This window comes from Pedobacter aquatilis (genome assembly GCF_032678405.1).
Classification (GTDB): Bacteria; Bacteroidota; Bacteroidia; order Sphingobacteriales; family Sphingobacteriaceae; genus Pedobacter; species Pedobacter aquatilis_A.
Window position 1 is genome coordinate 230,687 of sequence record NZ_JAVTSJ010000001.1, and the last position, 57,671, is coordinate 288,357.

Below are 57,671 nucleotides of genomic sequence, written 5' to 3' on the forward strand. Positions count from 1 at the left end.
TGAACAACTCGCAGCGACCATAAATCTGGTTGATGAAAAAAAGTTAACGCAACAAATCGCTGTTCAAAGATTATTACCTGCAGTTGAAGAAAAAGAAAATGTTGATGTCGCTGCTCTTGCACAACATTTAAACCTGCTTATCACCGAAAACACCGGTGAGTTAGACGGTTTTATAGATGAAGTATTAAATAAATACCCACAACAGGTTGAAGCGTATAAAAAAGGTAAAAAAGGCGTTTTAGGTTTGTTTGTAGGCGATGTAATGAAATTGGCTAAAGGTAAAGCTGACGCAAAAAAATTAAATGAACTGATACTTGAAAAATTAAAATAATGAAATTAAAAAATTTAGGCCTTATTGTATTAATAGCAATTGCTTTTACAGCCTGTAAACCAAAAGATAGTTTTACCATTGATGGAACATTTCAGAATCCGGGAGGGGAGAAAAAGGTTTTTCTGTATGGTATGCAAAGCAGCCAGATGGTTGCAATTGATTCGACCAATCTATCAGAAAAAGGCGCATTTAAGTTTATCCGTAAAACACCTTCTGTAGATTTTTTCAGGGTTTCAATTGGGAATCATGAGTTTATGTTAATTGCCAAAAATGGTGATGAAATTAAACTTGAGGCTGATTTAGCAGATAAAACAATGGCTTATAAAATTTCGGGAGCAAATGAAGTTGAAAAACTTTCTGAATTGAATACCATTAGAAATAATTATGCTAAACAGGTTGAACAACTTCAGTCGGATTTTGAGGCTAAAGTGGCAACACAACCTCAAAACAGGGCTGCCATTCTGGAAGAATTAAAACCAAGGTATGAATCATATACTAATCAGTTAAACTCATCTATCCTTAAATTCGCAAAAGATAACAAAGGAACTTTAGCCAGTTTCTATGCCATGAATACCTTAAGTCCGCAGGAATTTGAAGCTGAACTGGTAAAATTTGCCGATGAGGTAAAAGATGAAATTAAAGGCAATGCTACGGTTGATACTTTCGTTAAGCAAATGGCCTTGTTAAAAACGGTTCAGGTTGGGCAAATAGCACCAGCTTTTACCGCAAATACAGCCGATGGCAAACCTGTTAGTTTAACTGATTATAAAGGTAAGTATGTCCTGGTTGATTTCTGGGCATCTTGGTGTCAGCCATGTCGCCAGGAAAATCCTAATGTGGTTAAGGTTTATAATAAATACAGAACTAAAAATTTCGATATTTTAGGTGTATCACTGGATACTGATAAAGCTGCATGGTTAGGAGCAATCAAAGCTGATGGTTTAACCTGGACACATCTATCAGAATTAAAAGATTTCAACGGAGAAACCGTAAAAAAATATCAGGTTCAGGCTATACCGACATCCTATCTCATAGACCCAACAGGAAAAATTGCTGCAAAAAACCTCCGCGGTGATGAGCTGGATGCATTTTTAGCAAAAACGTTACGTTAAAAGAAACTCAATGTTAAACTAATTTAAGTCGTTAACAATTTCTTAACTTAGTCTTAACCAAAAATTACATCTGAGGCAGTATTTTCGTAACAAATATTTAACTATGAACAACGCAGGTCAGAAAATATTAATTGTTGATGATGAACCAGATATCCTGGAGTTAATTGAGTATAATCTTAAAAAAGAAGGATACCAGGTATTTACAGCCGCTAACGGTCAGGAGGGAATAACTGTTGCCAAAAAGGTTCATCCTGATTTGATTATTCTGGATATAATGATGCCGAAAATGGACGGGATTGAGGCTTGTCGCTTAATGAGAGCCATTCCTGAATTTAAAAATACATTTATGGTTTTCTTAACCGCAAGGAGTGAGGAATACTCTGAAATTGCAGGTTTTAATGTTGGTGCTGATGATTATATCGCCAAACCGATAAAACCTCGTGCTTTGGTTAGTCGTATTAACGCCATATTAAGAAGAAATGCCGGCACTGAGGAAGTTTCTGAAAATAAATTAGAAATAGGTGATTTAGTTATCGATCGTGAAGCTTACTTAGTATTTCAGGGCGGTACTAAAGTAGTTCTGGCTAAAAAAGAGTTCGAATTACTATACTTGCTGGCCTCAAAACCAGGAAAAGTATATACACGCGAATCAATCCTTAAAAATATATGGGAAGATTCAGTTGTGGTTACCAATAGAACAATTGATGTTCACATTCGTAAATTACGTGAGAAACTTGGTGAAACTTATGTATCCACAGTTAAAGGTGTTGGCTATAAGTTTGAGCTTTCGTAACTAAAAAGAAAAAAAATATTAAACCGTAGTTAGACTGTACAAATAGTTGCGCTACGGTTTTTTTGCGTTTATATATTTTCTTATTATATTGTATTTCAATTTATTAACAAAATATATGGCAATAAATCCACTTAGTCGTTACCATTTCTCTGTACAATGGGGCGGTGCCAGATTAGGCTTTGCAGAAGTCTCAGGTTTAAATATAGAAATTGAAGCGGTTTCTAACCGAGATAGTTCCAGCCCTACTGATAGCGGAAGAAAAACTCCTGGAATCCGTAAGTTTTCAAATATTAGTTTAAAGAGAGGTATCGCCAAAAATGACAATGATTTCTTCAATTGGATAAATACTAAATCTAATGGGAATATTGAACGGAGAGATCTTGTTATTAATCTTTTGGATGAAAGCCATGCGCCTATATTTACATGGCTCGTAAAAAATGCATTTCCTGTTAAATATATAGGTCCTGTTTTAATTTCAGACGATAGTGAAATTGCAATCGAAACTTTAGAATTAACGCATGAAGGATTAACTGTTGTTTCAGTTAAATAATTCTTTACCGGTCGATGGTAAAAAATATTTACCTATTTTTGCACTTCATTAATATCAGCACAGTTTGAAGTACCCCAATTTTAAAGACCTCATTCTTTTCGAAGACAATAATTTCATTGTAATCAACAAACCTCCTTTTTTAGCTTCTCTTGATGAAAGAGGCGGCTCGGGAGAAACTAATGTATTACGTTTAGCTAAACAATATAGCTACGATGCACAGGTTTGCCATCGTTTGGATAAGGAAACATCAGGAGCTTTAATTATTGCCAAAAATCCAGAAGGTTACCGGCATGCATCAATGCAGTTTGAACGTAGAAAGGTTGATAAAACTTACCATGCTGTAGTTGACGGACATGTAATTTTCGACAAACTGCTTGTTGATTTACCCATACTTAACGATGGAAACAAAAATGTAACAATCGATAGGGCTGAGGGTAAAAGAGCTGAAACAGTTTTCGATTCTTTAAAATACTATAAGCATTATACTTTGGTAGAATGCAAGCCAATAACCGGCCGTATGCACCAGATTCGCATCCACCTGGCTACACAACGTGCTGCCATAGTAGGCGATAGCATGTATAAGGGTAAACCCGTATTCCTCTCTTCCATAAAGCGAGGTTATAAAATAGCCAAAGGCGAAGAGGAGCAACCCATTATGAAGCGGTTTGCTCTGCATGCACGCCACCTTGTTTTCAAAGGATTAGATGATAAAGACATCATCATCGATGCACCATACCCAAAAGATTTTGCAACACTCATAAAGCTCTTAGATAAATTCGATGCTTAAACCGTAAAGCCCTTTACGGGCTTGAATAAATAGAATAAAATGTATATCCGCTTTGTAAATTACCTTGATAAGATTAACCAATTTAGAAAATCAAAAATATCAAACCGTAATTTCTTAGTCGTTCTTGCTGTAATTGTTGGTGTTTTAGCCGGCTTAGCTGCTGCCGCTTTAAAAAGTTTAACCCATCATATCGAAGAGTTTCTTCAGTCAGACTGGCATTGGAAATATAAATATTATCTGTATTTCATTTTCCCAATGATTGGTATTTTCCTTACGGTGTTATACATCAAGTATTTTATCAGGAAAAATAAATTCGAAACTGGGTTAACACCACTGCTTTATGCCATTTCAAAAAAATCGAGCAGGGTAGAACCTCATAATATCTATTCACAAGTCATAACTGCAGCTATAACTGTTGGTTTTGGTGGTTCAACTGGTCTGGAAGCGCCAATTGTTACAAGTGGTTCAGCTATTGGTTCAAACCTGGGTCGGTTTTTAGGCTTATCTTATCGCGAAATTACAATGCTTGTGGCTTGTGGCGCTGCAGCAGGTATTGCAGGCGCTTTCAACAGTCCAGTGGCGGGAATCGTTTTTGCCATCGAAATCCTTTTGCCTGAATTCACGATCCCGGCATTTATTCCATTATTACTTTCTGCTGCTACAGCTGCTGTAGTAGCAAGGCTTTTTTATACACAACAATTATTTTTTCTAGTAACAGAAGGCTGGAAAATAAATGCACTATTTTATTATGTACTTTTAGCCGGGCTTATTGGCTTATTTTCTATTTATTTTACAAAGGCAAATTACGCAGTAAAAGGCTTATTCTATAAAATAAAGCATCCGTATACCAAGGTTGTTATTGGTGGTTTGTTGCTTGGTTTATTGGTTTTCCTTTTTCCAACGCTTTACGGTGAAGGTTATATCACCATTAAGAATTTATTACGTGGCGATTACCTCGCTGTAATTAACAATAGTATTTTCGAGGATTATAATACTATTCCGGCCTTGGTGGTCTTATTTACAGTGGTCACCATTTTTATGAAATCGCTAGCTACATTAATTACACTTGGTGCTGGGGGAAACGGAGGAACCTTTGCCCCGAGTTTAATTATGGGAGGCTTAATTGGTTTCATTTTCGCCTTTACGGTTAATCTTTTGGGAATAGCACAGTTGAATGTTTCCAATTTTATAGTAGCGGGCATGGCTGCAGCGCTTGGCTCCATTATGCATGCCCCATTAACCGGAATTTTCCTTATTGCCGAGATTACCGGGGGCTATATCTTAATGGTTCCCTTGATGATTACAACAGCCATTTCATATGCTATTAACCGCAGTTCGCAAAAACATTCTATATATACAAAAGCATTGGCAGAAAAGGGCGAATTGTTATCGCATGAAGATAAAGATACAACTGTATTGAACCAGATGAAGTTGAAGTATCTGGTCGAAACAAATTATCCCACATTAAATATGAATGATTTTCTTTCAGCCAAAATGAACCAAATTGTGCAATCACATAAAAATATTTGTGCTGTAACGGATGAAACAGGCGATTTTAAGGGAATTATTTATGTAGAAACACTTTTTAGTGAAATGATAAATACTGATGAGAGAGAAAGCCTAACTGCATCTCATTTAGTGCAGCCTGCTCCCGATACGATTAAAGCCTCGGATGATTTAAAATCAGTACTTAAAAAAATGGAACAGGAAAATGTTTGGGTTTTACCAGTTATTGATGAAGCTAATCATTATAAAGGTTTTGTTTCAAAAACTGCTGTTTTCAATAAATACAGAGCCTTGTTGATGAGACAAAATGATTATATGGGCTAAACCTTTTGGCTATTGTCATTCTGAGCTTGTCGAATAATTTTTAGAGATTGCGTTTCGACAAGCTCAACGTGACAAGTTTACATAAAAGGAAAAGGTATATCGAGTAGTACACTCGATATACCTTTTTTATTTTAAATAAGGTTATTCTGCTCTTTTTAAGCCAAATTTTTCAATTTTACTGTACAAATGACTTCTCTGAATATCAATCTCGTCGGCCGTTTTTGATACATTCCAGTTATTTTTTTCCAGTTTAAATTTAATAAACTCTTTCTCCGCGTGATCTTTATAATCCTGAAAATTACTAAAGCTATCGAAAGAAGATGAAGAGACAGGATTGCCGGAAGCACCTGCAATCTGTGTACTTGTTGCCGCTCCAATATTTGTTCCACCGCCAGGATTGGCAAAAGCTCTAACATCGTTATCAGTAATTACTTTATCACTTAAAATAATTAAGCGTTCAATCATATTATGGAGTTCACGAACGTTACCTGTCCATGGTAATGCCTGTAATGCTACCATGCCTGCCTCGTTTATTTTCTTCACTGGCATACCGTAGTCGCTACAAATACTTTCCAAAAAGTTTTGTGCAATTACCGGAATATCGTCGGTACGTTCGGTTAAATGTGGAACATGAATATTAATAACATTTAAACGATGGTACAAATCCATACGGAAATTACCGTCTTCAATCTCTTTAAGTAAATCCTTATTGGTAGCTGCTAAAACACGAACGTTAACATCAATTTCTTTCTCTCCACCAACACGTGAAATTTTATGTTCCTGCAAGGCACGCAATACCTTTGCTTGTGCAGAAAGGCTCATATCACCAATCTCATCTAAAAATAAAGTACCGCCGTTAGCCAGTTCAAATTTACCGATACGTTGTTTTACAGCCGACGTAAACGAGCCCTTTTCATGTCCGAATAATTCACTCTCAATTAATTCAGAAGGGATTGCTGCGCAGTTTACTTCAATAAGAGGACTATCTGCACGGTTTGATTTTTCATGCAACCAGCGTGCAACCAGTTCTTTACCACTACCATTTGCACCTGTAATTAAAACACGTGCTTCTGTAGGGGCAACACGCTCTATTGTTTCTTTAATTTTAGAAATACTTTCGGATTCACCTAAAATCTCGCGTGTTTTACTTGCTTTTCGTTTTAAAACTTTGGTTTCAGTAACCAAAGTTCCACGGTCTAAACCATTGCGAACAGTAATCAATAAACGGTTTAAATCTGGTGGTTTTGAAATGAAATCGAATGCACCCTTTTTACTTGCTTCGATAGCAGTTTCTACAGTTCCGTGACCAGAAATCATAATGAAAGGTAAATCAGGTTTGATCAGAAGTGCCTGCTCAAGTACCTCCATACCGTCCATTTTATTCATCTTAATATCGCAAAGTACCAGGTCGAAATTTCCCTTTTTTATCATTTCGAGCCCATCGATACCATTATCAACATCCTCTACATCATAATTTTCATATTCAAGGATTTCGCGTAGGGTACTTCTTATTGCCCGCTCATCATCAATAATTAATAGTTTGGCCATTCAGTTTTGTTTATTCTAATTCAGTTACGAATATATTATTTTTTAATTAATGTATAGTTTTTTATACAATAGTTTAGGCTATAAACCAATAAAATTGAAAAAGGTTTTTTCGTTTTTTTTGAAAATGAATTCCACTATTCTTCGGGATGTATAGTACTGCTGTTCATTAAAGCCCTATAGAGAAAAGCGGGGGCTAGCATTACCAATCAGGTTTATGAACTTAAAATTGTGCTTAAAAAAAATGCAGGTTTATAAGCCGGGTTCTGTTTCTCAATTTCTCGAGATTTCTATCATTAATCCACTGTAAACGTTGCCGTTTACCTCTAACGACCTACCCACTAACATCGGACGGGCAGCCCTACATGCGTTAGCCTATTTGGTCTTTCAACTCCCGGGGTTTACAAACAATACAGTCGCCTGTAATGCTCGTGCGCTCTTACCGCACGTTTTCACCCTTATCCCAACTTACGCTGAGACGGTATATTTTCTGTTGCACTAATCCGTAATTCAGATTTTCATTCCTGAATCCCTTTCCGTTAGAAAGCGGGATGCCCTGCGTTGCCCGGACTTTCCTCTCTCTCGATTTTACCCGAAACAGCGATAGAACAACCTGCATTTTTTTTTGCAAAGATGCAGGTTTTTATTCAATTATTTTCTAATTACCCTATTATAGAATTCATTCTCAATATCGGGCATACCTAAAACAGGTTAAATAACTGATAATAAATATTTTATTAATGGTTACTTACAATTTTGAAGCTGGGTTGAAACTTGTTGATAGGACACAAATCCTTGCTTGTTACCAAAAGAATTGGTAACATACACCATCACCTGTGCAATATCAATATCTGCAAGTTCAGGAAATGCAGGCATTTTCTCCTTGTATTCTTTACCGTGAATGATAAACGTTTCGTTAGCTCCATTTTTAATAATACAAGCTAAACGGGTTTTGTTAGTTTTCAGGAAAACTGAGTCGGTTAATGGTGGCGCAAGCTCCCCTAATCCTTCTCCGTTTTCACCATGACAATTTTGGCACCGGGTTTTATAAATATCTTTTCCATTCGACATGTAGTTTTGCAAATCAATTTCCTGCTGGCTTTGACAGGAAACTATTATTGCTACTAAGGAGAAGAAAAAGATAGAGTAGATGATGTATTTACGCATGAATGTTTTTGTTTGTATAGCCACGGAAACAAGAGAGAAAAACGAATACTTAATTCCGTGTAATTCTGTGTTTCCGTGGCAAAATATTCTATTTCTTATACTCAGCCAATAAAACTGGAATATCTTTTTTCAACTGCTCAACCTGGTCTTCTTTTGTGCCATCGTAAGCGCCCCGAATTCTTCTGTCTTTATCAACCAAAACCAGGTATCCCTGATGTATATAACCATCTTTAGCGGTGCTATCTTCGCCAACAGCTACTAAATAGTTCTTTTCTGCCAAAGTATAAACACTGTCCTTGCTACCATAAAGAAACTGCCATTTTGGACCATCAACGCCTAACTTTTGTGCATATTTCTTTAAAGCTGATGGTTTATCATATTTAAAATCTATGGTATGTGATATGAACATCACATCAGGATTAGTTTTAAAATCGTTATAAACTTTCATCAAATTACGATGCATAGTAGGGCAGATGGTGGTGCAGGAAGTAAAAAAGAAGTCGGCCACATAAACTTTGCCATCGGTTATTTTATTAGTTGTAGCTACACTGTCCTGATTTAAAAAAGACCAATTTGGAATCGTTTGATAAACGGTATCTATCTTTTCAACACCAGCAGCATCACGAACTGTTTCGGCATGACGCTCACCATAAATAGGAAGTTTTTTTTCTTGCTGACAAGAGGAGAATATGACTATTGATAGTGCACACACAGCTATCATTGAAGTAATTTTATTCATGTTTTAATTTTAAAATGTAAATATACGCCTCTCTTATGAGAAGGCAATTAATTATTAAAAGCTTTTACTTTTTTACGTATTTCGATGGTTCTGCTAAAAATTTCTGTTTACAACTTTCTGAACAGAAATAATAAGAAACCTTATTGAAAGTAGTTGTTTTTGAACCTGTCTGCTTAATTTTCATATTGCAAACCGGATCGATAATTTTCTTTTGGGTAGAATCTGAAAGCACAGTTTTTCTTATGCTAATCATTGAATTGCCATTTGAATTTAAGCTTATTGTTGTAAAACCTATTAGTGCGATTAAAAAAATTAGTTTTTTCATATTATTTAATGTTTATTCTTTTCGTTCTTTTTTACTGGATTGATATTATAAATTTTCAAAACTGAATCGGATGCTCTTGTTACTTTAATGTATGCATCTTCAACTGCCCTGATTTTTATCATTTCTGATTTGTAGTAATCCAAATCTTCCTGTTCAGTCTTTCCCTTAAAATCATCTTTAAAAAAAAGCATCCAATCCATCATGTTTTCATCAGCTTTGTTTAAGCTACTAATCAAATCTGTTAATTTCAATGAATCTTCAGGTAATTTTATATATCCAGATTTTAACAATGAATCGAGTTTAATTCTGTTTTTCACCACCTTTTCGCCATCAATCATTAACTTATCATGAATGTTTAATACTTCCCTTTTTACAGCAGCTGAATCGGGTTCTGTTTTGCATGACGTAATAAACCCGGCAGTTATACTTAATCCTAATATTGCCGTTTTCTTAATTCGGCTCATTATTTTTTCCATTTGATTAAAAATTATAAGTAATTCCTACATAAACTTTCCCGGCACTCATGGGGTGATCGGTTTCTGCTTCCCAGATATTTTTTTGTATTCCGGCATTTAAAGCAATGTTCTTGTAAAAGATGTCCGCTCCAATACCGCCCATTAAATTGTTCATTACATGTTCACCCGTTTTAACGCCATTATATTTTTCACCACCAGAGTACTCATAAAAAAACTGTGCTGAAGGCATTACCTGAACATCTTTACCAATACGTTGGGTATAAAAGATATTCAAAAAGCTGGTTGTACTATTTGCAATTCCCTCATTTCGACTATTTGTTCCATTAACCTTGTACGATGTATTTAGACTAGCGCCAAACTTTCCTAAACCAACCATGTAGTTTAAGTAAACAAATCCATCAGTGCTACCTGTTCCACCTTGCATAAGCGAAGCATAACGAATACCATCATTGTTTTTAAAATCATTCTTTCCTGTAGGAAGTTTTATCCCTGCACCAGCAATTAACTGTTGTTTAAAATTAGCTTCCAGCTTTTGCACAAGGTGATAACCTGCATATACATTTACATCTCCAATTCCTGAAATTGATGAAGTATATCCATTATAACGTTCACTGTTGGAAACGTAAGGTAGAATGGCGTTAATTTCAATTCTGTTATTTATGAAATACTTTCCACGAATTTCCAATGAGCGGTAAAGTTCATAATCTTCGGGATTACCGGCATGCCCTGTAATTGGCACATTCTGACTTCGTGCCGGGATGAAAAAATTTCCGCCGTTAGGAAATAAAGAATGAGATTGTCCATCGTAACCATTAAATGAGCGGTAACGATACAGTAAACTGATGCTGTTACGGTTATAGTATGGTGTAATCCCCATAAAACAACCACAAATATCGCACGCAATAGCCTGGCCACTTAATAAAACCAAAAGGAGAACTAGTAATTTACGATTCGCTATATAGTGTATTTTTGATGAATTCATTATCTGTTAGTGTTTTTAAAAATGCTTTGATTTGTTCTTTTTCAGTGCTGCTTAACTTAATACCATTTTTAAGTTTTACATCGAGGTTGGCCGAAGCCTTTACGCCTGAATTGTAATGTTCCAATACTTCATCCAAACTATAAAAACGGCCATCGTGCATATAAGGAAAAGTATATTCGATATTTCTTAAAGTTGGCACACGGAAAGTTCCAAAATCGCTATTTAAGCCTGTAATGTGTGAACGTCCCTCATCCAAACTCACTACGTCCAGGCCATTGCTTCGATAAGAAAAATCGGTAAAAAATGGCTCAGTATGACATGAAGAACATTTCTCTTTAAATACGTTGTACCCAGCAAGCTCATCAGTTGTAAAAACTGCACCTTCCTTGCGCATCACTTTATCGTATTTTGAATTTCCTGAAACTAAAACAGCAGTAAATTGAGTAATCGACTTCAAAATTAGTTGCGAGTTAATTTCTGTTGAACCAAATGCCTTCTTGAATAATTCGGGATATGGAGCCGTATTTTTCAAAAAAGTTATAATAGTTGCAATGTCGGTTCCCATTTCACAGGTATCGGTAATTGCATTCAGGGGAGAAGTTTCGATGTTTTTTACACCACCGTCCCAAAAAAAAGCTTTTTGCCAGGCTAAATTAAATAAAGGGGGAGCGTTACGTTTTCCCTGACAATTATTTACTCCATGGCTTACCTTGTGGTCGAGATTTGCAAAAGCTGCAAATTGCTGGTGACAGCTTCCACAAGAAACACTTTTATCGGCAGAAAGGCGGGCATCGTAAAATAGCTTTTTCCCAAGTGCAAAACCTGCATTTGTTAGTTTGTTGTCTTCAAAATTGTATGTTGGAGCCGGAAAGTTTGAAGGTATAGTGAAGGCAATAAGTTTGTCTTCAGGTACAATATCCTCGTTATTCTTGCTACAGGCATACATCAATGCAATGCTTAAAAAAAGCATTGCAAAGACAATTAACTTCTTCAACATGTTAATTATGAATATGGTCTAACCTGAATAAACCTTTAGCATAATTATCTGCTACGATAACAGAATTTGCACCACCCATTGTAAAATTCAATGTAGCAAAACTAACATCTGTAGTTCCTGTAAATAAGGATGCAGCATTGATTATAAAATGCATATTTGGCTTGCTGTCTGTTCTTACCCTTAATGGATTTGCACTATTAATTTCAGTAGAAAAGGTCCTAATGGTATTATATGGATCTGTAACACCACCGATATGAAATGTTAAAGCATTTCCTGTTGCCGTCGATTGTGGCGAAGTCCCCTCAAGTTTCACGAAAATATAGCCACTGTTCCAGGTCCAGAACATGCCATTTATCGGATCTAAAGCACCAGTTTGTGCACCAGCAAAATTACGGGCATAATCTACACCGATGGTATATTCAATTTTGGTGTAATCGCCTGTAGGTACATCATTTAAGGTTATTATTTTTGATGCCGTTTTTGATTCGTCAATTAAAAAATAGCTTTCAGGGATTAAATAGCTGCTTCCGTCTGCCTTACTCAATTTAATGTTACTCACATAATATTTAAAAGTGCTGATCTTAAAATCTTCGTTTTTGGCATTTTTGTAAGTTGTAGTATTTAACGCTAATGCCGCACCATTAACCTGGTTTTCGAACTCAATGGTAAAGCTTGATTTTGTATCGGCAGTTACGGCATCGTCGCTTTTTTTGCATGATGTTATAAAAATAATAGGGCATATTAAAGCCATCATTAAGTATTGTGATATTTTCATCTGTTATAATTTGTTTAAATTGATGAAACTATCATGGTTGTGTTTTGAACTTTAGAGAACCATGATGATTTCATCTTGAAAATTGAATTTATAGTCGCTGTTGTTCTGATGAAATGAAGAATCCCTAACCTTTTGACAGAAATTAACATTAAACCAGAAAGCAGCTTTTTTGGTTCTTAGCAATGATATTCTTTGTCGTACGCAGAATGATAATTGCCAAAAACTTGCAATAGCATAACCATTGCAACTAAAAAATAAAATTTACTTAAACCGTTTTGGGTGGATGAAAAATTGATGCAGAAAGGTCTTTAACTGGTTTTTCGAGATAACCACTTTCTGATTTGACTGTAAAATAATGGATATCGTGATTGATAGCTACAGTCTGAAATTTTGGTTCAGCTTCTATAACTCTTTTTAGATTTTCCTGAACCTGCTTATTCTTTCCATCTAAATCTTTTAGTTTTTTGGCAAGAAAACATTGTCCATCACAGTGTAATTCAGGATGTTCTTTATTAATACAAAATACACTGGTAATGTATTCTTTGTTCATTTTATACCCAGAATAAACCACGAGTTGCATTGCTCCATTTGAGATGGAACAAATTACCAGTAGATATATAATGATTTTCCTAAACATTTTATTTGGCGCAAATGTATTAAAGAAATTGCTTGAAACAAAGAAAAAAGAGGATACAGATTAACGATTAAACAAATGCCAATTTATCAACTACTATATAGCTACCGTTGACTGAATTCAACACCAATGAATATGAAGCATTTGCCGAAAAATGATAAATGGTGGAATTGAACTATATGGCAATTAATGTTGTAAGCAATAGTTATTCTATTACACTCAATTTCTACTGACAGAACTCTGGAAATGGGTTACAAAAAAATCCTGATGCGGCTTTGCATCAGGATTAGTATTTATGTAATCCGATAATTAGGAATCTACGCCTGCAAATCTGCCATTACAGCTTTAATTTTATCGCCTAATTCTTCATTAACCTTGGCAAACGCTGCTCGGTCAGCTAACTTAGCGTTTACGCTGCAGTAAAATTTAATTTTTGGTTCAGTACCACTCGGACGTGCAGAAACAATGCTTCCATCTTCAGTTATAAACTGTAAAACATCAGATTTAGGGTAATCGAGTTTGCTAACATTTCCTGTAGTTAAATCTGTTTCTTTACCTAATTCGTAATCTTTTAAAACCGAAACTTTAGAGCCTCCTAAGGTAGCAGGAGGGTTGTTTCTAAATTTTTCCATCATAGCTTTAATTTCTTCAGCACCAGCTTTACCTTTTTTAGTCAAAGAAACTAAGTCTTCTTTATATAATCCGTATTCTACATACATACCTAGCATGGCATTATATAAACTATCGCCTTTATCTTTATAATAGGCCGTCATTTCGGCGATAAACGCAGCGGATACCACCGCATCTTTATCACGAACTAAATCGCCAATCAAGTAACCATAGCTTTCTTCACCACCAGCAATGAAAGTCTTTTTTCCTTGCAACTCTGTTATAATTTGTCCAATCCATTTAAAACCTGTTAAAGTATTGAAGTATTCTACATTTTTAGCATCGCAAATTGCTTTAATTAAGCTTGTGGTTACTATGGTAGATACAACAAATTCTTTCCCGGTTAATTTACCTTTTTCTTCCCAGGCAGATAAAACATAATTGATTAATAAACTCCCGGTCTGGTTACCATTTAACAAAACCCACTCACCATTATTGTCTTTTACGGCAATACCAACGCGATCTGCATCGGGGTCGGTTGCCAGAACCAAATCCGCATCAATTTCTTTAGCCTTGTTCATGGCTAAAGTTAAGGCATCTTTTTCTTCCGGATTAGGGTAAACTACGGTTGGGAAATTGCCATCAGGCTTACTTTGTTCTTCAACAACAGTTACATTGGTAAAGCCAAATTGCTCAAGAGCTTTAGGTACCAGCGTAATTCCAGTGCCGTGAATAGGAGAGTAAACAATTTTAAGATCCTGTTGTCTTTTTATTGCATCAGGCGAAATAGAGAGTGCCGTAATTCCATCAAGATAAAGTTTATCCACATCAGCACCAATCAATTCAATGTTTGCATCCACGCGGCCAAATTTAACCTCATCAATACTGCTGATTTTATTCACCTCATCGATTACTAATTTATCATCCGGCGAAGTAAACTGACCACCATCTGCACCATAAGCTTTATATCCGTTATATTCTTTTGGGTTGTGTGATGCAGTTAGCATTACACCGCTTTTGCAGCCAAAATGACGAACTGCGAAAGATAACTCTGGTGTTGGTCTTAACGCTTCGAAAAAGTAAACCTTAATTCCATTTGCAGAGAAAACATCAGCAGTGATTTTAGCAAAATAATCAGAATTGTTACGGCTATCATGTGCAATCGCCACACTAATTTTTTCACCTGGATATTTATTGTTTAAATAATTTGCCAGGCCCTGCGTTGCAGTACCAATGGTATATTTATTAATACGATTAGAACCAGCTCCCATAATTCCACGTAATCCACCGGTTCCAAATTCTAAACTTTTATAGAAGGCGTCTGTTAATTCGGTTGTTGCATTATTATCAACTAATGCCTGAATTTCGGCTTTAGTTTTTTCATCGTAATTTCCACTTAACCACTGATTAATTGTAGCTTGTGTTGATTGGTCAATTGATTGCATTGAGCTTTATTTTTAGTTTAATATCTCGTGTTGAACAAAATTTCTGTCATGAAGTTTGGTCGAAATAAAATAATTTCACTTTATCCAAATTTTATTTTGTTGAGGATGTTGCTTTTAAGCTGCTTTTGTTTATTTTCACGCCCCGATACAATAATAAAGAAAATCCAGTATTAAAATGATGCTATTGTAACTTTTTCAAAATAGTTTGAAAAATTTAAGTTACACCTGCTTCAGCACTATTAAAATAAATAAGCATAAAATGAAAATTTTAAAATTTGGGGGTACTTCAGTAGGTAGTCCTGAGCGCATGACGAAGTTGTTGGATATCATTAATCCAAATGAAGAACAGATTGTAGTATTGTCAGCCGTGTCTGGTACTACAAATAGTTTAGTAGAAATTGCAAATCATTTTTTAGCTGGAGATAAGAAGAAGGGAAGCGAGTGCGTAGAAATTTTATATTCAAAATATAAAACTTTTGTTGTTGAGTTATTACCGGCAGCTGAATTTCAGGAACAAGGGAACGAAGTTATCGACTATCATTTCGGCTTTTTAGCTGGACTGGCGAACGACATTTTCACCCCAATCGAAGAAAAGGTTGTTTTAGCGCAAGGCGAATTACTATCAACTACTTTATATCACATTTACTTAAAATCTATTGGTGTTCAATCGGTATTATTACCAGCATTAGATTTTATGAAAACGGATGAAGACAGTGAACCTGATATTCCTTTTACTACAAAACACTTAACACCTTTACTTGAAAAACATAAAGGAAATAAACTATTTATTACGCAAGGTTACATTTGCCGCAATAGTTTTGGCGAGGTAGATAATTTACGCCGTGGCGGAAGTGACTACACCGCATCATTATTAGGTGCTGCTATTCTTGCCGAGGAAGTTCAAATCTGGACAGATATTGATGGAATGCACAATAACGACCCTAGAATTGTAAAAGGTACCAAGCCAATTGCACAGTTATCTTTTGATGAAGCTGCCGAGCTGGCTTATTTTGGTGCAAAAATTTTGCATCCTCAATCGGTTTTCCCTGCACAGCGGTATAAAATACCTGTTCGGTTATTAAACACGATGGAGCCAACTGCAGCCGGTACTTTGATAACCCACGATAGCGAAAAAGGAAAAATTAAATCAATTGCTGCGAAAGATGGTATTACTGCGATCCGCATACAATCGAGCCGAATGCTATTGGCTTATGGATTTTTACGTCGTGTTTTTGAAGTTTTTGAGCGTTATAAAACACCTATCGATATGATTACCACTTCGGAGGTTGCTGTTTCACTAACCATTGATGAGACCGGAAATCTATCTAAAATCATTGCTGAACTTGAAAGTTTTGGTACAGTTGAGGTTGATACCGATCACAGTATTGTTTGTGTTGTAGGCGATTTTGGCTCGGAAAAACATGGTTTTGCAAGTCGGGTTTTAGATGGTTTAAAACACATTCCAATTCGTATGATTTCTTATGGAGGAAGTAACTATAATGTTTCTCTCTTGATTTTAAGCGAATATAAAACTGAAGCATTAAGAAGCCTGCATAACAGGTTATTCGAATAACAGATAAAAGGCACCAGCAATTACCATCAGGCCAATCAGTAAATGAAATGCAAGAAAGCCCGGTGGTAATTGTTTATTTTTATATTTCCTGAAAGAGTTTAATAGCCCCAGGGAAATAATTAAAATAATAAATGTGGCTGCTGCTATTTTCATTTTCTAAGAAATAGAAGAAACAACACAATCAAAAGTAATACGATAAAGAATCGTATTTTACCATTGTATTGTTTTTGGGTAATTCTTCCATGCTTTAAGTCGAGATAGTTACCTATGTAGACTAAACCAAAGAATAAAATTAAAATTATAATAAGAAATTTGAACATGTTCGCCGATAAAGATATATCAAAGTTTAACAATATAGAAACACCTTTTTACTATTACGATACTGACTTGCTGCAAAAAACATTAAGCGCTTGCGCTACAGCAGCAGCTCCGTACCAATTTCATATTCATTATGCATTAAAAGCAAATTTCAATTCTGTTTTACTTAATCAGATTAAGGAAATTGGTTTCGGTGCCGATTGTGTAAGCGCCGGAGAGGTAAGAAGGGCAGTAGAGGTAGGTTTCGACAACAGGAAAATCGTTTTCGCCGGTGTAGGTAAGTCGGATAAGGAAATAAACGAGGCTTTGGATTTGGATATTTTTTGCTTCAATGTTGAATCAATTCAGGAGCTGGAAGTACTAAATGAACTTGCAACAGCCAAAGGTAAAGTTGCACAGGTAGCCATTCGTATCAACCCAAATGTTGATGCACATACCCATCATAACATCACAACGGGTTTAGATGAAAATAAATTCGGGATTAATTCCTGGGATTTGTCGGCATGTGCTGAAACAATAAAAGCATCAAAAAACCTTAAATTTATCGGAATCCATTTTCATATCGGTTCTCAAATTACTAATCTTGATGTTTACAAGAATCTTTGTGTTCGTGTTAACGAATTTTGCAGCTGGTTTGAAGATAAAGGTTTCACTGTAGAAGTTTTGAATGTAGGCGGTGGTTTAGGTATTGATTATTACAACCCTGATCATCAAATCCCTGATTTTAAATCGTATTTCAAAATATTTAAGGATTTCCTTGATATAAAACCAAATCAGGAAGTTCATTTTGAATTAGGAAGAGCTTTAGTTGGTCAATCAGCTTCACTAATTACAAGAGCTTTATACATTAAAAATGGCAAGAAGAAGAATTTTGTTGTCTTAGATGCTGGTATGACAGAGTTGATGCGTCCGGCATTATACCAGGCTTACCATAAAATTGAGAATTTAAGCCAATCTAAAAACGTAAATTCCAAATCTGAAATTTTAAAATACGACATCGTTGGACCGATTTGTGAGAGTACCGATTGTTTTGGTAAGGAAGTGGAACAACCTGAATCATTCAGGGGAGATATCTTCGCGATTCGTAGTGCTGGTGCTTATGGAGAGGTTATGGCTTCGAAATATAACCTTAGGGATGCTATAAGATCGGTTTATAGCAGTGAAATGTAAATATTATTTTGTCATTCTGAGGAACGAAGAATCTGTACGTAATCAATTACATACAGATTCTTCACTACATTCAGAATGACAATTCTTTATTTCTTTTTTGAGGTAACGAAAACAAAAACGCCTGCAACCAAAACTATTCCGCCTACATATGGCGGCCAGTTAACCGCTTTTTCTCTGTCAGCAAATATTTGAATCGGACCTGCATCAACAATCTTTTCTTTTTTGGTATAAGTAAAGCCTGTCCAAACAAGCATTGCTATACCCACAAGTATTAATATTAATCCAACTGTTCTATTCATGATTTTATTAAAAAAGTAAAATCTAAAAACAGCAGGATTAGCATTTATGTTTTATTCGTCGAAGAAATCGATTAAACCACCAATAAAATATTCTTCAATTCCTTCAGTAAAGTCTTCATAATCTTCATCCGGAATATTTGTCTGTTTAAATTCTAAAGATGTTCCTTTTTTATCTTCATGAAGCTTAATCGTAACAATTGAAGGTTCAGTATCTTCACCAAAATACCATTGCTGAACTATTTTTTTATTGGGTTCGAACTCAATATTTTTCCCTACAATATCCCCGTCCCAATATGAAAACTCTGTATCAGGTTTTTCTTCAAATTCCACTTCAGCACCAGTCCAAAGCTTAATGCTAATGTCTTTGGTTAATGCCAGATAAACTTCTTCTGGTGTTGCTGGTAGGTAAGTGTATTTTTTATAGTCTTTCATCAATTTTTATCTTGTTATTCTTATTCTGGTATCCTATCTCTTTATTTAAAAGCATTTAGTCCTGTCACATCCATTCCGGTAATTAGTAAGTGTATATCGTGGGTTCCCTCGTAAGTAACTACCGATTCTAAATTCATCATATGGCGCATAATCGAATATTCTCCCGTTATTCCCATTCCACCTAACATCTGGCGGGCATTTCTAGCGATATCAAGGGCAATTTCTACACTATTTCGCTTTGCCATTGAAATCTGTTCAGCAGTAGCCCTGTTTTCACTTTTAAGCACACCTAAGCGCCAAACCAGTAATTGTCCTTTTGTAATCTCCGTAACCATTTCTGCAAGTTTCTTTTGCTGTAATTGAAAACCACCAATTGGTTTCCCAAACTGAATTCTTTCCTTCGAGTAGCGCAAAGCGGTATCATAACAATCCATTGCAGCACCCAGGGCGCCCCAGGCAATTCCATAACGAGCCTGGTTTAAGCAACCCAAAGGGCCTTTCAATCCACTAATTTCCGGGAATACATTTTCTTTGGGGATTTGAACATTATCGAATACCAATTCACCTGTTGCTGATGCACGTAAACTCCATTTGTTATGCGTTTCAGGTGTAGAGAAACCTTCCATTCCACGTTCTACAACCATTCCGCGTATTTTACCAGATTCATCCTTCGCCCAAACCACAGCAATATCAGCAAATGGTGCATTGCTAATCCACATTTTAGCACCATTTAAAATATAGTGCGATCCAGCGTCTTTGATATTTGTAACCATTCCACCGGGGTTTGAACCGTGGTCAGGCTCTGTTAATCCGAAACAGCCCATTAATTCGCCAGAAGCTAATTTCGGTAAATATTTCTTGCGTTGTTCTTCACTTCCATAGGCATAAATAGGATACATAACCAATGAACCCTGAACCGAAGCCGTAGACCGAATCCCGGAATCTCCACGTTCAATTTCCTGCATTAAAATGCCGTAAGCAGTGTAATCTAATCCTGCGCCGCCATATTCTACTGGTATCGTTGGTCCGAAAGCACCAATATCTGCTAAACCTTTAATTAAATGTTTAGGAAATTCTGCTTTTTGTGCATAATCTTCAATAACCGGACTTACCTCTTTTTTTACCCACTCACGGGCAATTGAACGAATTAATTTATGTTCGTCTGTTAACAATTCATCTAACAAATAATAGTCTGGTGCCTCGTAAAGGTCTTTTTTTATTGATTTGCTCATGTAATTTGTCTTATCTGGTTAAGAAATCGTGTACGTTTCAAAGGTAACAATTTACGACAATGGGCATTATATTAGTGAATAAAAATTTAATTTAGCGGGATACAAAACATACATGAGTCAATTAAAACAAACCGTTGCGCTAAAAGATGTGAAATGCTTCGCTCTGCATGGTTATTACCCTGAAGAGCAACTTATTGGGAATCATTTTATTATCGATTTGGAAACTATATTTTCGCCTCAGGGTTTTGATGACGAACTAAAGCAAACCGTAAATTACGAGGATTTAAACACCATTATCCTTGAAGAGATGAAGAATACTCAAAAACTTTTAGAAACCGTTTTAAATAACATTATCTCGAAAGTTGTCAGACTTTATCCTTTTATCGAAACTGTTAACGTTAGCATTAAAAAGTTAAATCCGCCAATGCCTGGACAAATCGGGCACTCATTTGTTAAATTATCTTATACTTCAGTCATATAGAAATGAATTTTACCAAAATAAATACAGAAATTTTAGCGGAGATTAAATCGGCCGTAGGCGAAGATAAAGTATTTACAGACGCTGAAAGTTTGGCAAACTACAGTCATGATGAAACGGAAGATTTACGCTATCAACCCGAAGTTGTGGTAAAACCGACTTCGCCAGCTGATATTTCTACTTTATTGAAAATATGTAACAGACACCATATTCCTGTAACACCACGGGGTGGTGGAACAGGTTTAAGCGGTGCTGCATTGCCAATTTATGGAGGCATTTCCTTATCAATGGAAAAGTTTAAATCTATCATCAATATCGATACTGAAAATTTGCAGGCGACCGTTGAGCCAGGTGTTATTACAGAAGAATTCATTAATGCAGTGGCCGAAAAGGGCTTGCTTTATCCTGTCGACCCAAGTAGTAAAGGTTCATGTTTTATAGGCGGTAATGTTGCGCATGGTTCTGGCGGTCCCAGGGTTGTAAAATACGGAACAATACGTGAATATATTTTAAATCTGGAAGTTGTTTTGCCAAATGGCGACATCATCTGGACTGGTGCAAATACGTTGAAATATGCTTCGGGGTATAATTTAACGCAGCTGATGATTGGTTCGGAAGGGACTTTAGGGGTGGTAACTAAAATTGTAACCAAGCTTTTGCCGAAACCGACACAATCGGTTTTAATGATGGGTTCTTTTAACACTAATGAAGATGCTTGTGCTGCAGTTTCTGCTATTTTCAGGGCAGGCGTAACCCCATCGGCATTGGAGTTTATGGAACGAAAAGGCGTGGAGTGGGTAATTAAATTCGATGATATTAAATTCGATTTAAAAGATAATGTAGCCGCTTTGTTAATGATTGAGTTTGACGGAGATGATTTAGATGACATTTTCAAGAACTGCGAAAAAACCAATGTTGTTTTAGAAGAACACAATTGTACAGAAGTGCTTTTTGCTGATACCTCAGCGCAAAAAGAAGAATTATGGAGAATGCGCAGAACGATGGCCGAATCTGTAAAATCGAATTCAGTTTATAAAGAAGAGGATACTGTTGTTCCCCGTGCTGCGCTTCCAAAATTAATTAGTGGTATTAAAGAAGTTGGTGCCAAATACGGCTTTGAGAGTGTTTGTTACGGACATGCGGGAGATGGAAACCTTCATGTAAATATTATTAAAGCCGGAATGAGCGATGAAGACTGGAAAGATAAACTGAAGTTTGGAATTGCTGAAATTTTCGAGTTGACAACAGCGTTAGGGGGGACTTTATCAGGAGAACATGGAATTGGTTTGGTTCAAAAAGAATTTATGCCGATTAAATATTCAGAAATCCATTTAAACTTAATGAGAGGTATTAAAAATATTTTCGATCCGAACGGGATTTTAAACCCAGGCAAGATCATGCCTGATGCAAAGTAATTTCCAGCCACAGATAAAATCTGTGGCTGGATTTAAGAGCTCAACTGTTCAAAGCCTAACATTTTCTGTTTTTCGGCTTCAGGTATAGGCGTAGGTTTACCACTTGTATAATCAACTGCAATACATACCGTTTTTCCTTTACTACAAATTATTTCTTCTGCCCCCTTAATTTTTACCACCTGATAATCTAAATCAAAACTGCTTGTTCCAATCCGCGAGGTTTTTACATGTATTGCAACCTTATCGTTCATTACAATAGGTAAAATGTAATCCAGTTCTGCATGTGCAATCACGATACCCGTTTTCTTCCAATCCCACTTAATAATTTCTTCCCAGTATTTGGTTCTGGCAATTTCCAGGTAAGTAAAATACACTGAATTGTTCACATGGCCCATCATATCGAAATCAATAAACCGCGTATGGATATTGGTTTTATAGTTGAATTTGTCTGAAAACACCGATTCAACTGACTTTTTGTCTTTTGTTTTCGAAATATTTTGCCATAATGTCTTAAAAATCATAAAATAATGGTTTGGTATATAAGTTGAATAAAGGTTAATATCAATTTAAAAAAATAAAAAATTAGAGATATGACACTTGTAAATTTTAACAACAGAACCCGTAACACAGCTCCTTACTTTAACAATGTTTTCGATTCATTGTTCAGTGAGGCAGTAACTAAAAACAAAATGGTTGATAAATCACCTAATGTAAACATCCATGAAAGTGAAAATGCTTATGTTATTGAATTAGCTGCTCCGGGTTTAAAAAAAGAAGATTTTCAAATTAATTTAAAAAAAGACACGCTTTCTGTTTGGGCTGAAGTTAAAAAAGATGAAAACCAGGTAGCTAAAGATTTTACCCGTAAAGAGTTCGATTACAGCTCATTTGCAAGATCTTTCAATTTACCAGAAAGCGCAGATGGAGATAAAATTACCGCTGAGTATAAAGATGGCATTTTAAACATCACAATCAGCAAAAAAGACGATAGCAAATTACAACACAAAGAGATTGTAGTATCGTAATAAAGAGTTTCTCGAAAGAGGATTTCATAATAGTTTAAGTTTAGGTTTTATAAGGTTAACATCGGATGGTGTTAACTTTATTTTTTTTCTTACCATACTTAATTAATTTAATCACCTCATCGTTCACAATTGGTACCTGAAATACATTTATCAAGATGAATTTATCTTCCAGTATTTAGATTGATTTTAAGTTACATTCTTAAAAATGCCTTAACATCAATTTTTCGTACTTTTGCGGCATGGCAAGAGAAATTCTGGACACTAAACGTAAAGCACTAAAAATAAATCTTGACCCTAGAATTTATGGCACTTTTGCCGAAATTGGAGCAGGTCAGGAGGTTTCGAGAAACTTTTTTAATGCTGGTGCCGCATCCGGAACCGTAGCTAAAACCATGTCGGCTTACGATATGACTTTTAGTGATGCCATTTACGGGGCAGAATCTAATGGCCGTTACGTTTCCCAAAACCGACTTTTACAAATGCTCGACCATGAGTTTGGTTTACTCAACGAGCGCCTATCGGGTGAAAAATACGAGAGCAGAACTTTCTTTGCATTTGCAGATACCGTTACCACTTTAAATTACAAACGTACGAATGAGCCGCATGGCTGGGTTGGAATCCGTTTCCAAAGCGAACCTGGGGGCCTGCCGAATGAAATATTTTTTCACGTACGGTTGCTTGATACCGATGTTAATATGCAGCAGCGTGTATTGGGCATAATCGGAGTTAATTTAGTTTATGCTGCCTTTTACCATTATCAAGACCCCAAATTAATGGTCGAATCACTGGCTGATAATTTAACGATCGGCTCAGTAGAAATTGATTTAATTTCAGTTAAGGGGCCAGCGTTTAAAGAGGTCGATAATATCTTGCTTAATCTCTACATGATTATGAAAGATTTTTCAGCAGCTGCAATTTTCGATGCTGACGCGCATCCACGCCAGGCTAAAGACTTGTTATACAAAAAGGATATCATGATTTTGAGGACCAAATACGGTCAAAAATCATTACCGAACTTTAATTTATTTAATAAAGCTACCGACCAGTTTAAGCGTACGAATAAGGTGGAAGAGGGGAATCTGGCAGTAATGATTGAGGTTTTATTAACCAACGTTTTAACTGACGAGCAAGAAACCCCTGATGATATTGATTTAGAAGCTGTAGCTAAGCGTGCTCAGGAAATGTGTGATACCGGCAATATTGTAATCGTATCGAACTTTACACGCCACAACCGCCTTGCAAAATATTTAGCGAGGTGTAAACCAAAAAGTGTTGGGTTGGCAACAAACATCAATAACTTAAAATTTGTGTTCAATTCCTCAAATTTCAAGGGAGAAAACTATTCAGGACAGTTACTGAGTTATGTAAATGATATGTTTAATACGAACGTTCGTTTATTTGCGTATCCTTTCCTGGATAAAAAAACAAATGAAGTTATTACGACTTCGAATATGCCTGTAACACCTGAGGCAAAACCATTATTTGATTTTCTTTTAATTAATGGCTATATCACTGATATCGAAGATTATGCTGACGATGAAGTGAAAACTGTTTAGTGTTATTTATCTTTTCAGACTATCAACATCTATTCTATGTTAGACATTGACGTGAATTCAAGTGAATGTTAAGTAGAATTTATTTAATCAACTTATCTATAACAGCTTTATAGCTTTCACTTACCGGCAGTTCTTTATCATCAACAAAAACGGCATTTTTCCTTATTGATGTTATTTTGGCCGTATTTACGATGAATGATTTGTGTATCCGTTCGAAATTTGATGGCAATTGCTCTTCCATTGCTTTCATACTCATCCGTACTACAGCCGCTTTCGGGCTCGAAGAAATATGAATCTGGATATAGTCTTTAAGACCTTCAACGTAGGTAATATCTGAAAAGTTTATTTTCATCAAACTATAGCCAACATTAACGAACATATATTCCTGTACTGGTGAATTGGCTTGTGTAGCAGATTGTTTTAATTCAAAGAGATCTTTAGCCTTGTTACAGGCTTTCATGAAGCGATCAAGTGAAACCGGCTTCATTAAGTAATCTACAACATCTAGTGCAAAACCATCTAATGCATATTGCTTATAAGCCGTAACAATGATGACCATCGGCTTTTTCACCAGGCTTTGTATAAACTGTAAACCCGTGATCCCTGGCATTTGTATATCAATAAATATTAAATCTATTGATTGTTCCTGCATTATCCTGTTGGCCGCAAAAGCATCATCACAGCTTGCTACCAAGTCCAGAAAAGGAATCCGGCTAATGTTATCAGCCAGTAATTGTAAGGCTAAAGGCTCATCATCAATGGCTAAACATTTTATCATGTTGTTAATTTTAAATTCAAGCTTATATTAAACCAACCATCCTCCTTTTCAATTATCAGCTGATGATTATCACCGTAAAGCAAATTTAACCTTCTGGTTACGTTAGCCAAACCAATTCCCGAAGCTGCATCTTTAACTTCATTTCCATCAGGATTAAACTTGTTTTTAACGATAAAGATTAATCTTTCTTCTTCCGTTTTTAAATCAACGAAGATCTGAGGGTTTTCAATCATCCCAACACCATGCTTAAAGGTATTTTCAATAAAAGGGATTAAAAGCATAGGTTCTATTTCGTCAAATTCACTTTCTATTTCAATATTGGTTTCGATAGCTACTTTTTTTCCGAAACGTTGTTTTTGCAGGTCTATATAAGCCTGGAGGTATTCAGTTTCTGTTTTTATCGATACTTTTTCTTCATCGGTTTCGTAAAGCATATACTGCATTAAACCGGATAGTTTCATCACGGTAGGTTCGAGTTCGTTACTTTTTAAACGCACCAGGGCCACAATATTATTGAGCACATTAAAAATGAAATGCGGACTAATTTGCGAGCGAAGAAACGAAAGTTCAGTTTTCATGTTTTCCTGTTCGCGCTGGAGAATTCTTTTTTCCTCACTAATTCTATCCGATATCATGGTAAAAGCCGTACTGGCCGCAATGGTAAGGAGAAAAGTTGGTGTATTAAACCATAATGTTCTACCTAAATTAAAATCTAAATCGGGCAGCAAGGCGTGGAACAAAAACGAGTGAATGGTAATTGCCGAAAGTAAACTCGCGAAGAAAAACAAACCGTATAGGAGATATTTCTTTTTATAAAAAAAAGATGGAATCAGTATCTGACTATTGAAATAGAAGATAGCTATCCAGTAGAAATAACTAATGAAATTTAACCGAAGAAACTGCGTTTCCTCAAAACTGGTAAGGGAGCGGGGAGGTCGACTTCTGTTGACATTGATAATATATGGCAATGTGATTAAAACTACCCATACCAATATATGGAGCGTAATTTTCACCCACTTTTTTGAAAAGTTAATTGTCATTATTTTCTGTTTGACGCTTTGCATTGCTAAGATATTATTTTTATGGTATATCGTTGTGCTAAATTTACCTTGCAGATTAGTTGAGTAGGGCATCGGGACAAGTAATCTCTCAACTTACGAGCCCCGATACTTTTTACTACTCGTATCTTAATGCATCAATTGGATCTAAATTTGATGCTTTCTTAGCAGGATAGTAGCCAAAGAAAACACCCGTAACAGCACATACAATAAAGGAAATAACGATTGAGGATTGCGAAATTAAAATTGGCCAGCTTAAGAAGTAAGAAATCAGGTAAGCAGAACTTACACCTAAAATTACCCCGATAACGCCGCCGGTGATACTGATTAAAATTGCCTCTATTAAAAATTGCATTAAAACGTCTTGTCCGCGGGCACCGATTGACATACGCAAACCGATTTCCCTTGTACGTTCGGTAACCGAAACATACATAATATTCATAATTCCAATACCGCCGATAAAGAGTGAGATACCTGCTATTGCGGTTAATAAAACAGTTAACATACTGCTGGTAGAACTAATGGTACTGATTAACTCAGCCTGTGTACGAACCTGAAAATCATCACTTTCTGCAGCTGTTAATTTATGGCTTTCCCTTACTGCATTCGAAATTTCTTCAGTAGCCGCATCGCTGCTTGCTTCAGATGTTGCCGAAGCATAAATACTCTGCAGGTAATTCGTTGCCGTAATTCTTTTCTGAACTGTGGTATACGGAGCTAGTACGATATCATCCTGATCTTGTCCAAAGTTACTTTGGCCTTTAGCCTCTAAGACACCGATTACCTGAAAAGGAATGCTTTTAAAGCGGATAATCTGGCCAATGGGGTTGCTTCCATCCGGAAAAAGATTATCAATAACCGTTTGTCCGAGTATACACACCTTGGCAAAGCTCTTCACGTCTTTTTCAGAAAACAGAATACCATCTTTCAGTTTTAACTGGCGGATATTCAAATAATCAGGACTAACACCCGTAATTGTTGTAGGCCAGTTATAGGCGCCTTTGATGGCTTGTCCGCTGGTAGAAACTACAGGAGATAAACCATTTATATTTTTCGACTGGAGTTTTTCGATTGCTGTAATATCTTCCATTTTCAGTGTCTGGATACTGCTTCCCTGCAAGCGAACACCACCAGGCTCATTACTTTGCGGCATAATGGTAATCATGTTCGAACCCATCCCTGATAAGGAAGAGCGAATACTTTGTTTCGAACCTTCTCCAATTGCCATCATTGCAATTACAGCTGCCACACCGATAATAATGCCTAACATGGTTAAAAAAGCACGTAACTTGTTTCGTTGTAAGGCTAAAAAAGCAATTCTTAATAAATTTGAAATGGCCATAATTTCCTTAATTAATAATCATCCGTTTCGGGCAAGCTGGCTAATGCTTCTTTTGCCGAACGTTGATTTGTGTTAATACTATCTTTCTGGATTTTACCATCCCTCAACATAATTGTTCTTGTACTGAAAGCGGCTATATCCGGCTCGTGGGTTACAAATACGATGGTTTTTCCCTGTGCATTCAACTCCTGCATTAAAGCCATAATTTCATATGAAGTTCTGGTATCTAAATTTCCAGTTGCCTCATCGGCTAAAATCATAACAGGCTGATTTACCAATGCCCGGGCAATGGCTACGCGTTGTTGCTGTCCACCCGAAAGCTGACTTGGTGTATGATCAAAGCGTTCTGCCAGCTTTACTGATTCTAAAGATTTTATTGCCCTGTCTTTTCTTTCGGTTGCAGAAATTGTTTTGTTGTAGAATAAGGGTAATTCTACATTTTCCAGCGCCGAAGTTCTAGGCAATAAATTGTATGCCTGAAAAACAAAGCCAATTTTTGTATTCCTCAAACCGGCAAGCTCATCTCTGTTTAAGCTTTTAACATCCACACCATCTAAGTGGTAACTTCCATCACTGGGCTTATCTAAACAGCCCAGAATATTCAGAAGTGTTGTTTTACCAGAACCGCTACTCCCCATTATGGTTACAAACTCACCCGCTTTAATATCGAAAGTAATCCCTTTCAATGCCCTTACGGTTTGGTCGCCCATTACGAACTCCCGTTTCAAGTCTTGTATATCTAATATTTTCTGTTCCATTATTTCTTCCTGTTTCCACCTGGGCGTTTAGGCATGAAAGGACTTGACTGACCTTGTCCTGCAGCCTGAGCTTTACCCATGGTTTGTGAACCTGTAATTACCTGGTCTAATGCTGTTAAGCCTTCTAAAACCTCGATATGTGTATTATCATTAATTCCAGTTTTAATTTTTTTCTGAAGCAGTTCATTTGGGCTTTGCTGTACCCAAACATAAGCTTCGTTGGCACCTGCCGGTTTTTTATCGGGGTTTACCCAGGTTATTTTATATTTCGCATTCAGTGTAGAATCCGGACTGTACTTAATGGCTTTAGCAGGTATCAGGAGTGCATTATTTACCTCTTTCGTAAAGATGGTAATATTGGCCGTCATGCCTGGCTTTAGCTTATTATCATCATTTGATGTATTGATAATTGTTGTATAAGTAACCACATTTGAAGAAATGGTCGGATTCAATCTTATTTCCTGAATAGTACCTTTGAAAGTATCGTTTAAAAAGGCATCCACGGTAAAAGTAGAACGTTCACCTTTAGAGATATTACCCACATCAGCCTCATCTACAGATGCTTCAACCTGCATTTTTGTTAAGTCTTTAGCTATACTAAAAATAGTTGGCGTACTGAAGCTAGCGGCAACCGTTGTTCCCTCACTTACACTTCTTGAAAGCACTGTACCGTCAATAGGAGAATAGATACTGGCGAGTGAAAGGTTTTTCTGAGCAGTGGCAAGTTGTGCTTTAATACTGCTTACCGACGCCTTTGCTGCATTGTAAGTATATAAGGCATTATCGTAATCCGCTTTGCTCACTGCTCCAACTTTATATAAATTACTTTGCCTGCTAAAGTTTCCCTGCTGATAAACCAAGGCGCTTTGTGCACTTACCAGGTTAGCCTGATATTGATTTACAGAAGCTTCAAACAAGGTTTTATCTAATTCAGCAAGTAACTGTCCTTTTTTCACTTTCGAATTGAAATCGGCGTACAATGTTTTAATTGTACCTGAAACCTGTGTACCCACCGCAACGGTATCAACCGGTTGAACTTTGCCTGTTGCCGTTACATTTTCCGAAATGTAACCCGTTGTTGGTTTCTCTGTTTCCAAAACGATTACCTGTTCTGTTTTTCGCAATGCGAAATACCAGATGGCGAATGCGGCAATTGCTACGCCAAGGATAATAAATATGGTTTTCTTCTTCATGATTTAAATATTAAATTGATCTGGCAATTGCCATTGTCTTTTAATTAGTTATAGGAACTCCAGTGTAAAAATTATAGATTTTGGTGTAAAGATTTGCTGTATATTTCGCCTGAACAAAAGCTTGTAGCGCCTGTACGTATAAATTCTTTTGTTGCAGGTTTTCTACAATGTTGTTTGTTCCTTCTTTTAATGCTGCATTCGAAATCCTCAAGGCTTCACCTGTATAAGTAAATTGTTCCTGCGCTGCAGCATATTGGCTGTTTGCATTTTGAACGTTGATGTATGCCCGTTCAACATTTTGCGACAGGGTTGTTTTAGCATCTAAAAGTGATAAACGTGCCTGTTGTATACTGATGTTAGCCTTAGCCACATTTGTTTTGGTTACCTTTCTATCAAAAATGGGAATTGATAAAGTCAATCCAAGATTTTGATAAAAACTGTTATTCAGCTGATAAGTATAACTTCCGGCGCTATTATTATTGTAGCCGGTATAAAGTGAGCCACCTAAACTTAATGTTGGCCTTAATGTAGATTTAGCCTTTGCCAATTCAGTATTCTGAAGCTGTATGTTTAACTCTCCGCTTTTTATTTCAGGGCGTGTCCTTAATGCTTTATCCTGCGCTGATGCCAAATTATCAAGCGCCTGAGGTGTTTGAATTGTATCTGTTGTACTTACTTCAAAAGGCACATCGGTCGGGATTTGAAGTAATTGTTTCAATGTTAAAACGTTCTGCTGCAATGTATTTTGAGCGGCAACTAAAGTATACTTATCATTTGCGTAAGTTGCCTGCAGCTGTAAAAGGTCTTTTTTAGCGATGGTACCGAACTTAAATTGTTGTTCCGATTGCTTAACCTGTGCTTCACTTGTTGTTAATAAATCTTTCAGGTAAGTAATATTTTCCCTGGCCAATAGAATATTTAAATAAGCCTGGGTAATAGAAATGGTGATATCATTTTTCGCAGCTTCGACCGATAGATTAGCAGTTTGTAGCGTAAGTTCTTTCGCTTTAATATCATTCTTTAGATAACTACCATTATACAAAGTCACATCAGAGCTTAATCCGAATCCACTGGTGTTTTGCAAACCAGATTTGTAATTGGTTAAAGCCTGAGAAACATTTCCGGTTAAATTAGGTAGCACGGCTGATTTTGATGCGATTAAGCTTTGCTCTGCCGTTTGGGCGGTTAATTTTAAGGTATTGATGCTAATGTTCTTTTCCTTTGCATACTCAATGGCCGTTTTCAAATCCCACACTTTCGGGATTTCCTGCGCCTTTGTAACATAGCCTGTAAAAAGCAATATTACTATGGAGATATATTTAATGTATTTGCTCATTGCGAATAAATTTTATGTCCTTTTCTGATCTATTGAACACAAAAATATATCCGCATATCCAATCATTTCCGGAATTGAGATGAACTGCTAATATGTTGAGACGAAAGCTTTAAACTTTGAGATAACAGCAATGATATCATTTCAATAATTTACCGGAATTGACCTGTTATTTTTGATATATGGCTATTTTGCGTACATAAATCGCTAGTTCTGTCTTTAGGAAAAAGCGTTTTGAACGATTGTTTAATCGTAATAGCAACAATGGTTAGGTGCTTTTTTCGTGAGGTTAAGCTTACGAAATAAATGTGTTTAAAGTGCCAATATGGGTTATAGATTTATTGCATAGGCCGATAAACCGAGGCATCATCGGCGTATTGTTAATACAAACAGGAAGCTAAATCCAAGCAGAGATAGCCCAAACATGGATTTAACACAGACTTGAGTCGGAGTTGACACGGACTTGAAGGCTGAAAATAAATTGGAAATTAAAAATTGGATTGGCTAATCCTTTTGTAAGTTACAATATAATCAATAATAGCCTGATAACTTAAATTTTTCTTAATAATCTTAGCTGTTATGCAGTCCTACAGACTTCTAAGCGAAGTGCCACTTTCAGTTACCTCAAGAACGTGTTTAACGCCACATTTGAGCGCAAAATTATTTCGCTGGTGGCCAACAGGAAAATCAAAAACAATAGGGTACTTGTAACCTTCCACTTTCTCGAGCACAATTTCATAAATAGTTTTACCAAATTCTTCTCCTGCATCATCAGGTTTAACCTTAAAACCACCAACAATTAAACCTTTTAAGTTTGTTAGTTTACCGCTTCGTTTTAAATTCCACAACATCCTATCAATACTGTAAAGATATTCGCCGGTGTCTTCTATAAAAAGAATTTTATCTCTGGTATCTAAGTCAGAATCACTTCCTGCTAAAGTTTCGATAATACTTAAATTCCCACCAACTAAAACACCATCAATTTTACCCAGCCTGTTATTTGTATTCGGCAGAGCGGTGTAACCCATTTGTTCGCCGATTAAAGCATTTTTAATGGAAAGAATCGTTTCAATTTGAATAGGCTCTGCTTTCGCCCAATCATCAGGAAAACTATTGCACATTTTTGAGTGTATGGAAGCAATACCATAGTTTTTGGCTAAATGACAATGTATTACCGTGATATCACTAAAACCAATAATCCATTTTGGATTTCTTTTGAACGAAGAAAAATCAAGTTTATCAATAATCCGGACAAAACCGTAACCACCACGGGCACACATAATGGCTTTGATATCGGGATTATCTAACATTTTCTGAAAATCAACTAATCTTTCCGCATCCGTACCGCCGTAGGTGAAATCGCGTTTACCAATGGTTGCACCAATGTGAACCTTAAAGCCCCAGCTTTGCATTTGTATAACCGATGGCTGAATTTGTTCGAGAGAAATATAACCAGCAGGACTGGTGATGCCTATGGTGTCGCCAGGATTTAAATAGGGAGGTATTTTGAAAGAGGCTGTTTCATTTTCTACTATATTGGCCAGCGTTTTAAATACTGGGAGTAGGGTTGCAGAAGCTATAAAGGAGGAAATGAAATATTTTCTGTTCATCGAAAATTAAAAGAATAAAATTATAAAAGACTAATATAAGGTTTAAAAAAATTGAACAAAAGAAAAGGGATTTATATCCATAAATCCCCTTTTTAAACCAAACAAATTAATCTGTAAAAGATTAGTATAATGTGAATTATATAGATAACCAATAATGAAATAAAATGTTTTAACATTTTATAAAAAAAAATAATCGAATGGCGATTTATCATTCAGCATATAGCAAAAAGTTAAGGCTATCCCTCGCGGATAGCCTTTGCTAACAACAAAACAAATATAAGATAACCAAATCTTGCCTGATTGAGCAGAATCAGGATAAAGTGCTATGAGAACACTTAGCGGCCTAGTAATGGATTCGAACCATTGTTTTAAAGTTTATGAAACCTCTACCTTCCAATCGGTCAACTGGCCATTTTTGTTAAACAGGTTTAAGCGCTAAAAAATCTTTCAGTTCTTTAATTTCTTCTCTGATCATATTATCTTCATCCTTAATCTTTTTTATATCTGCTTCAAGTATTTCTGCAGCATGATTAACATTTGGATAATCGTTTATTGCCGGATATTGAAAATAAATTGACATATTGTCTGCGTTTAATTGTTTAACATATTTTTTTTGTTAATGATTTATGTTCAGCAAATATATAAATAAGTATATAATATCTATAGATTTAGTAGTTTATTTGTTTTAAAAATATCTAAACTTCTGTATCTCAGTTTATTAATTTTAAGTTAATATCAATATTTGCCTCAATTAATTAGATAAATAGCTTGCTTCAACTGTATCATACGATTAAAAACGTTATTGTTGCAATCCTTGTTAAACCGGAATTATTTTTTACGGATTAATTCAATCGCTCAAAAGCTAAATATTTTAAGGATATTTGCATTTTAAAACATTAATATCAAGAGCGTGTCGTTAGATAAATTAAAACTAAGTAAACCACTTGTAGCTGCCATGACTGATGCCGGGTTTTTAACCCCAAAAGAAATCCAGGCAAAAACCATGTCGCGGATTTTAGGTGGACAGGATGTTATAGCAGTAGGACCAGAAGGAGCGGGAAAAACCACAACTTATGTTTTAGCTACTTTAATGAAATTAAAATATGCATTTGAAGAAGCACCAAGGGCTTTAATTCTGGTACCCGATGCAGAGCATGTTGATCATGTATTGGAACAATTTAAATTGTTAAACAGAAACAGTACCTTCAGGATTTTAGGAATCGATAGTCGTGGTGCTGTAGAAACTCAAATGAATGAGATTACCGATGGTTGTGATATTATAGTCGCTGTACCAGACCGGGCACGTGCATTGTATCTGAAACTCGCCTTAAACACCAATAAAATTCAATTATTCATTGTTGATAATGCTGAGCTTATTGTAAAAAAAGGTTTGCAGTTGCCTGTGGTAGAACTTGCCAATAGTGCTTATAAATCTCAACATGTGGTTTTCACTGAAGTTTTACATGAGAAGCTAAACCATATGATCGCACCATTTATGAAAGATTCTGCTGCTACCATAGAGGTTGATGAGATTGGTGAAAAACAGGCTGAAGTTTATCCTCAGATGTTATATCAGGTTCCGAATTTCAGGACAAAGTTAAATCTTTTAACACTTCTCCTGAATGATGCGGAGTTTTTTGATACGGTTGTTGTTTTTGTAAACACGCGTTTAACTGCACAAACCGTTTACAAAAATTTTAATAACCCGAAAGAGGGGGAAATTAGCATTTACCGTCCATTGTTTTTTGATGATCATGGTTATGATGACATTGAAGATTTTAAAGAAAATCCTGAAGCCAGGGTTTTAATTGTTGCAAATGAAAATCTTGGTGATTTGAATATAGAAGGGATTCCATTTATTCTTCACCTGGAATTACCTGAGCAGAAAGAAACGCTAATACAACGAATTGTTAAGCACAATGATGATGAAGTTGTAGCCATCACTTTTTCTACAGACATAGAACTCATCGAAGTTAAAAAAATAGAGCAAGCTATTGGTCAACGTATGGATTTAATGGAATTACCTGAAGATTTAAAAATTGTTGATGCTTCGGCCAAACCTAAAAAAAAGAAAAAGGATGACGAAGAAGACAATGGTGAACGTGGTGCTGCATTTCATGAAAAGAAAGCAAGCAATGTAAAAAACTATAATTATAGTGCTGGTACCAAGGCAAAAATGACTTACAAGAACAAAAAGGGCTTGTCTTAAAACAGCAAACTTTGAACAAGCCAGCAATATTTAAAAAATGATTTTAAAACAAAAAGCCTCCGATAACTCGGAGGCTTTTTGTTTTAGGTTATATTGCTTTTAGTACAATGTAAATTCTACACGACGGTTTTCCTGGCGACCAGCTGCTGTTTTATTTGTAGCAATTGGTTGGTCAGGTCCGTAACCTGTAGCTTCAATTCTAGATGCATTAGCGCCTTGAGATACTAAATAAGCTTTCACTGATTCAGCTCTGTCTTTCGATAAACGTAAGTTTAATTCTCTTCCGCCAGTATTATCAGTATGTCCTGCTAATTTTAAGCTAAAGTTTTTCTCTACTAATAAGTTAGCAACTTTATTTAAAGTAGCGTAAGATTTAGAACGGATAGTTGATTTACCTAAATCGAACTCAAGGTTAGAAATGGCATCTCTAACTACTTTACGATCAGCTTCTGTTACAACAACTTTAGTTTCTTTAACAACTTCACGCTGAACTTTGATTGGGCAACCAGAACCATCTACAACAGTACCAGAAGCAGTTCCAGGACATTTATCAAATTTATTGGCTACACCATCATTATCGTCGTCGCCTAAATCTTTAGCATACTGTGCTCTGTCTCTCGCTGCATTTTCTTCAGCAGTAGATAAAGCTCTTCTTAATTCAGCACTTTCTTCGGCACTTTCTTTACGAAGGTTAGCTAAAGAACTGTAGTTTTGCAACTGTGGTTTTTCTTTGCTTCCCAAGGCAAACTCTAAACCTGCGTGAGCATAGGCAAACCTGCTTTTTGGAAGTGATTCAGGAGATTTGATGAAGTTAACGTCATAACCTAAATCGATATTAATTCCTTTAGCTACACCTAATTTTACACCAGCACCAACCGGAATAAACCAGCCTTCTCTGCCATTACTCTCCGTTACAGTAGTTCCTGTAGCAGCGCTGTAGTCAGATGACATGTAACCAGCACCACCTTTAATGTACGGGATTAGAACACCGTTTTCATTATTGATGTTAATGTTTGCCACATTAAAAACAGCGGTTAATGCTCCAGACCATTGTACACTTTGTGTAAAATCTGTTGTTCCGGTTGTAGATTTAATGTCGCCTCTTAAGAAATCAGCTTGCAAACCTAAAGATGGTAAGATCTGTTTTCTGATGTTTGCGCCGTAACCAATACTTTTAAACTCTTTAGCTCTTACGCTTCCTGAACCAAAAATAGTGTTTGGTGATAGAATCCCTCCATGAACACCGACAGTCCATGTACGGAAAGATTTTTCGCCAAATCTGGTACCCGAAGTACCGGAAGAAGCTGGAGTTGTATCTTGTGCAAATAATTGGGATGATAAGCCTAATAATGCAACCAACATTGTTGATTTAGTAATTCTCGAATTCATGTTTTTCTTATTTATTATTGTTTCCTAAAACAGCTTTTTTTGCAATACTGTTTGGAAACAAATAAGAAAAAATCCTGCCAAAAGAGGCAGTTCAGATACAAAATGCATTAAATCAGCAGCTTAGAAGCCGATAAAAATATTAAAAAAATGTTACAGATTGCTGCCAGGATTCTTATAATATGTATAGTTTTGACTACAAAAACAGTTTTTCGTTAAAGACTAAACCTTACTTAACAGAAGGATTTTTCTTGTCGTTGAGCAGCATATCCAATGCCTTTTCAATTCTATTTGTTCTCGTCTTTTCTTGTTTGGCGGTTAAAATCCAGAGTACGTATTCCTTTTTATGCGAATAAGCCAGTCCGTTAAAATAATTCAATGCTTTTGGATTGTCTTGCAAAACCAAAGCTAAATCTTCAGGAAGTTTTACCGTTTTAGTTTCAACATCAATATATTCGGCAAAATCATTTGTTTTGATATGGTCGTTTCTTAAACCAGATGGTTTGATTTCAGTTATAAATTTCAGGCGTAAAGCTGTCCAGGTTTCATTAACAGCCGCCGAAGCACATGGATTTAATCCGTAAATATCCAATTCCTGCCAGGTTTTCATCATATCTAAATCTGATTCAATTTTGGCTGTTTTCTTTGGCATAAAAACCCAAAAAATCGTTTTCGGATTTAGTTTCTTCAGGTTATTATTAATCTGGCGATCCAGTTGTTCTTTTAAAGTGGTGAAGGTTATCAGGGCATCGAAATTCTCGACATCATCGAATCTTATCGAAATATCATCAGGCACATTACCGAAAATTGCAGCTGCATTTTCCGGTGCATCCATAACTTTAACAGTAAAGCCTGGCTTAATTTGCAATTTCTTCAATAATGAATTTTCCATATCAAAAATATTTAAAGCCTTAATTTGGCAAAGAAATCCCAGAAAACAATACCCGCGGAGATTGTAATATTAAATGAGTGTTTTGTTCCAAACTGCGGAATTTCAATACATTCGTCAATTTTCGACATTACTTCATCACTCACACCATCTACTTCATTCCCAAAGATTAATGCATATTTCTTAGTCTTATCAGGTGTAAAAGTATTCAGCATGGTGCTGCTTTCTGCCTGTTCTATTGCTACAATCTCGTAGCCAGCATCTCTTAGCGCATCAACAGCAGTAGTAGTATCGGTATAATGAATCCAATCGACAGATTGTGTAGCACCCAAGGCGGTCTTTTCAATCTCTCTATGTGGTGGTTGGGCAGTAATTCCACATAGAATTACCTTTTCTAATGCAAATCCATCGGCTGTTCTGAAAATAGAGCCTACATTATGCATACTTCTTACGTTATCTAAAACAGCAACTACAGGTAGCTTTTCCTGTGCTTTAAATTCTTCAATATCAGGACGATTTAACTCGTCGAGTTTTAATTTTTTCATCTTGTTATTCAGCAAATAAAACCTGATGAACTAAGCCCAGGTTTTATTTGTGGTTAATTAAAGTTTAATTGGTCCGTTGCCAATTTCACTAACATAAATTTCTGCAGGGTAACCGATTCTTTCTACATAATAATCGGTTAAGTGTTTTGCAAAATCTTCTTCATATCCTTTTTCAAGTAAAGCAATCGCACAGCCACCAAAACCAGCACCTGTCATACGGGCGCCGATCACATGCTCGTAATCCGAACAAAAATCAATAACTGTATCCAGCTCTTTCCCACTTACTTCGTAAAGTGTTCTTAACGACTGATGCGAAGCATACATTAAGCGTCCAAATTCCTCCAGTTCCCCCGAATTCAAAGCTTTTGCTGCCAAATGAACCCGATCGTTTTCCTTTACAACATGAGTAGCCCGGTTTAAAATGGTTTCATCTTTAATTAAATGATTATGTAAAGCGAATTTTTCAGCAGTTAATTCACAAAGATTATTCAGCTTAACTTCCTGATTTAGCAAATTTAAGGCAGTTTCACATTCCTGTACCCGTTCATTATATTTAGAATCGGCCAGTTCTCGAGGTTTTTTAGTATTTATTATGGCCAATACATAGTTTCCTAAATCAATATCAACCATTTTATATTTAAGCGATTCGCAATCTAAAACAATTGCCTTATCTTTTTCGCCAAAAGCTACGGCAAACTGATCCATAATTCCAGAATTAAGCCCGATAAAATCGTTTTCTACCCGTTTTGCAATTTTAACGAGCGAAAGGTTATCGTATCCTAAACCGAAATAATCATTTAATGCAAAAGCTGTAGCAATTTCTATAGATGCAGAAGACGAAAGTCCTGAACCGATGGGAATATTTCCGAAGTAAAGAAAATCCAGGCCAGTAATTTCTTTACCATCTTTTATAAATTCATTGATTACACCTATTGGATAATTTGCCCATAAGCTGCCATTCTTCTCATGACTTATATTGCTTTCAACTTCAGTTTGAGCCTCGAAATTTAAGCTTCTGAACCTAAATTTATTATCTGTATTTGGTGCGATAGCTATCCATGTTCCTAACGTAATTGCGCATGGCATTACTAAACCGCCATTATAATCAATATGTTCGCCGATTAAATTAACGCGGCCTGGTGTAAAATAAACTGCATCGGCATTTTTGTGGTATTGCTCGGCAAATTTTTCTTCAAGTTTAAGCTTCATTTGGTTGAAAATATTTAAATATTGGTATGTTTGTTTAGGAAACAAAAGCCCTAAGTTACAATTTATGAGCGTTCAGCAAATACCTACAGGAAAAATTATTGATGGCGAAGAAGTTATCGCAATAGAACTGAGCAACAGCAAAGGCACTTACGTCGAAATTTTTAATTATGGTGCCATTATTAATAAGTTCATCGTAAAGAATGCCAAAGGTGAATTACAGGATATTGTTTTGGGATTTGATGAGGTAGACCAATACCTTGGTGAAGAATACCTGGAAAACAATCCGCATATAGGAGCTGTAATCGGGCGATATGCCAACCGGATTAAAGATGGTAATTTCAGCATTGATGGTGAAAATTATCAACTGGTAAAAAATACAGGAACTGATTGCCTGCATGGAGGTGATATTGGTTTCGATAAAAAAGTATGGGATATTGTTGAAGTAGGCGAGGAAGGAGAATCGTTTGTTACACTGGAATATGAAAGTGTTGATGGGGAAGAGGGCTTTCCAGGTAATCTGATTATCGGGTTAACTTTCGAATTAACTGAAAATGATGAGCTGATTTTAAGCTATGAGGCTGAGACCGATAAGGCAACAGCCATTAATTTAACCCATCACGGTTACTTTAACCTTGCTCCGAATGGTGGAAATATCAGTAAACATAAACAGCAGATTTTTGCCTCAAATTACCTTGAACAAGATGAAAATTTCTGTGTTACCGGGAAAGTGGTTCCGGTTAAAAATACGGCATTGGATTTTACCCAGTTAAAGGAAATAAGCCAGGATTGGAATCCTGATGAAGGTTACGACCAGACTTTTGTATTGGATAAGGTTTATGGCGACTTATCGCTGGCATCTAAAACATTTGAAGAAGAAAGCGGTTTAACTTTAAGTGTATATACCACAGAACCTGTAGCGCATTTATATACCTCAAAGTATTTAAATGTAAAAAATGGTAAGGGCGGAAAAACTTATGGCGCTTATGGTGCTTTTTGTATTGAAACGCAGCATCATCCAAATGCGATTAATATTGATGAATTCCCATCAACTGTTTTAAGGCCTGAAGATTTATACACACAAACAACCATATTCAAAGTGTCACTAAATAAATAATTATGTTTTCCATTGAAGAAATAAAAGCTGCAGAAGCAAAGATTAAAACGGGAGCAGACTTCCCGCTATTTATTCAAAACATAAAAAATCTGGGTGTGGTTAGAAATGATGTTTATGTTGCTAATGGCTTATCTGTTTATTTCGATGGTAAAGATTATTCTGTTCAGGCAAGTCCTGAGGAATACCCGGATTTGGTTATTAATAAAACATCCTCTTCTGAAAAACTACAACATGCTTTAAAAATCCACCAAAAAGGTGAAACGGATTATTTTACCTTTTGCAAGCAAGCTGCCGATGCAGGTGTAGAAAAATGGGTTATAGACTTACAAAAAATGACCTGTACGTATTTAGACACGGAGCAGAACGAGTTGGTTCAAGAAAAAATACCAAGCGTTTAATATAAATTAATCACTGAACATTAACCTTGTTCAGTGATTAATTCTAAATCCTTTCTAAAACAAGTTTTATTGCTTTCTCAACTATTTTATCAGGCTCATTACTAAATTCGAATTTAACTCTGCTTGCCAGGATTGCATTTACCGATAATGCGTTATGGCCTAAAACTTTCGCCAAGGCGTATATACCTGCTGTTTCCATTTCCAGGTTTGTAATCCTGTTGTGGTTGCTTTCAAAACTATTTATAAGACCAACAAAATCAGGGACTGCATTTTTAGCACGAACTTGTCGTCCTTGTGGCGCATAAAATCCGGGTGCAGTTACCGTAATTCCCTTTACCATATCTTTTCCGATGCTGTTTAGTAAATGATCAGCAGCAGCAGTTATATAAGGATTAATGTTCTTTAAATGTCCAAAATGACTTTTAATATCATCAAGTAAACTTCGCTCATCCCCAGCTAAATCATGAACATAATAATTCATCAAAGCATCCATTCCTAAACCAAAAGAAGAGGCTAAAATAGTTCCCATTGGAATATCAGGTTGAACGGCTCCGGAAGTTCCTACGCGGATGATATTCAGCGATGTTAATTCTTTCTTTACCGTCCGGGTTTCAAAATCAATGTTAACCAGCGCATCAAGTTCATTAAAAACAATATCGATATTATCAGTTCCTATACCCGTGGAGAGTACTGTAACACGTTTTTGCCCAACAAAACCGGTGTGCGTAATAAATTCACGCTTTCCCTTTTTAAGTTCAATCCGGTCAAAATGTTTACTTACTTCAGTTACACGTTCAGGATCGCCAACTGTGATTACTGTTGGGGCAATATCTTCGGGTAAAAGATTAAGGTGATAGATACTTCCATCAGGATTTATAATTAAATCGCTTTCTGCTATTTTCATATCTGGTTAGTTATATGGTTTGAAGGTATTTTAATTTTACACCTTCAATTTTATCAAACTTAGTTAAAACCTGATTTAGTTGTGTTTTTCTAACTTCAAATTTTAAAACGCAATCAATATCGAAGTTCTGGGACAGAACAGCCAATTGCTCATCTTTAGCCAGTTTCATTACAGCATTCATCTGCAGGTATTCGAAATGAACTTCGTAAACATCGTTTACCGTTTTGGTAATAATTGAAGATGCATTGATGGCTTCGATACTAGCCATTTTGTATGCATTAATTAATCCTGGTACCCCCAGCAAAGTTCCTCCGAAATAACGCACAACAACAATTATAATGTTAGTTAAATCTTCTGACAACAGGCAATTTAAAATTGGCCTGCCAGCTGTGCCAGAAGGTTCACCATCATCGTTAATCCTGAAAACCGACCTATCGGGTGTTAAGCGGTATGCATAGCAAAAGTGCCTCGCCTTATTGTGTTCATTTCTTAAATCGTTTAAGATTGGTTTTATTTCTTCCTCAGATTTAATCGGATAAGCATATGCTATAAACTTGCTTCCTTTATCCCTAAAAATGCCTTCGGTAGTATTAGCGATCGTTTTATATGAATCATCGAACAGCATTTAACTGAGCTATTGTAATTAAAATAACCGCACAAATGGCAAGGGCAATACCAAAATAATTTAGCTTAGAAAGTTTTTCTTTGAATATCATTACACCTATAAGCGTACTGGCTACAATTACACCTAAATTCATTGCTGCAAAAACTGTTGAGGGATTTGAAGATAATGCCTGATGCGCTTTTAAATAAAACAGAATGTTTCCAAAATTAAAAACGCCTAATATTACACCACAACCCATGTTTACCAACTGGAGTTTCGTTTTCCCGGAAAGCGCCATAACCGTTACAATGATTACTGATACGATAAAGGCTAAAAAGAAAACAATGAATAGTGAGGTTGTGTAAGGAAATTCTTTATGTAATGCGATTTGTTTAAAAAGAACATCAATTACCCCAAAACCAAGAAAGACAGTAATTGGAAAAAACCAGTTATTTGATTGTGTTTCGTTTGACGATTTACGAAGAAAAGTTAATACAATAGCCAGAAAACCAATGCCAAGACCAATAAATTTTAGTTGATTAAAGTCTTCTTTAAAAATAAAATAAGCTGCCAGAATGGGGATAAACAACGAAAGCCGTTGGGCAATATCTGTTTTAACAATTCCCAGTTTTTTAACCGATGCTGCCAAAATTAAAAATATTCCGGGCAGTAATATGGCTAAAGAACCGTAAACAGGCCATGGGGCCAATGAATTCAGGGTGCTAATCTGAGGTCTAAAAAACAAAAAGCAAAGCATAAAGGCCATTAAATAATTAACCGTTACTGCCTGTATTATGCTAATCTGGTATCTTTTGGCAAGTTTTAGCAGCACTGCCACCGTTACACTGCAAAAAATACTTAAAATAATGTATATCATTTAAACTGTTTGGTTTATATAAATCGAGAGCTTATCTGTACCAACCTGAGTTTCCTCAATCAGGTTACCATTTATTACCGGCGAAGAAATACCTTCAGACCAGCTGTTTTCCGAAGTAAAAATACGAGCTTCATCCCAAAGATTTGCATCCAGAAACTGTTTTAAAATATTTGCACCACCTTCTATGATAACCGACTGAATATCCATCAGATAGAGTTGAAAGGCGATTTTTTGCGGCAGATAAAAATGCATATCTTCCATCTGTATGTAGTGGATATGATCAACTACATCTGTTTTAAGCTCGTTAAAAATGATCGTTTTTGCTTCCTGATTAAAAATATGATTATCCTGAGGGATTTGCAATGACTTATCTATTACCAACCTCACCGGATTTTTACCAGGCCAGTCCCGGGAGGTTAACTGCGGATTATCCATCACGGCTGTTTGCTTACCAATGAGAATTGCATCTTCTTCCGTACGCCACTTGTGTACTAAACGTTTCGCCAAACCTCCGCTAATCCATTGCTGGTGGCCATTTATTGTTGCAAAATAACCATTGCTGGTTTGTGCCCATTTCAGGATAATAAAAGGCCTTTGGCTTTGAATTCTGGTAAAAAAACGACGATTAAAATAACGGCATTCCTCATCTAAAATACCGCTTGTAACCTCAATTCCAGCGTTTTTAAGTTTTTCAATTCCTTTTCCATCTACACCAGAAAAAGGATCACGGTTGCCAATTACGACCTTTTTAAGCTGGTATTTAATAAATAAATCTGCGCATGGGGGTGTTTTTCCAAAATGAGCGCAAGGCTCTAAATTTACATAAGCAGTAGCTTTTTTAAGCAACAACGCTGCCTCATCACCATATTTTTTAATAACTGCATTTATTGCATTAGGTTCGGCATGTGCTTCTCCAAATTTCTGATGAAAGCCTTCGCCAATAATTTTTCCGTCAACAACAATTACGCATCCCACCATTGGATTAGGACTAACATTTCCCAAACCTAAAACCGCCAGTTCTAAACAACGCTTAATATAAAATTCATCGCTCATTAAGGCAAAAGTAGTTAAATTATGACAAGTAGGGCAGCTTAATTTATTACTTTTGCAGTCGATGAATATTAAAGAGTTAGAGCAGGAATACATACATACGCTGGGTGAAATTTACGATGCTGATGAGGTAAAGGCCCTATTTAATGCAGCAGTGACGCATACTTTAAAAATTGCGAAAAATGAATTTCTTACTAAAAAGGATAAGGCGTTATCAGTAAAAGATTTAGCTTCCCTTAATAAAATTTTAAATAGCTTAAAGAAAGGGAAACCACTTCAGCAAGTATTGGGCGAAACATTCTTCTATGGCTTAACTTTTAAGGTAAATGAACATGTTTTAATTCCAAGGCCGGAAACCGAAGAACTCGTTGACTGGATAATCAGAGAAATCAGGGATAAAAAAGCATCGTTACTCGATATTGGTACCGGATCGGGTTGTATTCCCGTAACCCTTAAAAAACATTTACCACACTTAAATATTTCCGCCTTAGATATTTCGCCAGCGGCACTTAAAACAGCATCGGAAAATGCCAGGCTTAATGAAGCAGAAATTAATTTTATTGAAGCTGATATCCTAAACTACTCAGAAACAATAAAATATGATATCATTGTAAGTAATCCACCTTACATCCGCGAGCTTGAGAAGGCTGAAATGCATGAAAACGTGCTCGCCAATGAGCCACATTTAGCCTTATTTGTAAGCGATGAAAACCCACTGGTTTTTTATAAAGCCATTGCTGATTTTGCCATGAGTAACTTAAATCCAAATGGCTATTTATTCCTGGAAATTAATGAGTATTTATGGGCAGAAACCCTTCAGGTTTTGATAGATAAACAGTTTAAAAACATTGAGTTAAAAAAAGATATTAACGGGAAAGACAGAATGATAGTTGCCCGTACAAATCCCTAAGCCCTTGGGTGAAATTGCGTAACCACTTCACGCAGGTAATCCCGGTCGATGTGCGTATAGATTTCTGTTGTGGTAATGCTCGAATGCCCTAACATTTCCTGTACGGCCCTCAAATCAGCACCTCCCTCAATTAAATGTGTAGCAAAGGAGTGCCTCAAAGTATGGGGGCTGATCGTTTTTTTTATCCCGGCCTGAACGGCCAGACTTTTTATCAAATTAAAAATCGAAATTCTCGATAATTTGGCACCAAAGCGGTTAAGGAATATAAAATCTTCGTTTCCTTTTTTAATCCTCACATGCACCCGAACCTGATTAATATAAATATCCAACAACTTCAGGGCAACACTTCCAACAGGCACTAAGCGTTCCTTATTTCCCTTGCCAATAACTTTTATAAATTCTATCTGAGGATATAGATTTGAAATTTTCAGCTCTGTCAGCTCGGTAACCCTTAATCCGCAGCCGTACAAAACTTCAATGATGGCCTTATTACGCATAACTTCGGGCTTTGAGGCATCAATGGCTTCAATTAAGCTGTTTATCTCGTAAATATTAAGTGTATCGGGTAGTTTTCTAACAATTTTAGGGGCTTCAATAAGTGCCATCGGATCATTCCGGATAATATCTTCAAGCATCAGGTAAGCAAAAAAAGCTTTAAGACCTGATATGACCCTTGCCTGTGTACTTCCAAGCATCCCAAGGTTATGGAGCCAGCTAATAAAGGATTTTATCTCTGCTGATGTTATTTCTGTAAGTTGAGGTTCAGCATTAACAGATTGAAAAAACTGACTTAATTTATCTATATCATTTAAATAAGCTTCAACTGAATTGCCCGAAAGTGATCTTTCCAGTTTTAAATAAGCTTTAAATCCTTTGATATATGATTGCCAAAGCATGGTTTTATCTATTTTTTTTATAACATTGCAACGTTACAAATTTAACATTACAACCTATCATTAAACGGAAGCAAATTTTAAAAAACCGGCAGCTGTTTAATCACTATTAAAACCAATTTTGCAAAAGATGAAAATTCAAATTATAAATGGCCCGAATCTAAACCTTTTAGGTGTTAGGGAGCCATCTATTTACGGAAATACGAATATAGAAGATTACATTAAAGAGCTAAAAGCGATTTATACAAGTATAGAAATCGATTACTTTCAAAGTAATGTAGAAGGCGAACTCATTAATAAATTGCATGAAATTGGTTTCAGTTATGATGGCATTATTCTCAACGCGGGTGGCTACACACATACTTCTGTTGCTTTGGCCGATGCGATTGCAGCTATTAAAACCCCGGTTGTTGAAGTGCATATCTCCAATATTTATGCCCGGGAAGAATACCGTCATGTATCCCTAACCGGAAAAAACTGTAAAGGTGTTTTAACGGGTTTTGGCATGAAAGGATATAAATTAGCATTAGAAAGTTTAATATAAAACTATACAAAATGATAAAAACAACGCTCTCAATTATCCTGATTTTATTTGCTTTAATTACAAGTGCGCAAACATCAGTACCACAACAAAGACCAACGCTTGATGAAAAATCGGTTGTAAGGGGAGAAGATGGCCTGGTTTATCCATATAATGTATGGAGGAAACTCATGCAAAGTGGAAAATATGGCGTAAAAAGCAGGCAAACCAAAACCGACGACGGGCAACAGGAATGGATGATTTACGAACTCACCGCAGAACAACGCAAGGCAATGATGGATAGAATGCCTAAGCCAAGGCAAAGTGATTCATTTATTGCAGGAGAGAAATTTAACGGTTTCAAAACTTCGGATATGAACGGGAATAAATTCGACCTGAAAAATCCTACCGGAAAAGTTATTGTATTAAATTTCTGGTTTATTAACTGCCCGCCGTGTAAGGCCGAAATCCCGGAATTGAATGAATTAACAGAAGCATATAAAGACCAGGATGTTATTTTCCTTGCCATTGCACTTGATGAAAAATACTTACTTAAGGACTTCCTGAAAACATTACCTTTCAAGTATAATATTGTAGATAATGGCAGATTTATAGCTGATAAATATAAAGTTAAGGGCTACCCAACACATGTTGTAATCGATAAAACCGGAACTATTAAATTTAGTACTTTAGGTTTAGCTTCAAATACTATCGGCTGGATTAAAAAATCTATTGATGAATCTTTGGCAACAAACTAAAGATTTGAAAAGGATTTTATTTTCCTGATAAAAAAGGCCCAGACCACGCTGTTTTTATAAACACCTGCGTGAGCCGAATAAGGCTTTTGGTACAACATTCTTTTCTTTGCCGTTTTAGCCAAATCTTTAAGAAAATGCCAATGTCCTTTACTTACAGCCATTGTAAATTTCGGTTTTCCGGAAAGCAAGAAATGCCACCAGGCGATAAAATCTATAAACATCCTGATAATAATCCTGAAAACAGCATCACCAAACGGAAGGTTTTTTTGCATTATGATCAGGTTGTTCCTGAAATTCAGATAGGTTTTGAAGGGATTTTCTGTTTGCAATGTTCCGCCTCCAACATGGTAAACTTCTGCATCAGGACAGTAAACAACTTTGTAGTTTAAATTTTTTAATCGCCAGCACAAATCAATTTCCTCCATGTGCGCAAAAAGGTCTGCATCCAATCCTCCAGTTTCCTTCCAGTATTTGCTTTTTATAAAAAATGCAGCACCACTTGCCCAGAAAACTTCTTTCACATCATTATACTGCCCGTTATCAGTTTCATAAACATTAAATAAACGGCCCCGACAAAAAGGATAAGCGTAAATATCTAAAAACCCACCCGCAGCGCCAGCATACTCGAACTGGTTTTTATTTAACTGCCACTTGATTTTGGGCTGAGCCGCAGCAATTGCATCATCAGTTTGCATTAAATCGATAACAGGCTGTATCCAGTTTGGTGTTACTTCAACATCAGAATTCAATAAAATAAAATAATCTGCCTCAACACGTTCTAAAATTTTATTATATCCGCCTGCAAAACCATGGTTAACCTCGTTTTTTAATATTTTAACGGTTGGGAAATTCGCTTCAACAAAAGAAACCGAATCATCGGTCGAAGCATTGTCGCCAACAACAACTTGCAGGTTATCATACAAGGAGTTTAATACTCCGGGTAAAAATTTTTCAAGAAATGATTTTCCGTTCCAGTTTAAAATTACGACCGCTACTGATGGGTTCATGTATTATTGTTATTCGGGTTTAAATTTCCAGCGTTTATGGCTCCAAAGCCAGTATTGTGGTTTTTCTTTTATTATTTCCTCTAAAAATTGAAAGTGCAAATTAGTAATTTCTCCATCAACGGTTTCAGCAGGATTTAAGCACATCGGTATAATCTCTATGTTATAGTAACCCATTTTTACAGGAATAACCTTAAAATAGTAAATTGGCCGGTTAGTAGATTTAGCTATTTTTTCAATACCTAACAATGCCGCAGTAGGTTGATTCAAAAAATCAACAAAGTATTTACTTTCTTCCCTAACCGGCGATTGATCGCTTGCGAAACACAAAATACTCGTTTCATTTTTATAAGTCGCCATGCAACGCAGTGTTTGGCGCATGGCCACAAAAATGTTCCCAAATTTTGTACGGAGCTTATTAAACCAGGTTTCGAAGATTTTATTGTTTATTGGCTTGTAAATTACAATGGTTTTTGCTGAAATGTTTAACCCTAAGGCCAATGTACCAAGCTCCCAGTTACCGTAATGACCCGTACAAGCCAGTAAACTTTCTCCCTTTTCAAAATGCGCCTCTAATTTTTCTGTTCCTGAAAACTTAACACGTTTTAAAGTTTCTGCTTCAGAAATTGTAGTTAATTCTATGATTTCGAATATTAACTCAGCAAGGAATTTAAAGTATTTCTTTTCTATTATGATGATTTCCCGGATAGATTTTTCAGGAAAAGAATTGCGAAGGTTTGTCCTGACAACATTTTTTCTGTATCCGATTACATAATACAGCAGATAATATAGTAATCTTGCAAAAAATAACAATACCGGAAGAGGTAGCAGCGATATCAGGCATAAAAAAAATACGCCAACATGCGCAATCCCTCTTTTAATCATTAATTTTAAAACGTTTGAATTACAAACATATATTTTCAAATGCAAAATACTGCTATACTTCCATTATTTTATCTTGCACCAGTAAGTTACTTCAGTAAAATTCAATCGCTTAATACTGATTATTTACTGGAAAAATTTGAGCATTTCCCTAAACAAACTTACAGAAACAGAGCCAGTATATATTCTCCAAACGGAAAATTAGACCTTACCGTTCCTGTTGCCAGGGGATCGAAAATGCACACACCTTATAAAGATGTAAAGATAAGTTACGATTTTAACTGGCAAAGATTACATTGGTTAAGCCTGGAAACCTGTTACAGAAGTTCTGCGTATTTCGAATTTTATGAAGATGAACTGAAAAGGTTTTACACACAGCAATTCGATTTTCTTTTTGATTATAATCTCGAACTTTTCACCTGGCTTAGCAAAAAGCTTAAGCTTAACCTTGATTATAAATTTACTACAGAATATATCGGCAAGCATGAGGCAACGATGGATTATCGCGGTATGATGAATCCAAAGAAAGTTGATGATAATGTAAACAATAAGCCATATTATCAGGTTTTTGAAGATAAACATCAGTTTTTACCTAATTTGAGTATTGTCGACCTACTGTTTAATCAGGGGCCGCAAGCGAGATTATACCTTTAAGTTATGGCTAAAAATAAACCTCGTAATCGTCATAAACATTATAAAGTTCCTGAACCTGGTACTAGTCCGGGTTTGTATGCCATTGACGAGAATGCGTTAAAACCAAAGATTACGCTTCATACCTATAACGATAAAAGTTATAAAAAGGAAGAGATTAATAATATCAATAACATTGATAAACTTACTGAAAACAAAGATTTTTACTACTGGTTTGATATAAAAGGGTTGGCTGATCCGGATATTTTCGAAACATTATACGCAAAATTAAATGTAAGCAGGTTGGTGCTTGAAGATATTACCAGTTCTTACCAACGACCTAAACTGGATGAATACGATAATGATAAATATGTTTTTGCGGTAAGCCGGCATCTATACCTAAACGATGATAACGATTTATGTAATGAACAAATATCCTTTATTCTTACTGCAAAGTTTTTAATTACTTTCCAGGAAGATTACCAGGACTGTTTTAATCCCGTTCGGAAAAGGCTGGAAGTGGGAAAGGGGAATATCAGAATTGGAGGCTCCAGTTATTTAATGTATGCCATTATGGATGTTATCGTTGATAATTATTTTACATTGCTAAATCACTGGGGCGAGGAGCTTGATTCTATTGAGGACAGGCTTTTCGATAATCCTGATAAGCGCATCATGTATGATACGCAAGCCATAAAACGATCGTTAATTACCATAAGAAAAGTTGCCTGGCCGGAGCGTGATAAGTTAAATGACATTTTGCGTAGTGAAAGTGATTTAATCAACGATGTAACCCGAACATACATTAAAGATGCTTATGATCACTGCATTCAGATTATCGATTTTATAGAATCATTAAAAGAGATTGCCTCTGCAAATATCGATATGAATCTTTCCATCATCAGTAACAGGATGAATGAAATTATGAAAGTGTTAACGATTATTTCTTCCATTTTTATTCCATTAACATTCATTGCCGGTATTTATGGAATGAATTTTAGCAGGGAAGACCCCGTTACGGGTAAAGTGATGACAGGAAACATGCCTGAGCTTTATGATCCACACGGCTACCTTTATACATGGATTGTGATGGGCGTAATTGCTATAATTCAGGTAATTTATTTCTGGAAAAGAGGGTGGTTTAAATAACAATTTTAACCGAGTTTCCAGTTTGTAAAAATTGTAATATTCATTAAAATCGCATTAGTTTCCCTATTTTAGGAGCTTTAGTAATATGCAATCATCATTCGAAATAGATAAAAGCGACGTACAGAAAGTTAAAAATGCAATTTTAGCTGGTGATGAAACTTTAAAAGTGGTTTTAGAGGATTATCATGCCTCTGAAATTGCCATTTTATTCGAACGTTTAGACAAAGCTGAGCAACAGCATATCATTAATTTGCTGCCGGCAGAAACGGCGTCTGAAATTATTTCTGAAATGGATGAGGAATCTCACCCTGAGGATTTACTCTTTCAGCTTCATCCTGATAAGCGTACGGAAATTGTTGAGGAACTGGATTACGACGATGCAACAGACATCATTTCGCAGCTAGAGGATCATGAGCAGAATGAAATCCTTGAAGATTTAAATGAAGAAGATGCATCAAATATCCGTAATCTTTTAACCTACGACGAAAAAACCGCCGGCGGTTTAATGAACACAGACATTATCTGTGTAAACATTAATCTTACCAAAAAAGACGCAATTGATGAAATTATCCGTCAGAGCGAGGAAATGGAAGAATTTTATACCATTTACGTTGTTGATGATTCGGATATATTTAAAGGCATTGTTTCCTTAAAAGACATTATAAAAGCCAAACACAATGCACACATCACTGAGCTGGTAAAAACTGATGCCGTTTATGTACATCCTGATACCGACCAGGAGGAGGTTGCCAATTTAATTTCTCAGTATAATTTAACGAGTATCCCAGTAATTGACGATCACCAGAAACTCCTTGGCCGGGTAACCTTTGATGATGTAATTGATGTTTTGGAGGCAGAAAGTACCGAGGATATCTTAAAAATATCAGGGGTATCAGAAGATGAGGAATTAAGTGGAAACTGGGTTGAAGCGGTTAAATCGCGTTTACCCTGGTTAATTATCAATTTAGGCACAGCGTTTCTGGCATCATCAGTTGTTCGTTATTTTGATCCAACCATTAAGCTAATACCATCTTTAGCGGCTTATATGACAATTATTGCCGGAATGGGAGGGAATGCAGCTACACAAGCCCTGGCCGTTACCGTTAGGCGTATTTCCTTATATGACTTAACAGATAAACAGGCCTACAGAACGGTGTTAAAAGAATTTACCGTTGGTTTAATAAATGGTGCCGCGAATGGCCTGATTGTATTTATTTTTGCTTTTTTCTTCGATGGAAATCCAATGCTTGGTTTGGTTATTTTCTTAGCCATGACTGGCAACCTTGTTATCGCCGGCATAACAGGAGCGGGGATCCCACTGATATTAAAGAGGGTTGGTATTGACCCGGCAATTGCTTCATCAATAATCATTACCACATTTACTGATGTTTTTGGCTTCCTGTTAATATTAGGACTTGCGAGTAAGCTGCTCTTATAATTTTGTTAGTATTTTCAATAAAATAAGAAAGGCAGGCTAAAAATTAGCCTGCCTTTCTTTCGAATTAAAATTATTTAAACTGCTGTAATTCTTACCTCAATATTTCCCCTTGTTGCCTTAGAGTAAGGACAGGCTTTATGCGCCTTGTCGGCTATTTTCTGTGCTTCATCATGAGCAATTCCAGGAATATGAACATCTAAATCGGCTGAAAGTGCAAAAGCGTTTCCATCTTTATTAAAAGAAACCAAAACGTTTACGGTTGCTTCGCTCACATCAACGCCTTCGCGTTCGGCTATAGAACCCAATGCACCTAAATAGCATGGTCCCCATGCTGCTGCAAATAATTGTTCCGGGTTAGTAGCCCCACCTTGTCCACCAAGCTCCTTTGGCCTTCTTACTTCAAATTCTATTTGTCCATCACTCGATTTAACGTGTCCGTCTCTTCCGCCGGTTGCAGTAACTTCGGCTGTATATAGCTTTTCCATATTACTTCCTTAAATGACTATGCATAACAATCAGAATAACCGCATTGTTTTAGTATTTATTACCGGGTTTTCATTTCAGCAAATAAAACTTCGTGTAAAAAACACGACTAAAGCCGGTTAAACCCCTATAGGATAACTATAAAAACAAAAAACAATCAACTGAAAATCAAACAGTTAAAAAACAAAATTAAGCACTAAAAACGGCTAAACTATTGCGAGTAAAAAGCATTGGTGTAAAATTTGATTTTCAGCACAGTTTATCATCGTTATTATGCCTTGCTAAACCTTAACTTTAGCTAACCTTAAATTAAAAAAATCGCTCCCAACAAAATTGACTCACAGAATAACCTTGATGTTATTCATAGTTTTTACGGCTATGACATCAAAAATGTATGCTCAGCTTTGTCCTGAAAACATCGGTTTTGAAAATGGAAATTTTAAAAACTGGAAATTATTTACTGGTTCCATCTCTACAAATGGTGTAACCTTAAATGAAGTAGGAAATGCTGTATCCGGAAGACATACCCTCCAAAACGATAGAAAAGCAGTAGATCAATATGGTAAATTTCCCATAGTTCCCAAGAATGCTGGTAATTATACTGTTAAAGTAGGTAACAACGGAACCGGAAACCAGGCAGAAGGTATTTCTTATTTAATTAATATACCATCTGATCGCCCTGAATTTACATTAACTTATCAGTATGCAGTAGTTTTTGAAGATCCTAATCATGCTCCGGTTGAACAGCCCAAATTTATTGCCAGGGTGAAAGACCTGGAAACAGGCTTATACATACCTTGTGCATCTTTTGAATATATAGCCACTTCAACACTTCCGGGCTTTAAAAAATCAACGGTTAGCAGTACGGTAATCTATAAAGAATGGACTCCCGTAACCATTAATTTATCCGGCTATCAGGGAAAACAAATACTTCTTGAGTTTATAACAGGCGATTGTACATTAGGGGGACATTTTGGATATGCTTATGTTGATGTAAACAACTTATGTGGTGGTCTAATTATTGGAAACACTTATTGTAAAAGCTCAGATGAGCTTAACGTTTCCGGTCCCAGTGGTTTTCAGACTTACAATTGGTATAACGGTGACCGTAGCATAAAATATGGAACCGGATCGACGATTAAAATTAAACCAACGCCTCCGGAAGGCACCCAAATCGTTTTAGATTTAATACCTTTTGCGGGCTTTGGCTGTCCGAGTACGGTAACAGCGGTGGTACACAGTGTCGATTATCAGTTACAGCTTTTACCAAAAAACACGGTTTGCCAGGGCACAGCAATTGATTTAACTTCAGACGATTATATACTTAACAGACATGCTGATTTCAGTTATTTTGCATATGAGGATAAAGATTTAACCATTCCGATAAAAGGCTTATTTACCGTTGAAGAAAACAAAACCTTTTACATTATGGCAACCAATTATAAAGGTTGTGAAAGTGTTTCGAGTGTAGATGTATCTATTTTTGATGTTGCTAATATAACCATCAAAAAACCTGAGGACGTATGCTACAATGAAACGGTAGATATTACAAAAAATGATCTATACACCGGAGATTTGAGCGATATTACAAGAAGCTACTATACGGATGCTGCCGGAACAAAATCCCTATCAAACCCTACGAAAATAAATGTAAGCGGAAGATATTATGTAAACCTCAGTAACAACCTGGGGTGTAATAAAATTCAGTATGTAGATGTTGTTGTAAACCCAAAACCAATACTAAAAATCACCAACCCGGCAGGCGTTTGTTATCCATCGACAGTTAATATTGCCTCATTAAACAATTTTAAGGGAAGTGATGCAGACTTAAAATTTGACTTCTTCTATGATGCAGCTTTAACCCAACCAATTGCCGATCCTGAAAAGATCGAAAAGTCAGGTACTTATTTTGTTAAGGCTACAAATAAAATGGGTTGTGTGGTTACAGAAAAGGTTAATGTTACCGTTTATGATTTACCTGTTTTGGTTTCAACAGATCCTCCGGCAGTTTGCTATCCGTCAACTGTTGACATTACTAATACCACGTTATACGCAGGCACAACCGCAGGGGTAAGTTATACTTATTTTACCGATAGCAATTTAAGCAATAAACTCCAGCAACCCAACCAGGTTTCTAAAACAGGAACTTACTTTGTAAAAATTACTAATGCAAACGGATGTTATACATCTGGTAAAATAAATGTAACGGTTAACCCATTACCAATTATCGTTTTAAACCAACCCAAGCCAATTTTTGATTATGATTATATAGATCTGACCTCAGCAGATATTGTAAAAGGAAGTAAAGGATATGAAAAAGCATATTATTTTACCGATGCTACCTTAAGCAAGCCTGTTGCAGATCCAACCAGGGTTAAAAAAGCCGGAACTTATTATATCTCCTTAGCAAGTGATAAAGGATGTATTATCACATCACATTTGGATTTAAATATCCTGCCTGCGCCAAAGATTATGGTACCTACTGCTTTTACACCTCAAAAAGCCACAAATAATAGGTTGTATCCTTTTTTTACAAGCATTAAGCAACTTAACAGCTTCAAAATTTTTAACAAATGGGGGATTCTGGTTTATGAAACAAACACAATGGAATCAACCGGTTGGGATGGCTTATTTAAAACTAAAATGCAACCTATGGAAACTTTTTCGTGGTTTGCAGAAGGTATAGATGTTTTAGGGGGAAAATTTCAATCGAAAGGTAAAACTATATTAATATTATAATGAATAAGCTATTTATAATATTGAGTATCTGCTTTATGTGCAAAGTCTCCTTCGCTCAGGACCCGAAGTTTTCACAGTATTTTGCCTCACCGTTAACTTTAAATCCAGCCTTTACAGGTTTCTTTGACGGGGATTATAGAATTGCCTTAAACACCCGTCAGCAATGGGGTAATTTGGGCGATCCATACAATACCTATAGTATTTCCGGCGATTTAAAACTTATTCAGGATGAGAATTTTACAAATAGTGTATTTAGTATAGGTTTAAGCGGCTTGTTTGATGAGTCTTTCAATAAAGCTTTAAAATCTCAGCATATAAGTGCAAGCGCTTCCTATTATCAATACTTAGATGTTCATCATCGTTTTAAATTTGGTTTGGCTCCTCAAATTTCATACGTATCAAGGTTTCTTGATTATAACAGGTTAACATTTGCTTCACAATATAATGGACTAGGATTTGATCCATCACTGCCAAATTATCTCGACCTGCAAAACGACAGGACTTCTTACTTCGATTTGAATGTGGGTGCTAATTTTTCTGCAAGTTTCGAAAAATTAAGTATCGCGGCAGGTTACGCTCAATACCATTTAACAAGACCAGTTGAAACCCTTTTGGGTACCAATAGTGACGCTCTTGCATCAAGAAAAACAATAAACCTTGGTATGGTTTACCTCCTTAGTGATTACGTTGATTTAAATTTTACGGGAGTTTATCATTTTCAGGGCGCTAATCAAGATCAGCTTGCCGGGATTGTATTGGGAATTAAGCCCAATGAGCAGACGAAAATCAAAATCAATGCGGGTTTATGGCATAAGTTCAATGAGTCATCCTATTATCCATATTTAGGTTTAGTAATCGATAACCTAAGTGTAGGCATGAATTATACAGTTTATGGCAGTAAGTTGCTGAGTGCAACACCCCGAACATACGAGTTATCACTAATTTACAGACATAATAATTTTAAAGGATTTAAAGTCCCATGCCCTAGATTTTAAATAAATGAAAACATCCCTATTTATCGGCTTACTAATTTTATTAACCAAATTATCCTTTGGACAGCAGGTTAAGCAAAATATCGATTATCAATATTATCGCGATGACAAAAGTTATTACGCTTTTGAATTATTCAGAAATATAGCTGATGATAAAGCTATAGTAAATTTAAATTTTACAACTAACACAGCGTTTAAAAAGATTGACAAAATCTATATTACAAATGGTGTAAAAGAAGTAAAATTAAAGTTCAAAACCAGAAGTGACGTAGTAGAGTCTGACAACCCCGAATTAAAATTTCATGCCATTTCTCTCAATATAAAAGATTTAGCAAATAAGGAAATCGATTGTGAAGCAAAAATTGTTTTTAAATTAGATAACGGACTAATCTACACCTTGCCATTCAGCAGGTGTAATCTTGATGAGCAGCTCACGCAGCTAACTAAATTTTAATTTTAACAGATAATTTATACAAATCGTAAGCTACCTTTTGTATTAAATCAAACTGCTCAGGTACTAAATCCTCACCAGATTTAACATTTAAAGAATTATCATTCAACCTGATTAAAGGTACGTTATCAACTGTGTTTTGTCCTTTTTCAAGGTTTGCTATCGAAGTGTCGAGCAGATAAGTTGTATTATTTGCGATAGGTTTTAATACATCAAAATTTTCAAAATGAAAATCGTGTTCTTTATTATAAAGTGATAAGGTAGCTATATAAGAGGAAATGAGGTGACTCAAGGCCGTAAATTGATGAACTTCCTTAATAAATAGCTGCTTGCTCTTAGGTTCGGAAAACATCCGTTGAAATAAGGAAGCTAAATTGGCAGTACTAACATATACCTCTTTACGGGCCAATTTATATTCTGTTCGGTTATAATTTTTATCGAAATATAACTGCATCACCTGTTCAAAATAAGCTTTATTTGCCTTTAAAATATCAACCATTGCTTCTTTAAGTTTTTCATGTTCCCAGGTAGGAAACAATGAATAACTGGCCAAAAGTGCTATACCAGAGCCGATAAAAGTATCGTAAATTCTTTCCCTTGCTAGGGCTAACGACCCCATGCCTAAAAAATCGAAAAGGATTAGAATGTATGGTGTCATAAACAAAACACTAACTACATAATTTTTACGCTGAAAACTGTAGCAACCAACCATACAAATCAATAAAATAGCAAACAAAGCATTTCTATCATGAACATAACTTAAAACCCCCATCCCAATAAATGCCCCAACGGTAGTTCCGATCAGTCGTTGGTAATTCCGTTCTTTGGTTAAACTAAAACCGGGTTTGGAAATAACCAGAATTGTTAATAATATCCAGTAGCTATGTGAAAAATTTAAAAGTTGCGACACCACAAAACCCAACATCATTACTACGGTAACCCTTAACGAGTGCCTGAAAGTTGAAGAACT

The 57,671-nt window shown here is 36.0% G+C and carries 60 protein-coding genes, 1 tRNA gene and 1 other RNA gene (2 of these 62 running past the window's edge); 24 read left to right on the plus strand and 38 right to left on the minus strand.

Annotation, left to right across the window (positions count from 1 at the left end; all coding sequences use genetic code 11):
- From gatB to R2R71_RS01015, 6 genes are all read left to right on the plus strand, one after another.
- Positions 1-331: the 3' end of an Asp-tRNA(Asn)/Glu-tRNA(Gln) amidotransferase subunit GatB gene (gene gatB / locus R2R71_RS00990; protein WP_316829366.1), read on the plus strand. Its footprint begins 1,127 nt before the window's first position; only the last 331 of its 1,458 coding nucleotides appear in the window; its start codon lies off the left edge, out of view; it ends in the stop codon at positions 329-331.
- Positions 331-1,443 carry a TlpA disulfide reductase family protein gene (locus R2R71_RS00995; protein ID WP_316829367.1) on the plus strand — a complete coding sequence of 371 codons (1,113 nt, stop codon included), beginning with the start codon at positions 331-333 and terminating at the stop codon, positions 1,441-1,443. Before gatB ends, R2R71_RS00995 begins: the two co-directional genes overlap by 1 nt.
- 103 nt (positions 1,444-1,546) lie before the next feature.
- Positions 1,547-2,236: a response regulator transcription factor gene (locus R2R71_RS01000; protein ID WP_316829368.1), complete on the plus strand. Its 690-nt coding sequence runs from the start codon at positions 1,547-1,549 to the stop codon at positions 2,234-2,236.
- A gap of 115 nt (positions 2,237-2,351) precedes the next feature.
- On the plus strand, positions 2,352-2,786 hold the full coding sequence (locus R2R71_RS01005; RefSeq protein WP_316829369.1) for a phage tail protein: 435 nt from the start codon (positions 2,352-2,354) through the stop codon (positions 2,784-2,786).
- A gap of 64 nt (positions 2,787-2,850) precedes the next feature.
- Entirely contained in the window at positions 2,851-3,573 is a 723-nt protein-coding gene (locus R2R71_RS01010) for an RNA pseudouridine synthase (protein ID WP_316829370.1), read from the plus strand.
- Between the two features lie 39 nt (positions 3,574-3,612).
- Positions 3,613-5,403 (plus strand): chloride channel protein, encoded by a 1,791-nt coding sequence (locus tag R2R71_RS01015; RefSeq protein WP_316829371.1) that lies wholly within the window; start codon positions 3,613-3,615, stop codon positions 5,401-5,403.
- A gap of 141 nt (positions 5,404-5,544) precedes the next feature.
- Here the strand turns inward: R2R71_RS01015 and R2R71_RS01020 are convergent, their stop codons facing one another.
- From R2R71_RS01020 to R2R71_RS01070, 11 genes are all read right to left on the minus strand, one after another.
- Entirely contained in the window at positions 5,545-6,951 is a 1,407-nt protein-coding gene (locus tag R2R71_RS01020; RefSeq protein ID WP_316829372.1) for a sigma-54 dependent transcriptional regulator, read from the minus strand.
- 236 nt (positions 6,952-7,187) lie between these two features.
- An RNA gene (gene rnpB / locus R2R71_RS01025) (RNase P RNA component class A) lies at positions 7,188-7,568 on the minus strand.
- Positions 7,569-7,692: 124 nt separating this feature from the next.
- Positions 7,693-8,115, minus strand: coding sequence for a cytochrome c (locus tag R2R71_RS01030; protein ID WP_316829373.1), 423 nt, complete (start codon positions 8,113-8,115; stop codon positions 7,693-7,695).
- Between the two features lie 88 nt (positions 8,116-8,203).
- Entirely contained in the window at positions 8,204-8,854 is a 651-nt protein-coding gene (locus R2R71_RS01035) for an SCO family protein (protein ID WP_316829374.1), read from the minus strand.
- Positions 8,855-8,918: 64 nt separating this feature from the next.
- On the minus strand, positions 8,919-9,179 hold the full coding sequence (locus R2R71_RS01040) for a YHS domain-containing protein (RefSeq protein ID WP_316829375.1): 261 nt from the start codon (positions 9,177-9,179) through the stop codon (positions 8,919-8,921).
- Between the two features lie 5 nt (positions 9,180-9,184).
- Positions 9,185-9,655 carry a hypothetical protein gene (locus R2R71_RS01045; protein ID WP_316829376.1) on the minus strand — a complete coding sequence of 157 codons (471 nt, stop codon included), beginning with the start codon at positions 9,653-9,655 and terminating at the stop codon, positions 9,185-9,187.
- Between the two features lie 4 nt (positions 9,656-9,659).
- Positions 9,660-10,637: a transporter gene (locus R2R71_RS01050; RefSeq protein ID WP_316829377.1), complete on the minus strand. Its 978-nt coding sequence runs from the start codon at positions 10,635-10,637 to the stop codon at positions 9,660-9,662.
- Entirely contained in the window at positions 10,600-11,634 is a 1,035-nt protein-coding gene (locus R2R71_RS01055; RefSeq protein WP_316829378.1) for a cytochrome-c peroxidase, read from the minus strand. The genes R2R71_RS01050 and R2R71_RS01055 overlap by 38 nt, the downstream gene beginning before the upstream one ends.
- Position 11,635: 1 nt before the next feature.
- Complete coding sequence (locus tag R2R71_RS01060) at positions 11,636-12,409, minus strand: MbnP family protein (protein WP_316829379.1); 774 nt, start codon at positions 12,407-12,409, stop codon at positions 11,636-11,638.
- Positions 12,410-12,674: 265 nt separating this feature from the next.
- A complete protein-coding gene (locus R2R71_RS01065; RefSeq protein ID WP_316829380.1) occupies positions 12,675-12,959 on the minus strand; it encodes a hypothetical protein in 285 nt (94 codons plus the stop codon).
- 401 nt (positions 12,960-13,360) lie between these two features.
- Positions 13,361-15,097, minus strand: a complete 1,737-nt coding sequence (locus R2R71_RS01070) for a phospho-sugar mutase (protein ID WP_316829381.1) — start codon at positions 15,095-15,097, stop codon at positions 13,361-13,363.
- Between the two features lie 259 nt (positions 15,098-15,356).
- On the opposite strand from R2R71_RS01070, the gene R2R71_RS01075 reads away from it, so the two are divergent.
- Positions 15,357-16,670 (plus strand): aspartate kinase, encoded by a 1,314-nt coding sequence (locus R2R71_RS01075; protein WP_316829382.1) that lies wholly within the window; start codon positions 15,357-15,359, stop codon positions 16,668-16,670.
- On the opposite strand, the gene R2R71_RS01080 is transcribed toward R2R71_RS01075, so the two are convergent.
- Complete coding sequence (locus tag R2R71_RS01080; protein ID WP_316829383.1) at positions 16,659-16,823, minus strand: hypothetical protein; 165 nt, start codon at positions 16,821-16,823, stop codon at positions 16,659-16,661. The two genes, R2R71_RS01075 and R2R71_RS01080, sit on opposite strands and share 12 nt — an antisense overlap.
- 165 nt (positions 16,824-16,988) lie before the next feature.
- Here R2R71_RS01080 and lysA point away from each other — a divergent pair, with 165 nt between their 5' ends.
- The gene (lysA, locus tag R2R71_RS01085) at positions 16,989-18,158 is read left to right on the plus strand and encodes a diaminopimelate decarboxylase (RefSeq protein WP_316829384.1); all 1,170 of its coding nucleotides are present in this window, start codon (positions 16,989-16,991) and stop codon (positions 18,156-18,158) included.
- 86 nt (positions 18,159-18,244) lie between these two features.
- Here lysA and R2R71_RS01090 read toward each other — a convergent pair whose 3' ends face one another.
- From R2R71_RS01090 to R2R71_RS01100, 3 genes are read right to left on the minus strand one after another with little or no spacing between them, the layout of a single operon-like run.
- Complete coding sequence (locus R2R71_RS01090) at positions 18,245-18,457, minus strand: hypothetical protein (RefSeq protein WP_316829385.1); 213 nt, start codon at positions 18,455-18,457, stop codon at positions 18,245-18,247.
- Positions 18,458-18,508: 51 nt separating this feature from the next.
- Entirely contained in the window at positions 18,509-18,889 is a 381-nt protein-coding gene (locus R2R71_RS01095) for an SRPBCC domain-containing protein (RefSeq protein ID WP_316829386.1), read from the minus strand.
- Positions 18,890-18,930: 41 nt separating this feature from the next.
- Entirely contained in the window at positions 18,931-20,121 is a 1,191-nt protein-coding gene (locus R2R71_RS01100; protein ID WP_316829387.1) for an acyl-CoA dehydrogenase family protein, read from the minus strand.
- 112 nt (positions 20,122-20,233) lie between these two features.
- Between R2R71_RS01100 and R2R71_RS01105 the strand changes: the two genes are divergently transcribed.
- Positions 20,234-20,602, plus strand: a complete 369-nt coding sequence (locus R2R71_RS01105; protein ID WP_316829388.1) for a dihydroneopterin aldolase — start codon at positions 20,234-20,236, stop codon at positions 20,600-20,602.
- Between the two features lie 2 nt (positions 20,603-20,604).
- Positions 20,605-22,014, plus strand: coding sequence for an FAD-binding oxidoreductase (locus R2R71_RS01110; protein WP_316829389.1), 1,410 nt, complete (start codon positions 20,605-20,607; stop codon positions 22,012-22,014).
- A 32-nt stretch (positions 22,015-22,046) separates the two neighbouring features.
- Here R2R71_RS01110 and R2R71_RS01115 read toward each other — a convergent pair whose 3' ends face one another.
- Entirely contained in the window at positions 22,047-22,535 is a 489-nt protein-coding gene (locus R2R71_RS01115) for a thioesterase family protein (protein WP_316829390.1), read from the minus strand.
- Positions 22,536-22,604: 69 nt separating this feature from the next.
- Here R2R71_RS01115 and R2R71_RS01120 point away from each other — a divergent pair, with 69 nt between their 5' ends.
- Both R2R71_RS01120 and R2R71_RS01125 read left to right on the plus strand, forming a co-directional pair.
- Positions 22,605-23,039, plus strand: a complete 435-nt coding sequence (locus R2R71_RS01120; protein WP_316829391.1) for an Hsp20/alpha crystallin family protein — start codon at positions 22,605-22,607, stop codon at positions 23,037-23,039.
- A gap of 239 nt (positions 23,040-23,278) precedes the next feature.
- Complete coding sequence (locus tag R2R71_RS01125) at positions 23,279-24,595, plus strand: nicotinamide mononucleotide adenylyltransferase (RefSeq protein ID WP_316829392.1); 1,317 nt, start codon at positions 23,279-23,281, stop codon at positions 24,593-24,595.
- Positions 24,596-24,674: 79 nt separating this feature from the next.
- Here R2R71_RS01125 and R2R71_RS01130 read toward each other — a convergent pair whose 3' ends face one another.
- The 9 genes from R2R71_RS01130 to R2R71_RS01170 all read right to left on the minus strand — a co-directional run bounded on the left by R2R71_RS01130 (position 24,675) and on the right by R2R71_RS01170 (position 33,247).
- Positions 24,675-25,373 carry a LytTR family DNA-binding domain-containing protein gene (locus tag R2R71_RS01130; RefSeq protein ID WP_316829393.1) on the minus strand — a complete coding sequence of 233 codons (699 nt, stop codon included), beginning with the start codon at positions 25,371-25,373 and terminating at the stop codon, positions 24,675-24,677.
- Entirely contained in the window at positions 25,370-26,413 is a 1,044-nt protein-coding gene (locus R2R71_RS01135; protein WP_316829394.1) for a sensor histidine kinase, read from the minus strand. The genes R2R71_RS01130 and R2R71_RS01135 overlap by 4 nt, the downstream gene beginning before the upstream one ends.
- 136 nt (positions 26,414-26,549) lie before the next feature.
- Complete coding sequence (locus R2R71_RS01140) at positions 26,550-27,773, minus strand: ABC transporter permease (protein ID WP_316829395.1); 1,224 nt, start codon at positions 27,771-27,773, stop codon at positions 26,550-26,552.
- An 11-nt stretch (positions 27,774-27,784) separates the two neighbouring features.
- Positions 27,785-28,531 (minus strand): ABC transporter ATP-binding protein, encoded by a 747-nt coding sequence (locus R2R71_RS01145; protein WP_316829396.1) that lies wholly within the window; start codon positions 28,529-28,531, stop codon positions 27,785-27,787.
- Complete coding sequence (locus tag R2R71_RS01150) at positions 28,531-29,724, minus strand: efflux RND transporter periplasmic adaptor subunit (protein WP_316829397.1); 1,194 nt, start codon at positions 29,722-29,724, stop codon at positions 28,531-28,533. Before R2R71_RS01150 ends, R2R71_RS01145 begins: the two co-directional genes overlap by 1 nt.
- Positions 29,725-29,764: 40 nt before the next feature.
- Positions 29,765-31,060 carry a TolC family protein gene (locus R2R71_RS01155; protein WP_316829398.1) on the minus strand — a complete coding sequence of 432 codons (1,296 nt, stop codon included), beginning with the start codon at positions 31,058-31,060 and terminating at the stop codon, positions 29,765-29,767.
- 584 nt (positions 31,061-31,644) lie between these two features.
- A complete protein-coding gene (locus R2R71_RS01160; protein ID WP_316829399.1) occupies positions 31,645-32,667 on the minus strand; it encodes an LD-carboxypeptidase in 1,023 nt (340 codons plus the stop codon).
- A gap of 339 nt (positions 32,668-33,006) precedes the next feature.
- Positions 33,007-33,078: transfer RNA gene (locus R2R71_RS01165), tRNA-Met, on the minus strand.
- Positions 33,079-33,085: 7 nt separating this feature from the next.
- Positions 33,086-33,247 carry a hypothetical protein gene (locus tag R2R71_RS01170; protein ID WP_316829400.1) on the minus strand — a complete coding sequence of 54 codons (162 nt, stop codon included), beginning with the start codon at positions 33,245-33,247 and terminating at the stop codon, positions 33,086-33,088.
- A gap of 330 nt (positions 33,248-33,577) precedes the next feature.
- On the opposite strand from R2R71_RS01170, the gene R2R71_RS01175 reads away from it, so the two are divergent.
- Positions 33,578-34,876 (plus strand): DEAD/DEAH box helicase, encoded by a 1,299-nt coding sequence (locus tag R2R71_RS01175; protein ID WP_316829401.1) that lies wholly within the window; start codon positions 33,578-33,580, stop codon positions 34,874-34,876.
- Between the two features lie 99 nt (positions 34,877-34,975).
- Here the strand turns inward: R2R71_RS01175 and R2R71_RS01180 are convergent, their stop codons facing one another.
- From R2R71_RS01180 to R2R71_RS01195, 4 genes are all read right to left on the minus strand, one after another.
- Positions 34,976-36,265, minus strand: a complete 1,290-nt coding sequence (locus R2R71_RS01180) for an OmpA family protein (protein WP_316829402.1) — start codon at positions 36,263-36,265, stop codon at positions 34,976-34,978.
- 226 nt (positions 36,266-36,491) lie between these two features.
- Complete coding sequence (locus R2R71_RS01185) at positions 36,492-37,154, minus strand: YdeI/OmpD-associated family protein (protein ID WP_316829403.1); 663 nt, start codon at positions 37,152-37,154, stop codon at positions 36,492-36,494.
- 11 nt (positions 37,155-37,165) lie between these two features.
- A complete protein-coding gene (locus R2R71_RS01190; protein ID WP_316829404.1) occupies positions 37,166-37,696 on the minus strand; it encodes an RNA methyltransferase in 531 nt (176 codons plus the stop codon).
- A gap of 57 nt (positions 37,697-37,753) precedes the next feature.
- The gene (locus R2R71_RS01195; protein ID WP_316829405.1) at positions 37,754-38,905 is read right to left on the minus strand and encodes a galactokinase; all 1,152 of its coding nucleotides are present in this window, start codon (positions 38,903-38,905) and stop codon (positions 37,754-37,756) included.
- A 64-nt stretch (positions 38,906-38,969) separates the two neighbouring features.
- Here R2R71_RS01195 and R2R71_RS01200 point away from each other — a divergent pair, with 64 nt between their 5' ends.
- Entirely contained in the window at positions 38,970-40,019 is a 1,050-nt protein-coding gene (locus R2R71_RS01200; protein WP_316829406.1) for an aldose epimerase family protein, read from the plus strand.
- Positions 40,020-40,021: 2 nt separating this feature from the next.
- Positions 40,022-40,417 (plus strand): DUF1398 domain-containing protein, encoded by a 396-nt coding sequence (locus tag R2R71_RS01205; RefSeq protein WP_316829407.1) that lies wholly within the window; start codon positions 40,022-40,024, stop codon positions 40,415-40,417.
- A gap of 43 nt (positions 40,418-40,460) precedes the next feature.
- On the opposite strand, the gene R2R71_RS01210 is transcribed toward R2R71_RS01205, so the two are convergent.
- From R2R71_RS01210 to ribD, 4 genes are read right to left on the minus strand one after another with little or no spacing between them, the layout of a single operon-like run.
- Entirely contained in the window at positions 40,461-41,321 is an 861-nt protein-coding gene (locus R2R71_RS01210; protein WP_316829408.1) for a nucleoside phosphorylase, read from the minus strand.
- A 10-nt stretch (positions 41,322-41,331) separates the two neighbouring features.
- Positions 41,332-41,946, minus strand: coding sequence for a YigZ family protein (locus R2R71_RS01215; protein WP_316829409.1), 615 nt, complete (start codon positions 41,944-41,946; stop codon positions 41,332-41,334).
- Positions 41,933-42,802, minus strand: a complete 870-nt coding sequence (locus R2R71_RS01220) for a DMT family transporter (RefSeq protein WP_316829410.1) — start codon at positions 42,800-42,802, stop codon at positions 41,933-41,935. Before R2R71_RS01220 ends, R2R71_RS01215 begins: the two co-directional genes overlap by 14 nt.
- On the minus strand, positions 42,803-43,855 hold the full coding sequence (ribD, locus tag R2R71_RS01225) for a bifunctional diaminohydroxyphosphoribosylaminopyrimidine deaminase/5-amino-6-(5-phosphoribosylamino)uracil reductase RibD (RefSeq protein WP_316829411.1): 1,053 nt from the start codon (positions 43,853-43,855) through the stop codon (positions 42,803-42,805). It abuts the gene before it with no gap.
- Between the two features lie 61 nt (positions 43,856-43,916).
- Here ribD and prmC point away from each other — a divergent pair, with 61 nt between their 5' ends.
- Entirely contained in the window at positions 43,917-44,762 is an 846-nt protein-coding gene (gene prmC / locus R2R71_RS01230) for a peptide chain release factor N(5)-glutamine methyltransferase (protein WP_316829412.1), read from the plus strand.
- Here the strand turns inward: prmC and xerD are convergent.
- A complete protein-coding gene (gene xerD / locus R2R71_RS01235; protein WP_316829413.1) occupies positions 44,759-45,658 on the minus strand; it encodes a site-specific tyrosine recombinase XerD in 900 nt (299 codons plus the stop codon). The two genes, prmC and xerD, sit on opposite strands and share 4 nt — an antisense overlap.
- A gap of 127 nt (positions 45,659-45,785) precedes the next feature.
- On the opposite strand from xerD, the gene aroQ reads away from it, so the two are divergent.
- Together aroQ and R2R71_RS01245 are read left to right on the plus strand one after the other, a co-directional pair.
- Positions 45,786-46,199, plus strand: a complete 414-nt coding sequence (gene aroQ, locus R2R71_RS01240) for a type II 3-dehydroquinate dehydratase (RefSeq protein ID WP_316829414.1) — start codon at positions 45,786-45,788, stop codon at positions 46,197-46,199.
- 11 nt (positions 46,200-46,210) lie between these two features.
- A complete protein-coding gene (locus tag R2R71_RS01245) occupies positions 46,211-46,933 on the plus strand; it encodes a TlpA disulfide reductase family protein (RefSeq protein WP_316829415.1) in 723 nt (240 codons plus the stop codon).
- Here R2R71_RS01245 and R2R71_RS01250 read toward each other — a convergent pair.
- Both R2R71_RS01250 and R2R71_RS01255 read right to left on the minus strand, forming a co-directional pair.
- On the minus strand, positions 46,930-47,940 hold the full coding sequence (locus R2R71_RS01250) for a glycosyltransferase family 2 protein (protein ID WP_316829416.1): 1,011 nt from the start codon (positions 47,938-47,940) through the stop codon (positions 46,930-46,932). The two genes, R2R71_RS01245 and R2R71_RS01250, sit on opposite strands and share 4 nt — an antisense overlap.
- Positions 47,941-47,949: 9 nt before the next feature.
- On the minus strand, positions 47,950-48,822 hold the full coding sequence (locus R2R71_RS01255) for a lysophospholipid acyltransferase family protein (protein WP_316829417.1): 873 nt from the start codon (positions 48,820-48,822) through the stop codon (positions 47,950-47,952).
- 39 nt (positions 48,823-48,861) lie between these two features.
- On the opposite strand from R2R71_RS01255, the gene R2R71_RS01260 reads away from it, so the two are divergent.
- The 3 genes from R2R71_RS01260 (at position 48,862) to mgtE (ending at position 52,036) form a co-directional block, all read left to right on the plus strand.
- Positions 48,862-49,473, plus strand: a complete 612-nt coding sequence (locus tag R2R71_RS01260; protein ID WP_316829418.1) for a WbqC family protein — start codon at positions 48,862-48,864, stop codon at positions 49,471-49,473.
- Between the two features lie 3 nt (positions 49,474-49,476).
- Positions 49,477-50,598, plus strand: a complete 1,122-nt coding sequence (corA, locus tag R2R71_RS01265) for a magnesium/cobalt transporter CorA (RefSeq protein ID WP_316829419.1) — start codon at positions 49,477-49,479, stop codon at positions 50,596-50,598.
- An 85-nt stretch (positions 50,599-50,683) separates the two neighbouring features.
- Positions 50,684-52,036: a magnesium transporter gene (gene mgtE, locus R2R71_RS01270; protein ID WP_316829420.1), complete on the plus strand. Its 1,353-nt coding sequence runs from the start codon at positions 50,684-50,686 to the stop codon at positions 52,034-52,036.
- Between the two features lie 74 nt (positions 52,037-52,110).
- On the opposite strand, the gene R2R71_RS01275 is transcribed toward mgtE, so the two are convergent.
- Positions 52,111-52,521 (minus strand): organic hydroperoxide resistance protein, encoded by a 411-nt coding sequence (locus R2R71_RS01275; protein WP_316829421.1) that lies wholly within the window; start codon positions 52,519-52,521, stop codon positions 52,111-52,113.
- 352 nt (positions 52,522-52,873) lie between these two features.
- Here R2R71_RS01275 and R2R71_RS01280 point away from each other — a divergent pair, with 352 nt between their 5' ends.
- From R2R71_RS01280 to R2R71_RS01290, 3 genes are read left to right on the plus strand one after another with little or no spacing between them, the layout of a single operon-like run.
- A complete protein-coding gene (locus tag R2R71_RS01280; protein WP_316829422.1) occupies positions 52,874-55,258 on the plus strand; it encodes a gliding motility-associated C-terminal domain-containing protein in 2,385 nt (794 codons plus the stop codon).
- Positions 55,258-56,253, plus strand: coding sequence for a PorP/SprF family type IX secretion system membrane protein (locus R2R71_RS01285; protein WP_316829423.1), 996 nt, complete (start codon positions 55,258-55,260; stop codon positions 56,251-56,253). Before R2R71_RS01280 ends, R2R71_RS01285 begins: the two co-directional genes overlap by 1 nt.
- 4 nt (positions 56,254-56,257) lie before the next feature.
- Positions 56,258-56,704: a hypothetical protein gene (locus R2R71_RS01290; RefSeq protein WP_316829424.1), complete on the plus strand. Its 447-nt coding sequence runs from the start codon at positions 56,258-56,260 to the stop codon at positions 56,702-56,704.
- On the opposite strand, the gene R2R71_RS01295 is transcribed toward R2R71_RS01290, so the two are convergent.
- Positions 56,694-57,671, minus strand: partial view of an FUSC family protein gene (locus tag R2R71_RS01295; protein WP_316829425.1) — the final stretch only. The gene runs 1,182 nt beyond the window's last position; 978 of the gene's 2,160 nt are visible here — the last part of the coding sequence; the start codon falls outside the window, past its right edge — the gene reads right to left on this strand; the stop codon is at positions 56,694-56,696. The two genes, R2R71_RS01290 and R2R71_RS01295, sit on opposite strands and share 11 nt — an antisense overlap.

Excerpts from the sequence above, each read along its gene's own strand:
- R2R71_RS01205 (WP_316829407.1), top strand. The coding sequence starts at position 40,022 with ATGTTTTCCATTGAAGAAATAAAAGCTGCAGAAGCAAAGATTAAAACG.
- R2R71_RS01170 (WP_316829400.1), bottom strand. The coding sequence starts at position 33,247 with ATGTCAATTTATTTTCAATATCCGGCAATAAACGATTATCCAAATGTT.
- R2R71_RS01185 (WP_316829403.1), bottom strand. The coding sequence starts at position 37,154 with ATGGAAAATTCATTATTGAAGAAATTGCAAATTAAGCCAGGCTTTACT.
- R2R71_RS01005 (WP_316829369.1), top strand. The coding sequence starts at position 2,352 with ATGGCAATAAATCCACTTAGTCGTTACCATTTCTCTGTACAATGGGGC.
- R2R71_RS01195 (WP_316829405.1), bottom strand. The coding sequence starts at position 38,905 with ATGAAGCTTAAACTTGAAGAAAAATTTGCCGAGCAATACCACAAAAAT.
- R2R71_RS01055 (WP_316829378.1), bottom strand. The coding sequence starts at position 11,634 with ATGTTGAAGAAGTTAATTGTCTTTGCAATGCTTTTTTTAAGCATTGCA.
- R2R71_RS01215 (WP_316829409.1), bottom strand. The coding sequence starts at position 41,946 with ATGCTGTTCGATGATTCATATAAAACGATCGCTAATACTACCGAAGGC.
- R2R71_RS01155 (WP_316829398.1), bottom strand. The coding sequence starts at position 31,060 with ATGAGCAAATACATTAAATATATCTCCATAGTAATATTGCTTTTTACA.
- R2R71_RS01050 (WP_316829377.1), bottom strand. The coding sequence starts at position 10,637 with ATGAATTCATCAAAAATACACTATATAGCGAATCGTAAATTACTAGTT.
- R2R71_RS01255 (WP_316829417.1), bottom strand. The coding sequence starts at position 48,822 with ATGATTAAAAGAGGGATTGCGCATGTTGGCGTATTTTTTTTATGCCTG.
- R2R71_RS01150 (WP_316829397.1), bottom strand. The coding sequence starts at position 29,724 with ATGAAGAAGAAAACCATATTTATTATCCTTGGCGTAGCAATTGCCGCA.
- prmC (WP_316829412.1), top strand. The coding sequence starts at position 43,917 with ATGAATATTAAAGAGTTAGAGCAGGAATACATACATACGCTGGGTGAA.
- R2R71_RS01070 (WP_316829381.1), bottom strand. The coding sequence starts at position 15,097 with ATGCAATCAATTGACCAATCAACACAAGCTACAATTAATCAGTGGTTA.
- aroQ (WP_316829414.1), top strand. The coding sequence starts at position 45,786 with ATGAAAATTCAAATTATAAATGGCCCGAATCTAAACCTTTTAGGTGTT.
- R2R71_RS01095 (WP_316829386.1), bottom strand. The coding sequence starts at position 18,889 with ATGAAAGACTATAAAAAATACACTTACCTACCAGCAACACCAGAAGAA.
- R2R71_RS01035 (WP_316829374.1), bottom strand. The coding sequence starts at position 8,854 with ATGAATAAAATTACTTCAATGATAGCTGTGTGTGCACTATCAATAGTC.
- R2R71_RS01065 (WP_316829380.1), bottom strand. The coding sequence starts at position 12,959 with ATGAACAAAGAATACATTACCAGTGTATTTTGTATTAATAAAGAACAT.
- R2R71_RS01190 (WP_316829404.1), bottom strand. The coding sequence starts at position 37,696 with ATGAAAAAATTAAAACTCGACGAGTTAAATCGTCCTGATATTGAAGAA.
- R2R71_RS01145 (WP_316829396.1), bottom strand. The coding sequence starts at position 28,531 with ATGGAACAGAAAATATTAGATATACAAGACTTGAAACGGGAGTTCGTA.
- R2R71_RS01075 (WP_316829382.1), top strand. The coding sequence starts at position 15,357 with ATGAAAATTTTAAAATTTGGGGGTACTTCAGTAGGTAGTCCTGAGCGC.
- R2R71_RS01020 (WP_316829372.1), bottom strand. The coding sequence starts at position 6,951 with ATGGCCAAACTATTAATTATTGATGATGAGCGGGCAATAAGAAGTACC.
- R2R71_RS01130 (WP_316829393.1), bottom strand. The coding sequence starts at position 25,373 with ATGATAAAATGTTTAGCCATTGATGATGAGCCTTTAGCCTTACAATTA.
- R2R71_RS01140 (WP_316829395.1), bottom strand. The coding sequence starts at position 27,773 with ATGGCCATTTCAAATTTATTAAGAATTGCTTTTTTAGCCTTACAACGA.
- R2R71_RS01080 (WP_316829383.1), bottom strand. The coding sequence starts at position 16,823 with ATGAAAATAGCAGCAGCCACATTTATTATTTTAATTATTTCCCTGGGG.
- R2R71_RS01280 (WP_316829422.1), top strand. The coding sequence starts at position 52,874 with ATGTTATTCATAGTTTTTACGGCTATGACATCAAAAATGTATGCTCAG.
- R2R71_RS01275 (WP_316829421.1), bottom strand. The coding sequence starts at position 52,521 with ATGGAAAAGCTATATACAGCCGAAGTTACTGCAACCGGCGGAAGAGAC.
- R2R71_RS00995 (WP_316829367.1), top strand. The coding sequence starts at position 331 with ATGAAATTAAAAAATTTAGGCCTTATTGTATTAATAGCAATTGCTTTT.
- R2R71_RS01105 (WP_316829388.1), top strand. The coding sequence starts at position 20,234 with ATGAGTCAATTAAAACAAACCGTTGCGCTAAAAGATGTGAAATGCTTC.
- R2R71_RS01015 (WP_316829371.1), top strand. The coding sequence starts at position 3,613 with ATGTATATCCGCTTTGTAAATTACCTTGATAAGATTAACCAATTTAGA.
- R2R71_RS01040 (WP_316829375.1), bottom strand. The coding sequence starts at position 9,179 with ATGAAAAAACTAATTTTTTTAATCGCACTAATAGGTTTTACAACAATA.
- R2R71_RS01090 (WP_316829385.1), bottom strand. The coding sequence starts at position 18,457 with ATGAATAGAACAGTTGGATTAATATTAATACTTGTGGGTATAGCAATG.
- R2R71_RS01120 (WP_316829391.1), top strand. The coding sequence starts at position 22,605 with ATGACACTTGTAAATTTTAACAACAGAACCCGTAACACAGCTCCTTAC.
- corA (WP_316829419.1), top strand. The coding sequence starts at position 49,477 with ATGGCTAAAAATAAACCTCGTAATCGTCATAAACATTATAAAGTTCCT.
- R2R71_RS01030 (WP_316829373.1), bottom strand. The coding sequence starts at position 8,115 with ATGCGTAAATACATCATCTACTCTATCTTTTTCTTCTCCTTAGTAGCA.
- R2R71_RS01060 (WP_316829379.1), bottom strand. The coding sequence starts at position 12,409 with ATGAAAATATCACAATACTTAATGATGGCTTTAATATGCCCTATTATT.
- R2R71_RS01135 (WP_316829394.1), bottom strand. The coding sequence starts at position 26,413 with ATGACAATTAACTTTTCAAAAAAGTGGGTGAAAATTACGCTCCATATA.
- ribD (WP_316829411.1), bottom strand. The coding sequence starts at position 43,855 with ATGAGCGATGAATTTTATATTAAGCGTTGTTTAGAACTGGCGGTTTTA.
- R2R71_RS01220 (WP_316829410.1), bottom strand. The coding sequence starts at position 42,802 with ATGATATACATTATTTTAAGTATTTTTTGCAGTGTAACGGTGGCAGTG.
- R2R71_RS01290 (WP_316829424.1), top strand. The coding sequence starts at position 56,258 with ATGAAAACATCCCTATTTATCGGCTTACTAATTTTATTAACCAAATTA.
- R2R71_RS01100 (WP_316829387.1), bottom strand. The coding sequence starts at position 20,121 with ATGAGCAAATCAATAAAAAAAGACCTTTACGAGGCACCAGACTATTAT.
- lysA (WP_316829384.1), top strand. The coding sequence starts at position 16,989 with ATGTTCGCCGATAAAGATATATCAAAGTTTAACAATATAGAAACACCT.
- R2R71_RS01285 (WP_316829423.1), top strand. The coding sequence starts at position 55,258 with ATGAATAAGCTATTTATAATATTGAGTATCTGCTTTATGTGCAAAGTC.
- R2R71_RS01000 (WP_316829368.1), top strand. The coding sequence starts at position 1,547 with ATGAACAACGCAGGTCAGAAAATATTAATTGTTGATGATGAACCAGAT.
- R2R71_RS01250 (WP_316829416.1), bottom strand. The coding sequence starts at position 47,940 with ATGAACCCATCAGTAGCGGTCGTAATTTTAAACTGGAACGGAAAATCA.
- xerD (WP_316829413.1), bottom strand. The coding sequence starts at position 45,658 with ATGCTTTGGCAATCATATATCAAAGGATTTAAAGCTTATTTAAAACTG.
- R2R71_RS01180 (WP_316829402.1), bottom strand. The coding sequence starts at position 36,265 with ATGAATTCGAGAATTACTAAATCAACAATGTTGGTTGCATTATTAGGC.
- R2R71_RS01115 (WP_316829390.1), bottom strand. The coding sequence starts at position 22,535 with ATGATTTTTAAGACATTATGGCAAAATATTTCGAAAACAAAAGACAAA.
- R2R71_RS01125 (WP_316829392.1), top strand. The coding sequence starts at position 23,279 with ATGGCAAGAGAAATTCTGGACACTAAACGTAAAGCACTAAAAATAAAT.
- mgtE (WP_316829420.1), top strand. The coding sequence starts at position 50,684 with ATGCAATCATCATTCGAAATAGATAAAAGCGACGTACAGAAAGTTAAA.
- R2R71_RS01200 (WP_316829406.1), top strand. The coding sequence starts at position 38,970 with ATGAGCGTTCAGCAAATACCTACAGGAAAAATTATTGATGGCGAAGAA.
- R2R71_RS01045 (WP_316829376.1), bottom strand. The coding sequence starts at position 9,655 with ATGGAAAAAATAATGAGCCGAATTAAGAAAACGGCAATATTAGGATTA.
- R2R71_RS01245 (WP_316829415.1), top strand. The coding sequence starts at position 46,211 with ATGATAAAAACAACGCTCTCAATTATCCTGATTTTATTTGCTTTAATT.
- R2R71_RS01260 (WP_316829418.1), top strand. The coding sequence starts at position 48,862 with ATGCAAAATACTGCTATACTTCCATTATTTTATCTTGCACCAGTAAGT.
- R2R71_RS01110 (WP_316829389.1), top strand. The coding sequence starts at position 20,605 with ATGAATTTTACCAAAATAAATACAGAAATTTTAGCGGAGATTAAATCG.
- R2R71_RS01160 (WP_316829399.1), bottom strand. The coding sequence starts at position 32,667 with ATGAACAGAAAATATTTCATTTCCTCCTTTATAGCTTCTGCAACCCTA.
- R2R71_RS01210 (WP_316829408.1), bottom strand. The coding sequence starts at position 41,321 with ATGAAAATAGCAGAAAGCGATTTAATTATAAATCCTGATGGAAGTATC.